Origin of the sequence: Agromyces tropicus, assembly GCF_039531345.1 — a bacterium.
Lineage (GTDB): Bacteria > Actinomycetota > Actinomycetes > Actinomycetales > Microbacteriaceae > Agromyces > Agromyces tropicus.
This window is the reverse complement of record NZ_BAAAPW010000002.1, coordinates 1,013,595-1,068,433: the sequence shown is the minus strand read 5'-3', so window position 1 is coordinate 1,068,433 and position 54,839 is coordinate 1,013,595. Positions and strand designations below refer to the sequence as shown.

The 54,839-nt window shown below is 72.7% G+C and carries 57 protein-coding genes and 1 pseudogene (1 of these 58 only partly in view); 25 read left to right on the top strand and 33 right to left on the bottom strand.

Annotation, left to right across the window (positions count from 1 at the left end):
- Nucleotides 1-69: 69 nt before the first annotated feature.
- Entirely contained in the window at nucleotides 70-1,728 is a 1,659-nt protein-coding gene (locus ABD230_RS10850) for a DUF389 domain-containing protein (protein WP_344373125.1), read from the top strand.
- Nucleotides 1,729-1,766: 38 nt separating this feature from the next.
- On the opposite strand, the gene ABD230_RS10845 is transcribed toward ABD230_RS10850, so the two are convergent.
- On the bottom strand, nucleotides 1,767-2,150 hold the full coding sequence (locus ABD230_RS10845) for a hypothetical protein (protein WP_344373122.1): 384 nt from the start codon (nucleotides 2,148-2,150) through the stop codon (nucleotides 1,767-1,769).
- 82 nt (nucleotides 2,151-2,232) lie between these two features.
- Between ABD230_RS10845 and ABD230_RS10840 the strand changes: the two genes are divergently transcribed.
- The 6 genes from ABD230_RS10840 to ABD230_RS10815 all read left to right on the top strand — a co-directional run bounded on the left by ABD230_RS10840 (nucleotide 2,233) and on the right by ABD230_RS10815 (nucleotide 5,814).
- The gene (locus tag ABD230_RS10840) at nucleotides 2,233-2,895 is read left to right on the top strand and encodes a winged helix-turn-helix transcriptional regulator (protein ID WP_344373120.1); all 663 of its coding nucleotides are present in this window, start codon (nucleotides 2,233-2,235) and stop codon (nucleotides 2,893-2,895) included.
- Between the two features lie 147 nt (nucleotides 2,896-3,042).
- On the top strand, nucleotides 3,043-3,555 hold the full coding sequence (locus ABD230_RS10835) for a universal stress protein (protein ID WP_344373117.1): 513 nt from the start codon (nucleotides 3,043-3,045) through the stop codon (nucleotides 3,553-3,555).
- A gap of 20 nt (nucleotides 3,556-3,575) precedes the next feature.
- A complete protein-coding gene (locus ABD230_RS10830; RefSeq protein ID WP_344373114.1) occupies nucleotides 3,576-4,034 on the top strand; it encodes a fluoride efflux transporter FluC in 459 nt (152 codons plus the stop codon).
- On the top strand, nucleotides 4,031-4,408 hold the full coding sequence (crcB, locus tag ABD230_RS10825) for a fluoride efflux transporter CrcB (protein ID WP_344373111.1): 378 nt from the start codon (nucleotides 4,031-4,033) through the stop codon (nucleotides 4,406-4,408). Before ABD230_RS10830 ends, crcB begins: the two co-directional genes overlap by 4 nt.
- Nucleotides 4,409-4,500: 92 nt before the next feature.
- Nucleotides 4,501-5,127, top strand: coding sequence for a dihydrofolate reductase family protein (locus ABD230_RS10820; RefSeq protein WP_344373108.1), 627 nt, complete (start codon nucleotides 4,501-4,503; stop codon nucleotides 5,125-5,127).
- Nucleotides 5,128-5,250: 123 nt separating this feature from the next.
- Nucleotides 5,251-5,814 (top strand): YggT family protein, encoded by a 564-nt coding sequence (locus tag ABD230_RS10815; protein ID WP_344373105.1) that lies wholly within the window; start codon nucleotides 5,251-5,253, stop codon nucleotides 5,812-5,814.
- 19 nt (nucleotides 5,815-5,833) lie between these two features.
- On the opposite strand, the gene ABD230_RS10810 is transcribed toward ABD230_RS10815, so the two are convergent.
- On the bottom strand, nucleotides 5,834-7,126 hold the full coding sequence (locus ABD230_RS10810) for an ATP-binding protein (RefSeq protein ID WP_344373102.1): 1,293 nt from the start codon (nucleotides 7,124-7,126) through the stop codon (nucleotides 5,834-5,836).
- 173 nt (nucleotides 7,127-7,299) lie between these two features.
- Here ABD230_RS10810 and ABD230_RS10805 point away from each other — a divergent pair, with 173 nt between their 5' ends.
- A complete protein-coding gene (locus tag ABD230_RS10805; RefSeq protein WP_344373099.1) occupies nucleotides 7,300-7,821 on the top strand; it encodes an AAA family ATPase in 522 nt (173 codons plus the stop codon).
- Between the two features lie 33 nt (nucleotides 7,822-7,854).
- Here the strand turns inward: ABD230_RS10805 and ABD230_RS10800 are convergent, their stop codons facing one another.
- Nucleotides 7,855-8,733 (bottom strand): helix-turn-helix domain-containing protein, encoded by an 879-nt coding sequence (locus ABD230_RS10800; RefSeq protein WP_344373096.1) that lies wholly within the window; start codon nucleotides 8,731-8,733, stop codon nucleotides 7,855-7,857.
- A gap of 281 nt (nucleotides 8,734-9,014) precedes the next feature.
- On the opposite strand from ABD230_RS10800, the gene ABD230_RS10795 reads away from it, so the two are divergent.
- A complete protein-coding gene (locus ABD230_RS10795) occupies nucleotides 9,015-9,383 on the top strand; it encodes a DUF7882 family protein (protein WP_344373093.1) in 369 nt (122 codons plus the stop codon).
- 22 nt (nucleotides 9,384-9,405) lie between these two features.
- On the opposite strand, the gene ABD230_RS10790 is transcribed toward ABD230_RS10795, so the two are convergent.
- Nucleotides 9,406-10,449 carry an alcohol dehydrogenase catalytic domain-containing protein gene (locus tag ABD230_RS10790; RefSeq protein ID WP_344373090.1) on the bottom strand — a complete coding sequence of 348 codons (1,044 nt, stop codon included), beginning with the start codon at nucleotides 10,447-10,449 and terminating at the stop codon, nucleotides 9,406-9,408.
- Between the two features lie 213 nt (nucleotides 10,450-10,662).
- Between ABD230_RS10790 and ABD230_RS10785 the strand changes: the two genes are divergently transcribed.
- Nucleotides 10,663-11,613: an EamA family transporter gene (locus ABD230_RS10785; protein WP_344373087.1), complete on the top strand. Its 951-nt coding sequence runs from the start codon at nucleotides 10,663-10,665 to the stop codon at nucleotides 11,611-11,613.
- Nucleotides 11,614-11,628: 15 nt separating this feature from the next.
- On the opposite strand, the gene ABD230_RS10780 is transcribed toward ABD230_RS10785, so the two are convergent.
- From ABD230_RS10780 to pip, 3 genes and pseudogenes are all read right to left on the bottom strand, one after another.
- Nucleotides 11,629-12,387 carry an alpha/beta hydrolase gene (locus ABD230_RS10780; RefSeq protein WP_344373085.1) on the bottom strand — a complete coding sequence of 253 codons (759 nt, stop codon included), beginning with the start codon at nucleotides 12,385-12,387 and terminating at the stop codon, nucleotides 11,629-11,631.
- Nucleotides 12,387-13,265, bottom strand: a complete 879-nt coding sequence (gene ypfJ / locus ABD230_RS10775) for a KPN_02809 family neutral zinc metallopeptidase (RefSeq protein ID WP_344373082.1) — start codon at nucleotides 13,263-13,265, stop codon at nucleotides 12,387-12,389. The genes ABD230_RS10780 and ypfJ overlap by 1 nt, the downstream gene beginning before the upstream one ends.
- A 432-nt stretch (nucleotides 13,266-13,697) precedes the next feature.
- Nucleotides 13,698-14,654, bottom strand: a pseudogene (pip, locus tag ABD230_RS10770) (prolyl aminopeptidase); the annotation flags it as partial.
- 125 nt (nucleotides 14,655-14,779) lie between these two features.
- On the opposite strand from pip, the gene ABD230_RS10765 reads away from it, so the two are divergent.
- Genes ABD230_RS10765 through ABD230_RS10755 form a run of 3 tightly spaced genes read left to right on the top strand, consistent with a single transcriptional unit; the run spans nucleotide 14,780 to nucleotide 16,557 of the window.
- Entirely contained in the window at nucleotides 14,780-15,274 is a 495-nt protein-coding gene (locus tag ABD230_RS10765; RefSeq protein WP_344373079.1) for a DUF427 domain-containing protein, read from the top strand.
- A gap of 31 nt (nucleotides 15,275-15,305) precedes the next feature.
- Nucleotides 15,306-16,319: a malate dehydrogenase gene (locus ABD230_RS10760; protein ID WP_344373076.1), complete on the top strand. Its 1,014-nt coding sequence runs from the start codon at nucleotides 15,306-15,308 to the stop codon at nucleotides 16,317-16,319.
- Between the two features lie 31 nt (nucleotides 16,320-16,350).
- Nucleotides 16,351-16,557: an HPP family protein gene (locus ABD230_RS10755; protein WP_344373072.1), complete on the top strand. Its 207-nt coding sequence runs from the start codon at nucleotides 16,351-16,353 to the stop codon at nucleotides 16,555-16,557.
- 64 nt (nucleotides 16,558-16,621) lie between these two features.
- Here the strand turns inward: ABD230_RS10755 and ABD230_RS10750 are convergent, their stop codons facing one another.
- The 4 genes from ABD230_RS10750 to recQ form a co-directional block, all read right to left on the bottom strand.
- Complete coding sequence (locus ABD230_RS10750; protein ID WP_344373069.1) at nucleotides 16,622-18,748, bottom strand: acyl-CoA dehydrogenase family protein; 2,127 nt, start codon at nucleotides 18,746-18,748, stop codon at nucleotides 16,622-16,624.
- Nucleotides 18,749-18,937: 189 nt separating this feature from the next.
- On the bottom strand, nucleotides 18,938-19,366 hold the full coding sequence (locus ABD230_RS10745; RefSeq protein ID WP_344373066.1) for a hypothetical protein: 429 nt from the start codon (nucleotides 19,364-19,366) through the stop codon (nucleotides 18,938-18,940).
- 38 nt (nucleotides 19,367-19,404) lie between these two features.
- Nucleotides 19,405-19,809, bottom strand: coding sequence for a DUF7144 family membrane protein (locus ABD230_RS10740; protein ID WP_344373063.1), 405 nt, complete (start codon nucleotides 19,807-19,809; stop codon nucleotides 19,405-19,407).
- Nucleotides 19,810-19,977: 168 nt separating this feature from the next.
- Entirely contained in the window at nucleotides 19,978-21,999 is a 2,022-nt protein-coding gene (gene recQ, locus ABD230_RS10735; protein WP_344373060.1) for a DNA helicase RecQ, read from the bottom strand.
- Between the two features lie 141 nt (nucleotides 22,000-22,140).
- On the opposite strand from recQ, the gene ABD230_RS10730 reads away from it, so the two are divergent.
- A complete protein-coding gene (locus tag ABD230_RS10730) occupies nucleotides 22,141-22,842 on the top strand; it encodes an SDR family NAD(P)-dependent oxidoreductase (RefSeq protein ID WP_344373057.1) in 702 nt (233 codons plus the stop codon).
- 30 nt (nucleotides 22,843-22,872) lie between these two features.
- On the opposite strand, the gene ABD230_RS10725 is transcribed toward ABD230_RS10730, so the two are convergent.
- The 4 genes from ABD230_RS10725 to ABD230_RS10710 form a co-directional block, all read right to left on the bottom strand.
- Nucleotides 22,873-23,547: a copper resistance CopC family protein gene (locus ABD230_RS10725; RefSeq protein ID WP_344373052.1), complete on the bottom strand. Its 675-nt coding sequence runs from the start codon at nucleotides 23,545-23,547 to the stop codon at nucleotides 22,873-22,875.
- 3 nt (nucleotides 23,548-23,550) lie between these two features.
- Nucleotides 23,551-24,303 carry a YcnI family copper-binding membrane protein gene (locus tag ABD230_RS10720; RefSeq protein WP_344373049.1) on the bottom strand — a complete coding sequence of 251 codons (753 nt, stop codon included), beginning with the start codon at nucleotides 24,301-24,303 and terminating at the stop codon, nucleotides 23,551-23,553.
- A gap of 89 nt (nucleotides 24,304-24,392) precedes the next feature.
- Nucleotides 24,393-25,004, bottom strand: a complete 612-nt coding sequence (locus ABD230_RS10715) for a hypothetical protein (RefSeq protein WP_344373046.1) — start codon at nucleotides 25,002-25,004, stop codon at nucleotides 24,393-24,395.
- Nucleotides 25,005-25,080: 76 nt separating this feature from the next.
- Nucleotides 25,081-27,108, bottom strand: coding sequence for a bifunctional metallophosphatase/5'-nucleotidase (locus ABD230_RS10710; RefSeq protein WP_344373043.1), 2,028 nt, complete (start codon nucleotides 27,106-27,108; stop codon nucleotides 25,081-25,083).
- Nucleotides 27,109-27,350: 242 nt separating this feature from the next.
- On the opposite strand from ABD230_RS10710, the gene ABD230_RS10705 reads away from it, so the two are divergent.
- The gene (locus ABD230_RS10705) at nucleotides 27,351-28,229 is read left to right on the top strand and encodes an EamA family transporter (RefSeq protein ID WP_344373040.1); all 879 of its coding nucleotides are present in this window, start codon (nucleotides 27,351-27,353) and stop codon (nucleotides 28,227-28,229) included.
- 29 nt (nucleotides 28,230-28,258) lie between these two features.
- Here ABD230_RS10705 and ABD230_RS10700 read toward each other — a convergent pair whose 3' ends face one another.
- Together ABD230_RS10700 and ABD230_RS10695 are read right to left on the bottom strand one after the other, a co-directional pair.
- On the bottom strand, nucleotides 28,259-30,817 hold the full coding sequence (locus ABD230_RS10700; protein ID WP_344373037.1) for a DEAD/DEAH box helicase: 2,559 nt from the start codon (nucleotides 30,815-30,817) through the stop codon (nucleotides 28,259-28,261).
- Entirely contained in the window at nucleotides 30,814-31,509 is a 696-nt protein-coding gene (locus tag ABD230_RS10695; protein WP_344373032.1) for a TetR/AcrR family transcriptional regulator, read from the bottom strand. Before ABD230_RS10695 ends, ABD230_RS10700 begins: the two co-directional genes overlap by 4 nt.
- A 98-nt stretch (nucleotides 31,510-31,607) precedes the next feature.
- Here ABD230_RS10695 and ABD230_RS10690 point away from each other — a divergent pair, with 98 nt between their 5' ends.
- Complete coding sequence (locus ABD230_RS10690) at nucleotides 31,608-31,955, top strand: hypothetical protein (RefSeq protein WP_344373029.1); 348 nt, start codon at nucleotides 31,608-31,610, stop codon at nucleotides 31,953-31,955.
- A 219-nt stretch (nucleotides 31,956-32,174) separates the two neighbouring features.
- On the opposite strand, the gene ABD230_RS10685 is transcribed toward ABD230_RS10690, so the two are convergent.
- The 10 genes from ABD230_RS10685 to ABD230_RS10640 all read right to left on the bottom strand — a co-directional run bounded on the left by ABD230_RS10685 (nucleotide 32,175) and on the right by ABD230_RS10640 (nucleotide 44,321).
- Nucleotides 32,175-33,206 carry a LacI family DNA-binding transcriptional regulator gene (locus ABD230_RS10685; protein WP_344373026.1) on the bottom strand — a complete coding sequence of 344 codons (1,032 nt, stop codon included), beginning with the start codon at nucleotides 33,204-33,206 and terminating at the stop codon, nucleotides 32,175-32,177.
- Between the two features lie 40 nt (nucleotides 33,207-33,246).
- Entirely contained in the window at nucleotides 33,247-33,804 is a 558-nt protein-coding gene (locus tag ABD230_RS10680; RefSeq protein ID WP_344373023.1) for a gluconokinase, read from the bottom strand.
- A complete protein-coding gene (gene manD / locus ABD230_RS10675; RefSeq protein WP_344373020.1) occupies nucleotides 33,801-35,039 on the bottom strand; it encodes a D-mannonate dehydratase ManD in 1,239 nt (412 codons plus the stop codon). Before manD ends, ABD230_RS10680 begins: the two co-directional genes overlap by 4 nt.
- Before the next feature lie 59 nt (nucleotides 35,040-35,098).
- Nucleotides 35,099-36,586 (bottom strand): glucuronide transporter, encoded by a 1,488-nt coding sequence (gene uidB / locus ABD230_RS10670; RefSeq protein WP_344373017.1) that lies wholly within the window; start codon nucleotides 36,584-36,586, stop codon nucleotides 35,099-35,101.
- Nucleotides 36,587-36,704: 118 nt separating this feature from the next.
- Nucleotides 36,705-38,513 carry a beta-glucuronidase gene (uidA, locus tag ABD230_RS10665; RefSeq protein WP_344373014.1) on the bottom strand — a complete coding sequence of 603 codons (1,809 nt, stop codon included), beginning with the start codon at nucleotides 38,511-38,513 and terminating at the stop codon, nucleotides 36,705-36,707.
- A 41-nt stretch (nucleotides 38,514-38,554) separates the two neighbouring features.
- Nucleotides 38,555-39,901, bottom strand: a complete 1,347-nt coding sequence (locus ABD230_RS10660) for a mannitol dehydrogenase family protein (protein ID WP_344373011.1) — start codon at nucleotides 39,899-39,901, stop codon at nucleotides 38,555-38,557.
- A gap of 77 nt (nucleotides 39,902-39,978) precedes the next feature.
- Nucleotides 39,979-41,382, bottom strand: coding sequence for a glucuronate isomerase (gene uxaC, locus ABD230_RS10655; RefSeq protein ID WP_344373007.1), 1,404 nt, complete (start codon nucleotides 41,380-41,382; stop codon nucleotides 39,979-39,981).
- Nucleotides 41,383-41,472: 90 nt separating this feature from the next.
- On the bottom strand, nucleotides 41,473-42,225 hold the full coding sequence (locus ABD230_RS10650) for a DUF1353 domain-containing protein (protein ID WP_344373004.1): 753 nt from the start codon (nucleotides 42,223-42,225) through the stop codon (nucleotides 41,473-41,475).
- A gap of 100 nt (nucleotides 42,226-42,325) precedes the next feature.
- On the bottom strand, nucleotides 42,326-43,246 hold the full coding sequence (locus tag ABD230_RS10645) for an AEC family transporter (RefSeq protein ID WP_344373001.1): 921 nt from the start codon (nucleotides 43,244-43,246) through the stop codon (nucleotides 42,326-42,328).
- An 85-nt stretch (nucleotides 43,247-43,331) separates the two neighbouring features.
- Entirely contained in the window at nucleotides 43,332-44,321 is a 990-nt protein-coding gene (locus ABD230_RS10640) for an aldo/keto reductase (protein WP_344372997.1), read from the bottom strand.
- Nucleotides 44,322-44,406: 85 nt separating this feature from the next.
- On the opposite strand from ABD230_RS10640, the gene ABD230_RS10635 reads away from it, so the two are divergent.
- Both ABD230_RS10635 and ABD230_RS10630 read left to right on the top strand, forming a co-directional pair.
- Nucleotides 44,407-46,341 (top strand): BCCT family transporter, encoded by a 1,935-nt coding sequence (locus tag ABD230_RS10635; RefSeq protein WP_344372994.1) that lies wholly within the window; start codon nucleotides 44,407-44,409, stop codon nucleotides 46,339-46,341.
- 59 nt (nucleotides 46,342-46,400) lie between these two features.
- Complete coding sequence (locus ABD230_RS10630) at nucleotides 46,401-47,030, top strand: MarC family protein (protein WP_344372992.1); 630 nt, start codon at nucleotides 46,401-46,403, stop codon at nucleotides 47,028-47,030.
- Between the two features lie 40 nt (nucleotides 47,031-47,070).
- Here ABD230_RS10630 and ABD230_RS10625 read toward each other — a convergent pair whose 3' ends face one another.
- The 4 genes from ABD230_RS10625 to ABD230_RS10610 all read right to left on the bottom strand — a co-directional run bounded on the left by ABD230_RS10625 (nucleotide 47,071) and on the right by ABD230_RS10610 (nucleotide 49,349).
- Nucleotides 47,071-47,934 carry a PhzF family phenazine biosynthesis protein gene (locus ABD230_RS10625; RefSeq protein ID WP_344372987.1) on the bottom strand — a complete coding sequence of 288 codons (864 nt, stop codon included), beginning with the start codon at nucleotides 47,932-47,934 and terminating at the stop codon, nucleotides 47,071-47,073.
- Nucleotides 47,935-48,020: 86 nt separating this feature from the next.
- A complete protein-coding gene (locus ABD230_RS10620) occupies nucleotides 48,021-48,452 on the bottom strand; it encodes a VOC family protein (protein ID WP_344372983.1) in 432 nt (143 codons plus the stop codon).
- Between the two features lie 37 nt (nucleotides 48,453-48,489).
- Entirely contained in the window at nucleotides 48,490-48,975 is a 486-nt protein-coding gene (locus tag ABD230_RS10615; protein WP_344372980.1) for an SRPBCC family protein, read from the bottom strand.
- Nucleotides 48,972-49,349, bottom strand: coding sequence for an ArsR/SmtB family transcription factor (locus ABD230_RS10610; RefSeq protein ID WP_344372977.1), 378 nt, complete (start codon nucleotides 49,347-49,349; stop codon nucleotides 48,972-48,974). Before ABD230_RS10610 ends, ABD230_RS10615 begins: the two co-directional genes overlap by 4 nt.
- Before the next feature lie 146 nt (nucleotides 49,350-49,495).
- Here ABD230_RS10610 and ABD230_RS10605 point away from each other — a divergent pair, with 146 nt between their 5' ends.
- The 5 genes from ABD230_RS10605 to ABD230_RS10585 all read left to right on the top strand — a co-directional run bounded on the left by ABD230_RS10605 (nucleotide 49,496) and on the right by ABD230_RS10585 (nucleotide 52,231).
- Nucleotides 49,496-49,924 carry a VOC family protein gene (locus ABD230_RS10605; protein ID WP_344372974.1) on the top strand — a complete coding sequence of 143 codons (429 nt, stop codon included), beginning with the start codon at nucleotides 49,496-49,498 and terminating at the stop codon, nucleotides 49,922-49,924.
- 140 nt (nucleotides 49,925-50,064) lie between these two features.
- Nucleotides 50,065-50,385, top strand: a complete 321-nt coding sequence (locus tag ABD230_RS10600) for a DUF7882 family protein (RefSeq protein WP_344372971.1) — start codon at nucleotides 50,065-50,067, stop codon at nucleotides 50,383-50,385.
- Nucleotides 50,386-50,525: 140 nt separating this feature from the next.
- The gene (locus tag ABD230_RS10595; RefSeq protein ID WP_344372968.1) at nucleotides 50,526-51,338 is read left to right on the top strand and encodes a sulfite exporter TauE/SafE family protein; all 813 of its coding nucleotides are present in this window, start codon (nucleotides 50,526-50,528) and stop codon (nucleotides 51,336-51,338) included.
- Nucleotides 51,335-51,676 carry a DUF2510 domain-containing protein gene (locus ABD230_RS10590; protein ID WP_344372965.1) on the top strand — a complete coding sequence of 114 codons (342 nt, stop codon included), beginning with the start codon at nucleotides 51,335-51,337 and terminating at the stop codon, nucleotides 51,674-51,676. Before ABD230_RS10595 ends, ABD230_RS10590 begins: the two co-directional genes overlap by 4 nt.
- 24 nt (nucleotides 51,677-51,700) lie before the next feature.
- Nucleotides 51,701-52,231 carry a GNAT family N-acetyltransferase gene (locus ABD230_RS10585; RefSeq protein WP_344372962.1) on the top strand — a complete coding sequence of 177 codons (531 nt, stop codon included), beginning with the start codon at nucleotides 51,701-51,703 and terminating at the stop codon, nucleotides 52,229-52,231.
- Between the two features lie 18 nt (nucleotides 52,232-52,249).
- Here the strand turns inward: ABD230_RS10585 and ABD230_RS10580 are convergent, their stop codons facing one another.
- The gene (locus ABD230_RS10580) at nucleotides 52,250-53,515 is read right to left on the bottom strand and encodes an RNA polymerase sigma factor (protein WP_344372959.1); all 1,266 of its coding nucleotides are present in this window, start codon (nucleotides 53,513-53,515) and stop codon (nucleotides 52,250-52,252) included.
- Entirely contained in the window at nucleotides 53,512-53,895 is a 384-nt protein-coding gene (locus ABD230_RS10575; RefSeq protein ID WP_344372956.1) for a YciI family protein, read from the bottom strand. The genes ABD230_RS10580 and ABD230_RS10575 overlap by 4 nt, the downstream gene beginning before the upstream one ends.
- 254 nt (nucleotides 53,896-54,149) lie before the next feature.
- Between ABD230_RS10575 and ABD230_RS10570 the strand changes: the two genes are divergently transcribed.
- Together ABD230_RS10570 and ABD230_RS10565 are read left to right on the top strand one after the other, a co-directional pair.
- The gene (locus tag ABD230_RS10570; RefSeq protein ID WP_344372952.1) at nucleotides 54,150-54,323 is read left to right on the top strand and encodes a CsbD family protein; all 174 of its coding nucleotides are present in this window, start codon (nucleotides 54,150-54,152) and stop codon (nucleotides 54,321-54,323) included.
- 216 nt (nucleotides 54,324-54,539) lie between these two features.
- On the top strand, nucleotides 54,540-54,839 hold the start of the coding sequence (locus tag ABD230_RS10565) for an ABC transporter ATP-binding protein (RefSeq protein ID WP_344372948.1). The gene runs 1,434 nt beyond the window's last position; only the first 300 of its 1,734 coding nucleotides appear in the window; the start codon lies at nucleotides 54,540-54,542; the stop codon falls past the right edge of the window.

Below are 54,839 nucleotides of genomic sequence, written 5' to 3'. Positions count from 1 at the left end.
GCCGCGAAATGGTCGACCGACAGGAACCCGCGGCCCCTAGTCTGGGCGCACGGCGACAGGGGGTCTCAGGTGGAGGTCGACGACAAGGCCGACTGGGTGAATCCGAGTGCCAACGCGCGGCTGCGCGACCAACTCGGGTCCATGGCCGCCGCACTGTCGAACCCCGTCGCGCTCCGCGGACTCGCCTGCATGGTCGGCGGCATCGCCGTCCTGCTGCTGCCGGACGTGACCACCGGCCTCGTGACGGTCATCGTCATCGCGCTCTTCGCGATCAGCGGTCTCGCCGACCTCGTCTACGCGGTCGCCGGGGGCCGCTGGTTCCATCGGCGCATCAACCGATGGCTCGCCGCGCCGCGTGGCCTCGCCGCCCTCGTCCTGGCCGCGTTCCTCGGACTGCTCGGGTGGGCGGGAGCGGGCGAGGTGACACTCACGTTCGTCGTCGGCCTCACCGGCATCTACGTCGGCATCAGGGGTGTGGTGGCGATCATCGCGGCCCTGCTGAAGCGGCACGAGCGCGACCCGATCCCCGCCCTCGCCGGCGGCTCGATCGCCGTCGTCGGCGGCGTGCTGGCGTACGTGGTGCCCAACTCGCTCGCCACGACGGTGATCGTCACGGCCGCGACCGCCTCGCTCGTCGTCGGGCTCGTGCTCATCTCGTGGAGCATCCGGCACGAGGCGCGGGGCACCGGCCCGGATCCGTCGGCCGCCACGATCCCCGAGGTGCTCTGGGACTGGATCGAGGGATCCGACGTCGGCCGGTCGACGCGCGCGGATCAGGCCGCGGGCCTCTACTTCGAACGTCCCGAACGTTTGACGAAGCTCGGCACCTGGTGGGTCATGCTCGTGCTCTCCGTCGCGATCGCGACGTTCGCCGTGCTCCAGGACTCCACCGCGGTCGTCATCGGCGCGATGCTGGTCGCGCCGCTCATGACGCCGATCCTGGGCCTCGCGGGTGCACTGGTCAACGGGTGGGGCCGCCGCGCGTTCCAGTCCGCGACGCTCGTGGCGTCCGGCGCCGGCGCCGCCGTGATCCTCGCCTACGGGATCGCAGCGTGGGCCCCCCTCGCGATCTCGTTCTCGACCAACTCGCAGATCGTCTCCCGGGTGTCGCCCAACACCGTCGACATGATGATCGCGCTCGCGGCCGGTGCTGCGGGCGCGTTCGCCACGGTCAACGCCCGCGTGGCCAGCGGCATCGCGGGCGTCGCGATCGCCGTCGCCCTCGTCCCCCCGCTCGCCGTCGTCGGCGTCAGCCTGAACGGGGCCCGGTATGCGGATGCCGGGGGCGCGACGCTCCTGTTCCTCACGAACTTCGTCGCGATCGTCCTCGCCGCCGCGATCGTGTTCGTGCTCACCGGCTTCGCGCGACCGTTCGCCCTGCGCCACCGTCCGCGCCGGATCCTCCAGACCGTCGCCCCGTTCGTCGTGCTCGCCGGGATCATCCTGCTGCCGCTCATGCTCACGTCGGAGGGCCTGCTGCAGAACCAGACGCGCGAGCGCGACGTGCAGCGGACCGTCGAGGGCTGGCTCGGCCCCGACAGCGGGTTCGCCGTCACGTCGGTCTCGATCTCCGGCTCCGAGGTGTCGGTCACGATCACCGGTCCCGACGATCCGCCCGCCGCGACCGACCTGCGGGACGCGCTCCAGGAGGACTTCCCGAGTCCGATCGGGCTCGAGCTCACGGTGATCCCGGTCCAGGTGACCGTGGTGCCGCCACCCGATGCATGACAGGTGGTTCGGGAGACCCGCCGGCCAACGGGTCGCTCCTAGCGGCCGCCCTTGGCGACGTATTCCTCCGCGTCGTACTGGATGTCGATCTCGCGGATCAGGTCACCGTCGAACGCGAAGAACTCGGAGAAGCGCACCGTTCCGCCGGGAAGCTCGGCGTCGTAGAGCACGGCGGCACTCGAGTCGTCGATGACGACGCGCTGCGGAGTGATCGCACGCGCGGCCTGGATGAAGCCGCGCACACCGTGACCGAACCGCGCGCCGCCGACGACACGGCCCGCGATGGGACCGTCGAACACGAACCCGTCGGCCAGGAGGGGGAGCAGTTCCCGCCCCTCCGCGTACGCGTCGATCCCGCCGCCGAGGATCCGGTAGTACCGCCCGAGCGTCGGGTGCGCGTCGAGGCGAGTTGTCGTGGACATGAGCTCCTCCGATCGTCGAGGTATCACGTACTTGAAATACTCAAGTGAACACGTCTGATTGTCAAGCGATATGCTCGGATCCGTGAGGACCTATGGGCAGTACTGCGCGATGGCTCGCGGCCTCGACCTCGTCGGTGACCGCTGGACCCTCCTGATCGTGCGGGAACTCATCTCGCTCGGACCGTCGCGTTATGCGGACCTGCAGCGCGGTCTTCCGGGGATCGCGACCAACCTGCTCGCGAACCGACTGCGCGAGCTGGAGCACGCAGGCCTCGTCGCACGGACGGAGCTCCCCCGGCCGGCGAACGCGACGGTCTTCGCACTCACCGAGCGCGGGGCCGCCCTCGAGGGCATCGTCCGGGAGTTCGTGAAGTGGGGCGCCCCGTTGATGGCCACCCATGCTCCGGACGACACGTTCCGACCCCACTGGCTCCTCGTCCCGCTGCGCGGCCTCTGCCACGATGCCACGCCGGGTGCTCCGGCCCAGGTCGTGCGCGTCGGCACGGCGGCGGACGGCTGCGACATCGCGGCGGATGCCGGGACGGTCAGCGTGGCGCCGAGCTCGCCGTCGACGACACCGGACGCGACGGTCGACGGTGATCCCGATGCCCTGGTGGCGCTCTTCACGGGTCGGCTCCCGATCGCGGCGGCCGATGCGGCGGGCATGATCACCGGTGACGTCGAGGCGGTTCGACGGGTCGTCGGGGGCACGCCGGCATCCCTCGGGGCGCAGGGCTCCGCGTGACCTCGTGCTCGCGGGCACCGCGAATGCGTGGCATGCTGTCGTGCAGCATCTCGGTGCGACGGCGGTGGGGCTCGCCGGACCCGAACCTCGGCTCGGCCGACAACGGTCCCTATCTCGTGATCGACCACGCCTCGAGATAGGAGCACGATGTCCGGATCCCCGCAGCGAACGCTCGTCGTCGGCGTCGTCCCGGCGCAGCCGGACGCCGTCGTCACGCACGCCGCGTCGCTCGCCGCGCAACTCGGCGCACGGCTGGTGTGCGCCACCGTCGACCCGGGCCGGTACGTCGTCGAGGAGCACCCCGACGGCAGCGTGCGGTCCATGACGCTCGACCCCGACATCGCCGAGGGCCGGGAGGAGGGCTTCGACCCTGAGCTGGAGACCCGCCTCCGCGCGCTGCTCGAGCCGACCGGGGTCGCGTGGGAGGTCCGCGCGCTCGCGGGCGATGCCGCTCGGGCGCTGGCCCATCTCGCGGACACCCTGGACTCGATGATGATCGTCGTCGGCACCCGCGAGGGCGGCATCCGGGGAAGCCTGCACGAGCTGTTCAACGGATCCGTGGCCGTGCACCTCGCGCACCGCCAGCATCGTCCGGTGCTCGTGATCCCACTTGCCCCGGTCGGGCTCGACGCCCCGCTCCCCTGGGAATCGGGGTCGTGACGGCGGCGGAGTCCGGTCGGATGGCAGCCCGCGCCACTCGGCCCGCCCGCGACGCGCGACCCACCCCGCCGTACCGGCAGTGGCGGCTGCTCGGACTCGTCGCGGCCGGGGGCATGGTCGGCACCGCGCTGCGGGAGGCGCTCGCGATGGTCGTGCCGAGCCCCGACGTGTTCCCGCTCGCCACGTTCGCGGCGAACCTCCTCGGGGCGTTCACACTCGGGCTCCTGCTCGAGCGGCTCACGCATTCCGGTCCCGACGTCGGTGCGCGACGCGGCATCCGCCTGCTCGTCGGCACCGGCGTGCTCGGCGGATTCACGACTTACAGCGGGCTCGCGACCGCGACCGCGGTGCTGGTCGCCGACGGGAGCTGGGCGTGGGCGGTCGCCTACTCGGTCGGGACGGTCCTCGCCGGAGCCGCCATGAGCGTCGCAGGGATCGCACTCGGGCACCTCGGCCGGCGGCCGGAGGATCCGTCGTGACGCCGCTGCTGTTCGCGGGCGCGGCCGTCGCCGGCGGCGTCGGAGCGGCGCTCCGGTTCCTCCTCGACGGCCTCGTCAAGGCGCACACGTCGGGACGATTCCCGTACGGCACCGCCCTGATCAACCTGAGCGGGTCGCTCGTCCTCGGAGTGCTCACCGGCCTCGCGGGCAGCGACTGGCTGCCGCCGGAGGTCGCCACGCTGATCGGCGTCGGCCTGCTCGGCGGATACACGACGTTCAGCACCGCCAGCTACGAGACCGTCCGACTCGCGCAGGAGCGCCGCTCTCGCGCCGCCCTCGTCAACGGGCTGGGCATGCTCGTCGCCTGCACCCTGGTCGCTCTGCTCGGCGTCTGGATCGGCACGCTCCTCTAGCCGCCGCTATCGGAGCGCGACGCCCGACGTCGACCGGTGGACATCCCGCTGCGGGCTTGCAACCATACGAATCGACGACGACGGGAGCACGCATGGGCACGGTGTACAGCGACATCTCGGTCTCGGCCGACGGCTTCGCCACGGGACTGAATCAGCGGGAGGAGGCGCCGTTCGGCGACATCGACGACACCTGGCTGCACGCGTGGATGTTCGAGGACGCCGAGGAGAACCGCGCCGAGGTCGCAGCGATCGTCGACTCCGGCGCCACGATCATGGGCCGGAACATGTTCGGCCCGGTCCGCGGCGAGTGGGACCGCGACTGGCGAGGGTGGTGGGGCGACGAGCCCCCGTACCACGGCCCGGTCTTCGTGCTCACGCACCACCCGCACGAGCCGATCGAGATGCAGGGCGGCACGACGTTCCACTTCGTGACCGACGGCATCGAATCCGCGCTCCGGCGGGCCCGGGCAGCGGCGGGCGAGCGGGACATCTCGATCGCGGGCGGGGCCCGAACGGTGAACCAGTTCCTCGCGGCCGGGCTCCTCGACGAGCTGCGGCTCCACGTCACGCCCTGCATCCTCGGCGCAGGCGAGCGCATCTTCGACGGCGTGCCGGCGCAGCGACTCGAGCGCGTCTCGGTGCGGGTCGCCTCCCGCGTCACCCACATGACGTATCGCCCGGTGCGGCCCGCCCCCGCGGCATCCGGTGAGACCGGCTGATCGGACGACTCCGGCTGATCGGGCGACTCGCGGGACCCACGTCCCTTGCGACGGTCGATTGCTGGCAGGTTGGCTGGTGAGGGCCGCCTCGCCGCCGTCGGCGAGGGGAAGGGGGACGGCGCCATGAGCCAGGCCGACACCGATGCCGAGACCGCCTGGAAGCCGCCGTGGTATCTGCGGCTGCTCCAGATCGGCACGTGGATCCTCTACATCTGGGTGCTGATCGGGGTGATCGCGCTCCTGCTGCGCGTGTTCCTGCTGCTCTTCGCGGCCAACCCGGACGCCGGGTTCGCCGCCTTCGTCTACCGGGTGTCGGATGCGTACCTGCACCCGTTCCGCGACATCTTCCCGACGCGCGACCTCTCCGACGGCGGGTACCTCGACGTCTCGGCGATCTTCGCGATCGTCGTCTACGCGATCATCGCCGGCGGCGTCGGCGCGGGCGTCGCCGCCATCACGCGCCACATCGAACGCGGCGAGCGCAAGCACCGCGAGGAGGTCGATCGGATGATCCGCATCCAGCAGCTCCAGCGCGCGCAGGGTGTGGGGACGACCCCCTCGGGGGCGCAGGCCATCGTCGGGGGATACCCCGCCGGGCAGATGCCGGTCGGCGGTGCGGGCTACCCGCCGCCGCCGGGGGCCGCACCCTCGACGCCGCCGGGCGGCCCGACCACGCCGCCGCGCTGAGGGCGCCACGGGCCGACGGTCACACCCGGGCCAGCGCCTCGATGTCCTCGAGGAACGCGGCCGTCGTCTCCGGCGAGACGGTCGTGCGGGTCCCGGCGATCGCCTCCAGGTAGTGCTCGGTGCTCGGCCCCGCGGCATCCGCCGCCCCGCTGCCGTCACCGGCGCCGAGCGCGGCCTCGAACGCCCGCTGCGACGCACTGCGCGCGGCGAACTCGATGTCGGCGGGTGAGAAGCCGACGGTGCGGTCCACGAGCAACGGCAGGTCGACGGCCTCGTCGACCGCCTCCGGGATGTAACGCCGCCAGATCGCCAGCCGCGCCGCGTCGTCGGGCAGGCCGATGGGGATGATGTAGTCGAATCGGCCGTGCCGGAGGAACGCGCTGTCGAGGGCGCGGATGAAGTTCGTGGCGCAGATGAGCAGCCGCCCCTCCTGCTCGCGGAACGCCGGGATGATCTTCAGCAGCTCGTTCGTCACGCCCTGCAGGGGCGACGGCGGCTCGCCCGACCGCTGCGCGGCGATCTCCTCGACCTCGTCGATGAAGACGACCGCGTGCTCGAGCTCGGCGATCTTCAGGAACGTCTCGCGGAGGGCCGCCGCGAGGCCGCTCGGCTCGGCGGCGAGCCGCGACGGGAAGACCTCGACGAACGACCACTCGAGCCGCGATGCGATCGCCTTCGCGAACGTCGTCTTGCCCGTGCCGGGCGGTCCGAAGAGGACCACCGCCCGCGGCGGCACCACGCCGAACCGATCGGCGAGGTCGGGCTCGGCGAGCGGCATCACGAGCCGCTGCTCGAGGATCTCCTTCTCGCGGTGCATGCCCGCGACCGCCTCCCAGAGGTCGCGCGGCATGAGCCGGCCGCCGAGCTCGGCCAGGGAGCTCAGCTCCTCCCGCTGCACCGGGATGCGCCGCTCGAAGTAGTGCAGGTTCTGCTTGAGCTCGAAGCCCTGGCTGTGGAACGCGTGCACCCGGGTCTCCGCCTCGGGCATGAGCGCCGACAGCTTCGACAACCCGAGCGGCTCCATCTTCTTCTCGATCGCCGCGAGCAGTCCGGCGCCGACGCCCCGCCCGCGCCACGGGATCGTCGTCGCGAGGAACACGATCCAGCCCTGGTTGTGCGCGGCGCGGCCGACGACCGCCCCGATGACCTCCTCGCCGTGGACCGCCACCATCGCGTGGTCCTTCTCGAGCGACGCGAGCACCTCGCTCAGCCCGTAGACGGGCTCGATCGGTGCGGCGGTCACCTCCTCCCAGAGGTGCAGCAGCGCCTCGAGGTCGTCGCGGTGGAACTCGCGGATCCGCCATCCGGTCATCGCTGCCCTCCTTCGGCGCAGGTCCGCGGTCGCCGTCGACCTGCGGCGCGGACGCCCGCCCGCGTGCCCGAGCGTATCCGAGCGGATGCCGCGGCGCTCGCGTGTGACCACGGGACCGCCCGCACTGCGCGGGCGGGAGTAGCATCCGCTCACGGCCTCGGAGGGAGGCGGGCATGACGCACTGGTACGTCATCACCGGCGGCCCGAGCTCGGGGAAGACCACGACGGTCGACCTGCTCCGTCAGCGCGGGTACCGGACGACGATCGAGGACGCCCGGCACTACATCGACCTGCAGCGGCTCGGCGGGCGATCCGTGGAGGAGATCCGCAGCCGACAGGGCGAGTTCCAGCGGAACGTGCTCGCGCTCCAGCTCGAGCAGGAGGCGGCGCTCGAGCCCGACGAGGTCGTCTTCCTCGATCGGGCCGTGCCCGACTCGCTCGCGTACTACCGGTTCCTCGGGCTCGAGCCCGACCCCGCGCTCATCGAGGCGCTCGCGCACGTCCGCTACCGGAAGGCCTTCGTGATGGACCTGCTCCCCCTGCACCCGGACTACGCGCGCACCGAGGACGCTGGGGCGCAGCACCGCATCCACGAGCTCCTGCTCGAGGTGTACCGCTCGCTGCCGATCCCGGTGGTGCTCGTGCCCGTCCTCCCACCGGAGGAGCGGGTCGCGTTCATCCTCGACCGGCTCTGACCGGTCGCGGTCGCTCCGCAGAGGAAGCGGACCCTATCGCCGCTGCGCCACGGTGTCGGACGGCAGTTCGCCGAATCGCTGGCGGTAGGAGTCGGCGAAGCGGGACAGGTGCACGAACCCCCACCGGCGCGCGACGATCGCCACGGTCTCCCCCGGGGGCGAGAAGCGCAGCTCGTCCCGCACGCCCGACAGGCGGATGCCGCGGAGCTGCTCGGACGGCGACACGCCGAGTTCGGCGCGGAAGGCGGCATGCAGGCCCCGCGACGAGATGTGCACCGCATCGGCGACGTGCTGCACCGTGATCGCCTCGGCGGCGTGCGCGTGCATGTACTCGAGCGCCAGGCGGACGACGGTGGAGCGCGGACCGGTCGGCAGCAGGCGCTGGTCGGATGTGAGCCACACGATCTGGAACGCGTGCAGGTACGCGACGGCGAGCCGGTGGAAGGCGGCGCCCTCGACGAGCGGCTCGTCGAACGCCTCGGGCGCGGCGAGCATCGCGGTGCGCACGCGATGCACGGTGTGCTCCCAGAAGCGGCCGAGCTCCGGGCTTCTCGGTTCGAGGCCGGACTGCGTGAGCATGCGACCGGGCTCGCCCGACATCGTCGCCGCGACCGCCTCGACGCCCGCGCGATCGAGCATGGTCGCTCGCGCCGCGACGGCCTCCCAGCGCGCGGCCAGGCCGTCCGCGGCCTGCAGGTACGGCAGCGACGAGTCCACGTCGCGCCGCCCATGCCAGAGCTCGAACCCGCGGCCGCGCGCGGAGATCACGACGAGGTCGTCGGATCCTGCGATGGTCGCCGCCGGCGCCGAGAACGCGTACTCGATGACCGTGAACGACGGTGCCTGGTCGAAGCGGAGCTGCACCCGGAACGCGGCGGGGTCCACGCGGCCGAACTCCAGTCGCGGAACCATGGGCTCGAATGCTCGACGAGCGTCCTCTGGAGTACGCGTATCGATCGCGGACCGGGTCAATCCGGTCATATGACATCCTCACCCCCGGTGCGCGGGGGAGTCGCACCGAGTGCCGTCAGTGTACGTGCACATGCCGGGAAGACCTATCCCGAATCGGAAGAGTCCCGGATCCTGCGCCTCCGCGGACGCCGTCGAGCGCTAGCGTCGGGACCGCGGGAACGCGAGCATCCTCCCCCGGCTGCCTTCTCCGAGACCCTTGTCCCGCGCCGGAAGGAGCCCGCATGGGCAAGCTCGTGTACGACGGCAGGCTGTCGATCCCGATCGACGACCGGGCGCTCGCCCACCTCCAGGTCGTGATCCTCGCGAAGCTGCGACGACGCGAGTCGTTCGGCTTCACCGTCGAGGTCGACGGGCGTGAGACGAGCGTCTGGATCGGCCCGTCCGCAGCGCTCGAGTTCGACTACGCCGACCGCCGCCGGCCGGCGATCAATCGCGCGTGGCTCGAGCTCCTCGCAGCGACGGCGGCGTCGCAGGACGGGCTGGTGGTCGCGCCGGAACCGCCGCAGGAGCGGGCGCCGGATCCCGGCGAAGCACCGCGGCGACCTCGCGGGCCGGTCGTGCCCCTGCGTCCGCTGCCGGACGCCGCCTGAGCGCCGGCGCGGGGCACGGCCGCTACAGCTCGATCACGGTCATGCCCGAGCCGGCGCCGCCCGCTCGGCCCATCGCGGCGATCGCCCCGGGCACCTCGTCCAGCGCGATGGTGCGCCCGACGAGCTCGATCGGCCGGAAGGCGCCCGACGCCACCGCGCCGAGCATGTCGGGGTACTCGTGGGCGGCCATGCCGTGGCTGCCGAGGATCTCGAGCTCGCCGTCGATGACGGCGTCCATCGGCATCGCGGCGGTCGCGCTCTCGGCGAGCATGAGGCCGATCTGCACGTGGCGGCCGCGCTTGCGCAGGCTGCGCACCGATGCGAACGAGGTCTCCGGGCTGCCGAACGCGTCCACCGAGAGGTCCACGCCGCCGCCGCTCGCCTCACGGACCCGGTCGGCGGCGCCGTCGCCGCCGCGGATCGGGGTCGCACCCAGCTCGGCCGCCGCGGCGAGCGCGGCGTCCGAGACGTCGACGCCGTAGACGGGCACGCCGGCCGCGACGGCGATCATGATCGCGGAGAGGCCGACCCCGCCGCATCCGTGCACGGCGACCTGCTCACCGGGGTGGAGGCGACCGCGGCTGATGATCGCGCGGTACGCCGTCGCGAAGCGGCAGCCGAGGGAGGCCGCCTCGACGAAGCCGAGCGAGTCGGGCAGGCGGATGAGGTTGAGCGCGGCCTCGTCGACGACGACGTACTCGGCGAACGAGCCCCAATGCGTGAAGCCGGGCTGGCGCTGGGCGTCGCACACCTGCTCGTTGCCGGATCGGCACTCGTCGCAGCGGCCGCACGCGCAGATGAAGGGCGCGGTGACGCGGTCGCCGACGGCCCAGCCCGCATCCTCGGGGACCTCGGCGCCGAGCTCGGCGATCTCGCCGGCGAACTCGTGGCCGGGGACCTGCGGCAACGCGATGCCGGCGTCATGGCCCATCCATCCGTGCCAGTCGCTGCGGCAGAGGCCCGTCGCGCGCACGCGCACGACGGCGCCCCGCGGCGGGCAGGCGGGTCGGTCGACCTCGACGAGCTCGGGTTCGTCGCCGAAGCCGTGGTACATGACGGCGCGCACAGGTCCTCCTCCGGGTGGTGGCCGGCCGCCTGCCCTGCGGCACCGTGCGCCGGGTCGCGCGCCCCCTCGGCGATGACGTGAACGGATGCCGCGGCGAGGCGACCCCCGGAATCCTATCGTCGCGCGGGGCCCGGAGGGGCGCCCGCTCCCCCGGCCCGGCTGCGGACGACGGGCGAGCCTTCCGGAAGCCACCCGATTGTGTAACAATTCACCATGCGTTCCGTCCTGCTCGTCCTCGCGGCCGCCATCTGCTTCGGCACCACGGGCACGGCCCAGGCCCTCGGGCCCGAGGCCGATCCGCTCTCGATCGGTGCGGCGCGCATCCTCATCGGCGGCGGCGCCCTGGCCGCGGTGGCCCTCGCCCTCCACGTCGCCGGACGTCGGCGCGGCGCGATCGGGACGTCCGCCGCGCCGACCTCCGGCGGCCGAGCCGGGAGCGCCGGCGTCGCCGTCGCGGTCGTGGTCGGCGCCTCCGGCGTCATCGCCTACCAGCCCGCGTTCTTCGCCGGCACCGAGGCCAACGGGGTCGCGGTGGGCACCGTCGTCGCCCTCGGATCGGCGCCCGTGCTCACGGGCCTGCTCGACTGGACGCTCCGTCGCCGGTTCCCCGGCCGCGGCTGGATGGTCGCCACGGCCCTGGCGACGACGGGCGTGGCCGTGCTCGCCGCGACCACGGGCACGGGCCCGACCGCGGTCGACCCGCTGGGGATCGCCGCGTCCGTCGGCGCCGGCGGCGCGTACGCCGTCTACACGCTCGCGGGGAAGGCCCTGCTCGACCGCGGCTTCAGCTCCGCCGCGAGCATGGGCGCCATGTTCGGCGTCGCCGCCGCGATCAGCCTGCCCGTGCTGCTCGCCACCGACACGTCGTGGCTCGCCGCGCCGGGCGGCCTCGCCATGGCGCTCTGGCTCGGCCTGGTCACCACGACGGCCGCCTACCTGTTCTTCGGCGCCGGCCTGCGTCGGCTCGCTCCCGCGACCGTCTCGACGCTCACCCTCGGCGAGCCGCTCACGGCCACGCTCCTCGGCGTCCTCGTGCTGCACGAGCAGCTGCCGGGCACCGCCGTGCTCGGCCTCGCCGTGCTCGCGTCCGGCATCGTGCTGCTCGCCGTGTCGAGCACGGGGCGGATGCCGCGCCGCGACCTCGCGGGCGCCCTCTCGCCCTGAGCCCGAACGAGCGGATCAGCCGAGGCCCGACTCCTCGACGAACGCCGCCACCGCGTCGGAGATCTGGTCGCGAACGGCCTGCCGATCGGCCGTCGCGACACCGTCGCCGGGCTGTACGCCGTAGTCGCCGAACGACGCGTGGTTGCCGCCCTCGATGAGCACCGACTCCGCGTCGGCAGGGAGCAGGTCGCCCGCGGCCGCCACCTTCTCGGGGGTGCTGAGCCCGTCGTGCTCCCCGACCAGCGACAGCACCTCCAGGTCGGTGCCGGACAGGTCGTTCGCGCAGTAGCTGCCGAACAGGACCATGCCGACGACGTCGGGGCCGTTCGCGGCATCCGTCGCGTCGCCCGCGAGCTGGCAGGCGCGGACCCCGCCCAGGGAGTGCCCGCCGACGAGCCAGCGCTGCACGTCCGGCGCCTCGTCGGTGAAGGCCTCGAGCGGTCGCGTGTCGAAGAAGGCGAGGTTCAGGGTCGGGTGCGTGACGACCACCGTCATGCCGGTCTCCTCGACGACCCCGCTGAGCTTGTACAGGTACGCGCTCGGGTCGACCTTCGCACCGGGGACGAACACGAGCCCGAGGTCGCTCGCGCCCGAGGTCGGGGCGATGACGAACCCGGTGTCGACGCGGCTGATCTCCACGTCGTCGGAGCGCCACGCGTCGAGCGACGGCTCGCGCTCGCCCTGGAAGACGATGTTCGCCCACACGAGCACGCCGACCACGACGAGCGCGACGACGGCGAGGGCGCCGATCACGACGGCACCGGCGCGCCGCATCAGAGCTGGTCCCCGGACACCTGGAACGTGTTGCACGAGCCGACACCCTCGTCGTAGCCCGCCGCGAACCAGCGGACGCGCTGCTCGCTCGTACCGTGCGAGAAGGTGTGCGGCGTGACCTGGCCCTGGGTCGCCTCCTGGATGCGGTCGTCGCCGACGGCCGCCGCGGCGTCGATCGCCTGCCGGTACTCGTCCGGCGTGATCGGCTGCAGGAAGGTGTTCCCGTTCGGGTCCTCCGTCGTCGCCGCGGCCCCCGCCCAGGCGCCGGCGAAGCAGTCGGCCTGCAGCTCGACGCGAACCGCGTTCGACGTCGGTCCCGTCTCGCCGTCCCGTGTCGAGTCGAGCACGCCCGCGATGTTCTGGATGTGATGGCCCCACTCGTGCGCGACGACGTACATCTCGGCCAGCGGGCCGCCCTCGGCTCCGAACCGCTGCTCGAGCTGGTCGTAGAACGACGTGTCGATGTAGATCGTCTGGTCCGGCGGGCAGTAGAACGGGCCCGTCGCGGACGACGCGTTGCCGCACCCGGTCGACACCGCCTGGTCGAAGAGGACGAACCCCTGCGGCTGCACGTAGTCGAGGCCGATGCTCGGCGACGCCTCGGCCCAGTACGCGTCGAGCGACGCCGCAGCGCCCTTCATCCGGCAGTCGATCCGCTCGTTGGCGTCCTGGCCGGTCCGGCACTCCTCGAGCGAGGAGTCCTCCGCCGCGGGCGCGCCGCCGCCGCCCCCGATGAGGCCGCTGAGGTCGACGCCGAGGAACGAACCGAGGAGCACGATGGCGAGCACGCCGAGGCCGCCGCCCACCGCGATGCCGGCGTTGCGGCCGCGGCGCGACGTCTTGCCGCCGCCGATGTCGGCCTTGGGGTTGAAGGTCATGGCCCGACGCTATCGCGCGGACTCGTCCTCGACATCCGCCTTTCGCTCGACGTCGCCGGAGGCTACGCTCGACGGCGCCTCTGCGTCATCCGGCTCGTCGTCCTCGTCCGGATCGTCATCGGAACCGTCGTCGTCGTCGTCCTCACCCTCGTCGTCGTCCTCGGCCTCACCCTCGTCGTCGTCGGACGCATCATCATCGTCGTCATCGTCGGACGCGTCGTCGTCGGAGGCCTCATCGGCCGGATCCGCGCCGAGGTCCTCGTCGCGTCCCTCGGTGTCCCACTCGACGTCGTCCGAGGCGTCGTCCTCGCGATCGCCCTCGTCGTCTCCGTCGCCCGCCTCGTCGGTCTCCCCGGCCTGCTGCCCGTCATCGCCGTCGCCGTCGTCCGGCCCGTCGGCGTCCGACACGGCACCACCGGGCATCCGCTCGTCCGCGCTCGCGAACCGATCCGTCGCCGCGATCAGCGCATCGAGGATCCCGGGCTCGTCGAATGCGTGCCCGGCGTCGTCGATGATGCGCAGGTCGGCCTCCGGCCACGCGCGATGCAGGTCCCAGGCCGTCATCGTCGGCGTGCAGATGTCGTAGCGCCCCTGGACGATGACGGCGGGGATGCCGCGCAGCCGGTGCGCGTCGCGGATGAGCTGCCCCTCCTCCCACCACCCGCCGTTGCGGAAGTAGTGGTTCTCGATGCGGGCGAAGGCCGTCGCGTACTCGGGCGAGGTGAACCTCGCGATCGTCTCGGCCTGCGGGAGCAGCGTGATCGTCGACGACTCCCAGCGCGACCACGCGATCGCCGCCGGGCGATGCACGGCCGGATCCGGATCCGACAGCAGCCGGTGGTACGCCTCGATGAGGTGCACGCGGTCGCCCAGCGGGACCGGGGCGAGGAAGTCCTCCCACAGGTCGGGGAAGATCGCCGACGCGCCGCCCTCGTAGAACCAGTCGAGCTCCTGGCGCCGCAGCGTGAAGATGCCGCGCAGCACGATCTCGGTGACCCGCTCCGGGTGGGTCTCGGAGTACGCGAGCGCGAGCGCACTGCCCCAGGACCCGCCGAACACCTGCCATCGTTCGATGCCGAGGTGCGCGCGCAACCGCTCGAGGTCGGCGACGAGGTGCCAGGTCGTGTTCGCCGACAGGTCGGCGTCGGGTTCGGAGGCGTGCGGGATCGAGAGTCCGCAGCCGCGCTGGTCGAAGAGCACGATCCGGTACTTCGACGGGTCGAACAGTCGACGATGCGCGGGCGAGGTCCCGCCGCCGGGACCGCCGTGCAGGAACACCACCGGCTTGCCGTCGCGGCGACCGGAGACCTCCCAGTAGATGTGCTGGCCGTCGCCCACGTCGAGCATCCCCGTCTCGAGCGGTTCGATCTCCGGATACAGTTCGCGCATCGGCTCCCCCTTGTCTCGACACGCTAGCGAACCGGCGGATGCCGCGCGCGCGGCGCGCCGCCCGAGGCACCCGGGTCACAGGCACCCTCCGGCGGCCTCCCAGCCTCGCGCCGTACGGTGCCGCCATGCGTCCCGTCCCAGACCGCGTGCGCCCCGGCCAGGAGTCCGTGTGGGACTATCCCCGGCCACCGGCGATCGAGTCCGTCGACGTCCGCCTCGCCATCGACCTCGGCGGTCGGCGGATCGTGGACACGCGCGACGTCGTCCGCGTCCTCGAGACGAGCCATCCCCCGGTGTACTACGTGCCGGCCTCGGCCTTCGTGCCGGGTGCGCTGGTGCCCGCGGCGGGCGCGTCGTTCTGCGAGTTCAAGGGCGCCGCACGGTACTTCGACGTCGTCGGGGGCGAGCGGACGGCGGCGCGCGCGGCGTGGACGTACCCGGACCCGTCGCCCGGCTACGAGGACCTGCGCGGCCGCGTGGCCGTCTACGCGGGGCCCATGGACGAGTGCTCGGTCGACGGCGAGGTCGTGACGCCCCAGCCCGGCTCGTTCTACGGCGGCTGGATCACGTCGGGCGTCGCCGGCCCGTTCAAGGGCGCGCCCGGCAGCATGGGCTGGTGAGCCGCCGCAGGGGGCGGCGTAGGCTCGGCACATGAGCCGCAGACCGGTCACCATCACGATCACCGGCGCCGGGGGGCAGATCGGCTACGCGCTGCTCTTCCGCATCGCCTCGGGGGCGATGCTGGGGCCCGACACCGCCGTGCGCCTGAACCTCCTCGAGATCCCGCAGGGGCTGCGCGCCGCCGAGGGCGCCGCGCTCGAGCTGCAGGACTCCGCGTTCCCGCTGCTCTCGCACGTCGAGGTGACCGCCGATCCCGCGGTCGCGTTCGACGGGGCGAACCTCGGCCTGCTGGTCGGCGCGCGGCCCCGCACCGCGGGGATGGAGCGCGGTGACCTGCTCGAGGCGAACGGCGGCATCTTCGGCCCGCAGGGCAGGGCGATCAACGACCATGCGGCGGACGACGTCCGCGTCGTCGTCGTCGGCAACCCCGCGAACACCAACGCGCTGATCGCCGCCTCCAACGCGCCCGACGTGCCGAAGGAGCGGTTCACCGCGCTCACGCGACTCGACCACAATCGCGCGCTCGGCCAGCTGGCCGCCGCCGTGGACACGCCGGTCGGCGGCATCCGCGGGGTGACGATCTGGGGCAACCACTCCGCGACCCAGTTCCCCGACATCGCCCACGCGACCGCCGACGGCGACCCCGTTCCCGGGCTCCTGGCGGCGCGCCTCGGCGGGGTCGACGCTGCGCGCGAGTGGCTCGTCGACGAGTTCATCCCGCGGGTCGCGAAGCGCGGTGCGGAGATCATCGAGGTGCGCGGCTCCTCGTCGGTGGCCTCCGCGGCGTCGGCGACGATCGACCACGTCCGGGACTGGGTGCTCGGCACGGGCGACGGCGGCCGCACGAGCGCCGCGATCTGGTCCACGGGGCAGTACGGCGTCGCCGAGGGCGTCATCTCGTCGTTCCCGGTCGTCGCCGAGGACGGGGAGTGGCGCGTGGTCGAGGGGCTCGCGAACGACGAGTTCGCCCGCACCCGCATCGACGCGTCGGTGGCGGAGCTCGTGGACGAGCGCGAGGCGGTCCGAGCGCTCGGCCTGGTCTGAGCCCCGGCGCACCGCGGCCTACGCTGGGGGCATGTCCGCACGCGAGCCGTTCTCCCCCGCACGCCGCCGCCAGCTCGTCGTCGGCCTCGTCGTCGGGCTGATCATCGGCGTGGTCGTCAGCCTCTGGACTGGGTTCTGGCTGTGGCTGGCCGCCGGGCTCGCCGTCGGCCTCGCGACCGGTGCGCTCATGAAGCCGCCGGGCGAGGACGAGGACCCGAAGCGCACGCCGCGCCGCTGACCCCACGCCGCACGCACGACGACGGGCCGGGCGCTGCGCGCCCGGCCCGTCGTCACGGCGTCCGCTACCGCTTGGACTTCGTCGACTTCTCCGGCTCGGCGAGCGTGCCCGCCTCGCGCTGCGCGGCGTAATAGGCCCGCGCCTCGTCCTGGCGCGCCTGCTCGGCGCCCGACGCGATCGGCGCGCGCAGGTGCTCCGGCGCGAAGCCGAACGCGTCCACGAGGTCCAGGGCGTACGGGCGCAGGCGCTCGATCAGGCGGTCGATGTAGGCGCTCACGGCCTGCGCGCGCTGCGGCGAGAGCCGGCCCTGGATCAGGTACCACGACAGGTGCTTCTCGAGCAGGCCCAGGCCGAACAGGTCGCGCATCCACGTGAGCACCTGCTTGGTGCCCGGGTCCTCGGTGCGGGCGAGGCCGCGCGTGAAGGCCTCCCACTGCAGCAGCTCGGCGTGTGCGCGCGCGGCCTCGATGAGCTCGTTCTGGTTGCGGTTGAACAGCGCGGCGGCCTCGGGCTTCGAGAGCTTCCGCGAGTCGCGCAGGCGCCCGGCGATCTCGGAGACCATCGCCTCGACGCGGTCGGTCAGCAGCTCGCGCTGCGACTCCTCGTCGCGCAGCTCGCTCACCGAGCGCGCGGTGGAGCCGAAGTCCGCGACCGTCTGGGCGAGGCGGCGCAGGCCCGTGCCGTGGTACGCGCGGTCGGCCGCCTGGGCGACGACGTAGCGCGCCATCGCCCCGGCGTCCGCCTTCGCGAACTGCTTCGAGAAGTCGGTGAGCAGTCGCTTGGCGACCAGCTGCAGCAGCACGTTGTTGTCGCCCTCGAAGGTGACGTAGATGTCGAGGTCCTGGCGGAGGCCGACGAGCCGGTTCTCGGCGAGGAAGCCCGCGCCGCCGCACGCCTCGCGCGCCTCCTGGAGCGTCTCGAGGGCGTGCCACGTCGACAGCGGCTTGAGCGCCGCAGCGATGGTCTCGAGGTCCTGCCGGTCGTCGTCGGTGTCGGCCTCGCCCGAGAAGACGGCGTCGAACTTCACCAGGAACTCGTCGTGCGCGAAGACCTGCGCGTAGGTCGTGGCCAGCTTCGGGATCAGGCGACGCTGGTGGCGCTGGTAGTCGAGCAGCACCTCCTCGTCGGTGTCGCTGCCCGCGTTGAACTGGCGGCGCTGCGTGCCGTACGTGATGGCGATCGCGAGGGCCATGGCGGTCGCGGTCGTGGCGGCGCCGTCGAGCGAGACGCGGCCCTGCACGAGCGTGCCGAGCATCGTGAAGAACCGGCGGCCTGGGCTCGAGATCGAGCTCGTGTAGGTGCCGTCGGCGGCGACGTCGCCGTAGCGGTTCAGGAGGTCCTCGCGCGGGACGCGCACGTCGGTGAAGTGGAGCCGGCCGTTGTCGATGCCGTTGAGGCCGCCCTTCAGGCCGTCGTCCTCGCCGCCGATCCCGGGGAGGAACTCGCCGTGCTCGTCGCGGATCGGGACGTAGAAGGCGTGCACGCCGTGGTTGACGCCCTTCGTGATCAGCTGCGCGAACACGACCGCCGCGATGCCGTGCAGCGCCGCGTTGCCGAGGTAGTCCTTCCATGCACCGCGGAACGGCGTGTGCAGCACGAACTCCTCGGTCTCGGGGTCGTAGGTCGCCGTCGTGCCGATGGCAGCGACGTCGGAGCCGTGGCCGGTCTCCGTCATCGCGAACGCGCCCGGCACGTCGAGGTTCATGATGCCCGGCAGGTACTTCTCGTGGTGGCGCTCCGTGCCGAGGTGGAGCACGGCGGCGCCGAAGAGGCCCCACTGCACGCCCGACTTGATCTGCAGGCTCGGGTCGGCGAGCACGAGCTCCTCGAAGGCGGCGATGTTGCCGCCGTGGTCGTCGTCGCCGCCGAGCGACTTCGGGAACGCCTTGTGCACGGCGCCGGACTCGACGAGCAGCTTCAGCTGGCCGAGCACGCGCTCGCGGTGCTCCGCCATGGTCTGGCCGTCGATGCGCTGGTAGGCGGGGTCGGCGGCCCGCTCGCGCGCCGCGAGCCGGATGTCCGCCCAGGTGCCGAGCAGCTGCCGGCCGAGCGCCGCGACGTCCACCACGGGGGCGGCGCTCGCGTCGATCGGGGTGCCCGCCGGAGTGGCGGCGGCGGCGCGCTCCGGCGTGCCGGGCCGCTCGGCCTTCGGCGCAGGAGTGGTGGCGGTTCGGGATGCCGTATCGACCATCGTCGGTTCGTCCTTCGTACGCGGAACAGGGCTGCTGCCACGGTAGGACGGGCCGCGATCGCACCGGAAAATCTGCGTCAGCCGCCTACAAAGCGGCCTCGGAGGCGCGCGAACGAGCCTGTGGAACCCTACAAACCGGACCCGTCGGAACCTTGGATGATCGACAACGATGTCGACGGAGGCCGACGGTCAGCGCTCATCCGGCTGGTCCGGCGCGAGCCCGCGGAAGTACCGCGTCGACTCCCTGGACCAGACCAGGAGCAGGATCGCCAGGGCGATCAGCGCGCTGACGATCTCGTTCGGCACGGTCTCCGGGTTCGCCACCGCGGCCGCCGCGGAGGCGATGATCGAGAAGGCCTCGATCACCGTGATCGCGATGCGGGCCACGGCGTTCCCGCGCATGAGTCCGAGCGCCACGACCGCGGCGATCGCGCCGAGCACGAGCGAGATCGAGCCCATGATCACCCACGTGCTCCGGTTCCCGTCGACGTCACCTGCCGCGGCGATCAGGAACACGACCCCGGCCACCAGGTCGAGCGCCGCGTTCACCCACACCAGCGCGGCGACCACCGTCACCGCGGCGGGCCGCTGCACACCCTCGATCCCCTGCTCCGACATCCGGTCTCCCCTCGACTCGTTCCCGTTCGGTCCGCGGCTCAGCGCGTGAAGAAGGTGCTCGACTTCGGGGTCCAGAGCAGGATCAGGACGAGCACCGAGACGGCGACGCCGATCCACTCGCCGACGGGGAAGCCGAGGTAGGCGACCGCGAGGAAGAGGGAGCCGATGAGCGAGAGCACCTGCAGCACGGTGACGATGAGGCGCGCGGCCTGGCTGCCGCGCAGCAGTCCGCCCGCGAGCACCGCGGTGATGAGGCCGACCACGATCGAGCCGATCGCGGCCGCGATGAGCTGGCCGGTGCCGCCGAAGCCGTCCACGACGTCCTGGACGGGCAGCAGGAACAGCAGGATGACCCCGGAGATCATGTCGAGGGCTCCGGCGATGAACGCGAGCACGCCGATGATCGTCACGGTGACCGGTCGACTTCCCTGGACTGCGGACATCTGCTCCCCCGAATCCGGACCGCGCCGACGGCGGCCTCACGCCTGATGCTAGCGAGCCGCCCGGTCGGCGGTCGAGGACGTTCGCCCCGTGTCGAGATCACGATGGCCACGCGCGTCCGGGCCGCGACTGCGCGGCACGGACGCCCGACCCGAGCGACGTGCGCGCGGTCAGCCCGCGTGCTCGGACACGACGCGCACGAGGGCCGCGCCGTAGGCGTCGAGCTTCTTGGCCCCGATGCCCGAGATGCCGTCGAGCTCCGCCACGGCCGCGGGCCGTCGCACGGCGACCGCGCGCAGGGTCGCATCGCCGAAGACGATGTACGCGGGCACGCCCTGCTCGCGCGCCTCGCCGGCGCGCCAGGCGCGGAGCGCTTCGAACAGCTCGGCGTCGCGCGGCTCGAGGTCGGCGGCCGCGGGTGCGGCGGCGCGGCTGGAGCGGGAGGCGCGCGCGGGCCGCTCGGGTTCGGTCCGGAACGCGACCTCGCGCGCACCGGAGAGCACGTCCGCCGAGGCATCCGTCAGCGCGAGCACGCCGTACTCGCCGACCGTCTGCAGCAGGCCCTGGGCGAGCAGCTGCCGGACGACGCCGCGCCACTGCGCCTCGGAGAGGTCGCCGCCGATCGACCAGGTCGCCAGGGCGTCGTGGCCGTACTGCTCGACGCGGGCCGTGCGCTTGCCGCGCAGGATGTCGACCAGGTGGCCGGCGCCGAACCGCTGGCCGCGCTCGCGCTGCATTCGGACGATCGTCGACATGAGCTTCTGCGCGGGGACCGTGCCGTCCCACGAGGCCGGCGGCTCGAGGCACGTGTCGCAGTTGCCGCACGGCTCGCTCGCCTCGCCGAAGTACGCGAGCAGGTTCTGCCGCCGGCACTGCACGGTCTCGCACAGCGCGAGCATGGCGTCGAGGTGCGCGGCGAGTCGCCGGCGGTGGGCGAGGTCGCCCGGGCTCTCGTCGATCATGCGCCGCTGCTGCACCACGTCCTGCAGGCCGTACGCGAGCCAGGTGGTGGACGGCAGCCCGTCGCGGCCGGCGCGACCCGTCTCCTGGTAGTAGCCCTCGACCGACTTCGGCAGGTCGACGTGCGCGACGAAGCGCACGTCGGGCTTGTCGATGCCCATGCCGAACGCGATGGTCGCGACGACCACGACGCCGTCCTCGCGGAGGAAGCGCTCCTGCGTTCGGCGCCGCGTCTCGGCGTCGAGCCCGGCGTGGTACGGCATGGCGTCGACGCCGTTCGCGGCGAGGAACGCCGCGAGCTTCTCGGTGCTCGCGCGCGAGAGCGCGTAGACGATGCCGGCGACCGCCGTGCCGTCGGCGTCGCGGCCCTCGGTCCGCACGAAGTCGAGCAGCTGCCGCCGCACGTCGAGCTTCGGCGCGATGCGGTACTGGATGTTGGGGCGGTCGAAGCTCGAGACGAAGTGCCGGGCGTCGCCCAGTGAGAGCCGCTGCGTGATCTCGCGATGCGTCGCCTCGGTCGCGGTGGCGGTGAGCGCGATGCGCGGCACGTCGGGCCAGCGCTCGGCGAGCTCGGCGAGTGCGAGGTAGTCGGGGCGGAAGTCGTGGCCCCACTGCGCGACGCAGTGCGCCTCGTCGATCGCGAACAGGGCGATCGTGCCGCGCTCGAGGAACCGCTTGGTCTGCTCGGACCCGAGGCGCTCGGGCGCGACGTAGAGCAGGTCGAGCTCGCCGGCGAGGTACGCGCGCTCGACGGCGGCCCGTTCCGGCCCGGTCTGCGACGAGTTCAGGTAGCCCGCGCGCACGCCGTTCCGCACGAGCGCGTCGACCTGGTCGTGCATGAGCGCGATGAGCGGCGACACCACGACGCCCGTGCCCTCGCGCAGCAGCGCGGGGACCTGGTAGCAGAGGCTCTTGCCGCCGCCGGTCGGCATGAGCACGACGGCGTCGCCGCCGCCGGCGACGTGGTCGATGATGGCGGCCTGCTCGCCGCGGAACGACTCGTAGCCGTAGACCGTGCGCAGCGCCTCGACGGCCGAGGCGAACCTCGACGGTGCGACCGCGGGCGGTGCGTCGACGCGCCGCCCGGTTCCCCCAGCGACGGACGCCGACCCGTCGGCGGGCGGAGGCGGCGCCCACTCGTCCTCCGGCGGCACGAGCTCGTCCGGGTCCCACGGGACCTCGTCGGACCAGGCGGGCGCGCCGGCCGGCTCGGGGTTCTCGCTCCAGGTCACCCGACGACCCTACCCGGCCGACCCGACACGCCTTCCGGGGTGCGCACGGGTGCGCGATCGAGGACGCGCTGGAGGACGGGTCGCGGTGCGAGTGTCCTGTGAACCCGTGCCGAGCGCGCCCGCCCGACCTAGGCTCGCGCCATGACCCGCCTCGAGCAGTCCCGCGTCCTCGTCGTCGGCGCGACCGGCGCCCTCGGCAGCTTGATCGCCGAGCGCCTCGAGGATCGCGGCGCGCGCGTCGTGCGCCACGGCCGAGACGAGGGCCGGCTCGAGGACCGGGCAGCGGACGGCGGCGGCATCGCGGTCGACCTCACGGACGAGGACGCGCCCGAGGTCATCGTCGCGCGGGCCGTCGAGCAGCTCGGCGGGCTCGACGTGATCGTGTTCGCCGCCGGCGTGGTCGGGTTCGACACGGTCGCCGAAACCGCGGAACAGGACCTCGAGACCCTGTTCACGGTGAACGCCCTCGCCCCCATGCGGATCGTCTCGGTCGCGCTGCCCGCGCTGCGCGAGTCGGCCGACGCGGGCAACGAGCCGGTCGTGCTCACGCTCTCCGGGATCGTCTCCGAGCTGCCGACCGCCGGGCTCGCGAGCTACTCGGCCTCGAAGGCGGCCCTCGCCGCCTACATCGCCGCAGCCGGCCGGGAGCTCCGGCGCAGCGGCATCCGCCTGGTCGACGCCAGGCCGGGCCACATCGAGACCGGGCTCGCCGACCGACCGCTGTTCGGCACGGCGCCGAGGTTCCCGCACGGACACGACCCTGCGGCCGTGGCGGATCGGCTGGTGCAGGCGATCGAGGACGGCACGACCGCGCTGCCGCCCGACGCGTTCAGCGGATCCTGATCCGCGGCGCCGGGCGGCAGCGGATGCTGCCTAGGCCTCGGCGGACGGCCCGCGCGGTCCGTCGGACCCGGTGGTCGCCTCGCCGTCGTCGTGGGCCTCGGCCGCCTCGGGCCGGCGACGCACGAACAGCAGGGCGACCCCGGCGGCGACGAGCACCGCGAGCACGCCGGCGCCGATCCACAGCAGGTCGGTCGCGGCGCTCGCGCCCGCGGCATCCGCCTCGTCGTCGGCGGAGCCGACCGCGTCGCCCGGGCCGACCGCGTCCGAGCCGCCCGCGGTCTCGCACACGGCCTCGTCGGCGCCCTCGGCGAGCACCTCGCCGTCAGCCGGCTGCCAGTCGAACGAGAAGTCGCCGGAGATCGGATGGCCGTCGGCGGAGACGACCCGCCACACCACGGTGTACTCGCCCGCCGGACCGAGGTCGGCGGCCACGCTCGCGACCGGGCCCGTGATGGTCGGGCACTCGATCGCGTAGTGGCGCCCGTCGGGGCCGATGACGTCCATCGCACCCGCGCCGTCGGCGTCGAGCAGGGCGTCGTTGGTCTCGAGCGACACCGTGCCCGGCTGGGCGGTCACGGTGTCGCCGTCGTCGGGCGAGATCGCGATGACGGTGTTGTGCGCGAAGGCGGGCACGGCCGGCCCGGCGATCACGGCGGCCGCGGCGAGCAGGGCGCCGGCGGCGACGGGGAGGTGTCGGGGTGCCACGGCTCAGGCCCCCTTCCGGCGCGTCGCCGCGATCGCGACCACGAGTCCTGCGGCGCCGACCGCGAGGCCCGTGATGCCGAGCACGCGACCGACGACGTCGACCGTGCCCTCGGTCGACGCCGTGGCCTCGGCCTGCTCGGTGTGCTCGTCGCCGTGCTCGTCCGCGTGCTCGTCGCCCTCGGCGGCGTCGCCGTGCGCGTGCGCGTCGCCCGTCGCCTCGGTGACGGCGATCGCCGGCGCGGGGTGCTCGGGCTCGGAGCCGTCCGCCGCCGCGGACTCGTTCCACTCGGTCGAGCCCTGCTCGCAGGTCTGGAGCACCGGGAACTCGAGGGTCTCGCCCGCGGCGTCCTCGGGGAGGAGCACCTGCATCGAGAACGTCTCGCGGTAGCCGTCGGGCTGCGGGGTCCCGGCCGTGTAGACGACCTGGCCGACGCGCTCGGCGACGACGTCGCCGTGGGCGCCCTCGACTGGCTCGGCCAGGTCGACCATGACCTTCTCGACCGTCCAGCCCGACTTGAGCGTGGGCGTGACCGACAGGATCGATTCGGGCACGTCGACCGTGTACGAGACGGTGGACGAGCCGTCGCAGCCGTGGCCGGAGGCGAACTCGAGCACGGCGTACGAGCCGGCCGCGGTGGCGCTCGGGTTCACGACGACGTGCGCCTGCGCCGCGAGCGGGGCGGCCAGGGCGAGGAGGGTGCCGGCGCCGAGGGCGGTCGCGGCGGCGGCGGTGGTGGTACGGGTGATGGATCGCATGGGTTCTCTTCTGCTCGGGTGCGCGGACGCGCTGCCGGATTCGGGCAGTGGTTCGTGACGTCGGCGCGAACGGTTCGGGGTCGTGGCCGTCAGGCGGCGACGAGCGCCGCCGGGGGACCCCGGTGCCGGAGCGAGGAGAGGAGGCGGATGCCGAGGTCGGGCGTTCCGTCGCGTCGCTCGACGGGACGGGCGACGGCTGGGACCGGCGCCGGCGCATCGCCCAGCACGCGGCCGAGGAACCGGATGCCGTGGGCCAGCGCCGCCGCCACGGCGGCCACGAGCGCCGCCGAGCGGTCGAGCGCACTGAGGAACGCCAGCGTCAGCGCGGCCGCCACGACGTGGGCGACCGGCATGCCGGCGTGACCGTGGTCGACCGCGACGAAGAGGTCGAGCGGGATGGTGCCGCCCGCGTGCAGCGCGTGCGGATCGACCGCCCCGGCGACGCCGGTCGTCGGGGACCCGAGCGCGTAGAGCACGTGCAGCAGGACCTGCGCTGCCAACGCGGCCGCCGCCGCGCGCAGCCGAGTGGTCCGGCGGCCGACGAGGACCATCGCGATCGGAGTGCCGAACGCCAGGGCGAGGACGATGGCGAGCATGCCGGGCGGGCGCCCACCGCCGACGGTGTGGGCGAGGGATGCCGCGAGCACCGCGAAGGCGGCGATGGCCGCGCCGCGCGCCACGCGTGCACCCCGGGAACTCACCCGACCAGCCTAACCGGCCGCCGGGCACGGGAACGGCCCCGGGCATCGCGCCCGGGGCCGTCCTCGTCGCGCCGGCTCAGCTCACGTCGAGCGTGAACCAGCTGGTGGTGCCGGTGGAGGGCACGGTGACGACGAAGGTCGTCGGGCCGCTGGCGCCCGCCGGGACCGAGAAGGTGACACTCGCACGGCCGATCTCGTCGTACGGCCGCTCGAGCGGATCCGCGAAGAACGAGGTGTCGATCGGCGAGCTGCCGAGATCGACGCCCTCGTGGGAGACGACCGCGATGTCGGCGTCGGGCTCGTCGCGCGAGAAGTCGAGCGACGAGAGGTCGACGGTCACCGAGGCGCCCGCCGAGACCGACGTGCCGCCGGGCAGGTGCACGCCGACGGCGCGCTGCTTCAGGTCGGGCGTCGCGGTGCCGAACGTGTCGAACCAGTCGACCATCGACTCGAGGTCGATCTTGCCGCTGTCGGCCTTGTTCAGCCCGTCCGCGAGGGTGGCGAAGTTGTCACCGCCCGAGGCGAGGAACGAGTTCACGCCGACCGAGTAGGTCGCGGCGGGGTCGATCGCCACGCCGTCGAGCCACATGTCGGTGATGTGCGAGCCGGCCGCGGCGGTCGGGTCGTACGTGTACGTGAACTCCTCGTTGACGCCGAGCTTGAGGAACGGGCGGCTGGCGCCGGACGGCTGCCACTGCTCCTCGAGCACCGACTTGATCTGCGCGCCGGTGAGGTCCATCGACACGAGCGTGTTGGCGAACGGCTGCACGGCCGCGGCCTCGGCGTAGGTCACCTCGCCCGACGCCAGGTCGGCGCGCAGGCCGCCCGGGTTCATGAAGGTGATCTGCACGTCGCGCGTGCCGTCGACGTTGAGCGCCCACTCCTGCACGTCGGCGACGAAGTTGCCGAGCACCGACTCGCCTCCGCGATTCTCGGGGAACGAGGTCACGGTCGCCGGATCGACGGTCACCGCGCGGCCGAAGTTCGCGCTCGCGTCGCCGAGCACGACGCTGCCGAGCTCCTTCGCGACCGCGGTCGCCTCGGCGACGATCGGCACGATGGCGGGGTCGGGCGCGTAGAAGTACTCGCGCACGTTGTTCGTGACGACCGACATGTCGTAGATCGTGTTCTTCATCCGGGCGATCTTGCCGCTCTTGACGTTGTACGTGATCTCCATGTTCGAGAACTTCTCGCCGTACTGGCCGCTCGAGATGACGGGGCGACCGTCGATCACGTGGTTGTAGGCGAGGTGCGTGTGGCCCGAGACGATGGCGTCGATGTTGTCGTCGGCGCCGAGCACGATCTGCCCGAACCGCGAGTTCGGGTCGGTGGCGGACTCGACGCTCGTGGTCGCGGCGCCCTCGTGCACGAGCAGCACGACGATGTCGGCCTCGCCGTTCCCCTCGTCGCCGTCGCTGAGCTGGTCGGCGACGCGGTTCGCCGCGTCGACCGGCGCGCCGACGTCGATGCTCGCGATGCCCGCGGGGCTCACAAGCGACGGGAGCTCGTCGGTCACCGCGCCGACGAATCCGATGCGGACGCCGTCGAACTCCTTGACCCAGTACTCGGGGAGCGCCGGGTCCGAGGTGCCCTTGTCGTAGATGTTCGCGCCGAGGTACTCCCAGTCGGCGAGCGGCATGACGCGGTCGGTGAGGTCGGACATGCCCTTGTCGAACTCGTGGTTGCCGACCGAGCTGACGTCGAGGCCGGCCTCGTTGAAGGCGATGATCGTGGGCTCGTCCTGCTGGATGAACGACGTGAACGTCGACGCGCCGATCAGGTCGCCCGCGGCCGCGAAGACGGTGTTCGGGTTCTCGGCGCGCAACTCGTTGACGGCCGTCGAGAGGCGCGCGATGCCGGCGGCCGCGCCGTTCTCCTCGATGCGGCCGTGGAAGTCGTTCACGGTGGCGAGGTTGATGTCGACGAACGCCTTGGCCTTCGCCTGCGGCGGGAGCCCGTCCGGCGGGATCGCCTGTGCGGACGCGACGCCGCCGAGTGCCAGGGCCACGGCCGTGGCGCCCGCGAGGGCGCCGGCCGCCGCGCGACCGCGCGACCGACGATGGGACGTGGCGCGCGGGTCCGCGCCGGGGGAACGTTGCTGCATTGCGTGATCTCCTCTGCAAGACGGATGCGGGAGACCGGCCATGCGCTCCCCCGGCGTCGCACGTGCTCACCTCGGGTTCCAGGCGGGCACTGCTCCGCAGCCTATGGTCCGGTCGCGGCCATCGGAAGGGCCTCGACCCACTCGTCACGTGTCGTTCAACCAGATCGAGCGATTTTGCTCATATGAGCACCGCGATTCGCTCACATGAGCATGCGGACGGCCCGCGGCTAGGCTGATCGCCGATGCTGACCGCGGCCCTCTCGCTCTCCGGCGCGATCGTGTACGGCGCCGCGGACTTCCTCGGCGGGCTCGCGGCTCGACGGGTCGGAACGCTGCTCGCCACCGCGATCGCGGCGGTCGCCGGGCTCCTGCTCATGCTCGCGGCGCTCCCACTGCTCGGCGGCGAGTGGACGCTCGCCGATCTCGGCTGGGGTGCCGTCTCCGGCGTCATCGGCGCCGTCGCGATCGCGCTGCTCTACGCGTGCCTCGCGATCGGCCCGATGAGCATACTGTCGCCCCTCACCGCGCTCATGTCGGCGATCACGCCCATGCTCTGGGGCACCCTCGTGGGCGCGGAGCGCTTCGGACCGCTCGGCGTCTGGGGCCTCGGCCTCGCCCTCGTGGCCGTGGTGCTGGTCGGCTTCGTCCCCGAACGCGGCGCCGTCCGCCCGAGCCTGCGCGGGATCCTCCTCGCGGTCGGCTCGGGCCTCGCGATCGGCGGCTACTACATCGCCATCTCGCACACCGCGGACGAGTCGGGCGTCGTGCCGCTCGTCGCGAACCGCGTCGTCTCCGCGATCGTGCTGTTCGGCGCCGTCGGCGTCGCCATGGTCGCCGCCCGGGTGAGACGGTCCGGATCGCCGACGACACGGCCTCGGGACGGCGTCCGCACCGGCGTCGCCCTCGCGACCGCGTGCGGCCTCGTCGACGCGACCGCGAACGTGCTGCTCCTGCTCGGCATCCGCGCGGGCGACCTCGCCGTGGCCGCCGTCCTCGGTGCCATGTACCCGGCCGGCACCATCCTGCTGGCCGCGATCGTGCTCCGTGAGCGCATCGCACCCGTGCAGTGGGCCGGGCTCGTGCTGGCCCTCGCCGCGGCCGGGCTGCTGGCGATCGCGTAGCGGACGGGCGCCGCCGCCGACGACGGCCGTCAGAGCCGGACGACCTCGCCGATCCTGACGACGGCGGTGCCCTCCTCCGCCGACGCGACGAGGTCGACCTCGCCGCGGATCCGCCAGTCGTGGTGGCCCGCGGGATCGTCGATCACCTGCTCGACGCGCCAGGTGCCGGCCCCGCCATCCGTCTCGTCGATCGTGACCAGCCGCGGCGACCGCGCCGGGCCGCCCGTGAGGATGTCGTCGTGCTCGGCGTAGTACCGGTCGAGCACGTCGGGCCAGCCGACGTCGGGGTCGAGCTCGGCGAGCTCCTCGTCGCGCTCGAGCGCGGCGAGCTGCACCCGGCGGAACAGCTCGTTGCGCACCAGCACGGTGAACGCACGGCGGTTCGTGACGACCGACGGCGGTGCCGGCGGCACGACGGGCGCCTCGTCCTCGGGCAGGTGCGCGCTCGGGTCGACGAGCTCGGCCCACTCGTCGACGAGGCTCGAGTCGACCTGGCGCACGAGCTCGCCGAGCCACTCGATGAGGTCGAGCAGCTCCTCGTCCTTGTGCTCGTCGGGCACCGTCTGCCGGATCGCGCGGAACGCGTCGGAGAGGTAGCGCAGCACGAGGCCCTCGCTGCGCTGCAGCTGGTAGTACGAGACGTACTCGCCGAACGACATGCTCCGCTCGAACATGTCGCGCACGACCGCCTTGGGGCTGAGCTCGAAGTCGCGCACCCACGGCTGGCTCGACGCGAACGTCTCGAACGCGTGCGCGAGCAGCTCGTCGAGCGGCTTCGGCCAGGTGACCTCCTCGAGCAGCGCCATCCGCTCGTCGTACTCGATGCCGTCCGCCTTCATCGCGGCGACGGCCTCGCCGCGGGCCTTGTACTGCTGCTGCGACAGGATCGGGCGCGGGTCGTCGAGCGTCGACTCGATGATCGACACCACGTCGAGGGAGTAGTGGCCCGTCCCCTGCTCGCTCGTCTTCGGATCGAGCAGCTCGATCGCGGCGAGCGCGAACGGCGACAGCGGCTGGTTCAGCGCGAAGTTCGGCTGCAGGTCGACCATGAGCCGCAACTCGACGCCGAGTGCGGCGCCCGGCGCCTCGAGGAGCTCGACGACGTCGGCGTCGCGCAGCGTCCGGAGGATCCCGAGCGCGCGCCGCGCCAGCTCGTAGCGGCGGGCGCGCGGCTCGTGGTTGTCGAAGACGAGCGAACGGATGCCGCCGACGGCGTCGCCGCCGCGCCCGATCACGTTGATGAGCATGGCCGCCGAGAGCGTCAGCTGCGGCACGAGCGGCTCGGGCTCCGCGTCGACGAGGCGGTCGAACGACCCTTCGCCCCACGTGACGAACCCGGCCTGCGGCTTCTTGCGGACGATCTTCTTCAGCTTCTTCGGGTCATCGCCCGCCTTGCGGATCGCGGTCTCGTTCTCGATCTCGTGGTCGGGGGCGAGCACGACGACGGTGCCGGCGGTGTCGTAGCCGGCACGGCCCGCGCGCCCCGCGATCTGGTGGAACTCGCGCGCCGAGAGCTGCCGCATCCGCTGCCCGTCGTACTTGGAGAGCGCGGTGATGAGCACCGACCGGATGGGCACGTTGATGCCGACGCCGAGCGTGTCGGTGCCGCAGATGACGCGCAGCAGGCCGCGCTGGGCGAGCGTCTCGACCAGCCGCCGGTATCGGGGCAGCATGCCCGCGTGGTGCACGCCGATGCCCGCGCGGACCAGGCGCGAGAGGATCTTGCCGAACCCGGTCGTGAAGCGGAAGCCGCCGATCGCCTCGGCGATCTCGTCGCGCTGCTCGCGCGTGACGACCCGGATCGACGAGAGCGCCTGGGCGCGCTCCATCGCCGCGGCCTGCGAGAAGTGCACGATGTAGACGGGCGCCTGCCTCGTCTCGAGGAGGTCCTCCACGGTCTCCTGCACGGGCGTCTTCGCGTACGAGAAGTGCAGCGGCACGGGGCGCTCGACGCCGGTCACGCGCGCGGTCTCGCGGCCGGTGCGACGGGTCAGGTCGTCGGCGATCGCGGTCACGTCGCCGAGCGTGGCCGACATGAGCACGAACTGGGCGTGCGGCAGCGTGATGAGCGGCACCTGCCAGGCCCAGCCGCGGTCGGGGTCGCCGTAGTAGTGGAACTCGTCCATGACGACCTGGTCGACCGCGGCATCCGCCCCCTGCCGCAGGGCGAGGTTCGCGAGGATCTCGGCCGTGCAGCAGATGATGGGCGCGTCGGCGTTGACCGAGCTGTCACCCGTGACCATGCCCACGTTCTGGGCGCCGAAGATCTCGACGAGCTGGAAGAACTTCTCGCTCACGAGCGCCTTGATCGGCGCCGTGTAGTAGGTGCGCCCCCAGGGCCGGCCCGCCTCGCGGTCGGCGGCGGTGCGGGCGACGGATGCCGCGTGCGCCGCGACCGCGACGAGGGACTTGCCCGTGCCGGTGGGCGTCGAGAGGATCACGTTCGCGCCGGAGACGAGCTCGATGACCGCCTCCTCCTGCGCGGGGTAGAGCGCGAACCCGCGCCCGGCCGCCCAGTCGACGAAGGCGTCGTACATCGCGTCGGCGTCGTAGGGGCGCGGCGCCGCCTCGGGGAGCGTGGGGGTCATCCGTCCGAGTCTGCCGCATCGTCGCCGGACGCGCTCGCGCGAGCCGGCGCCCGGTCGCCCGTCGCGGCGTGGGCTGCGGCATCCGCCAGCGCCGCCTCCGCGAGCGCGACCGCGCTGCGCTCGAGCACGGCGCGGCGGCCGGCGATACGCGTCGGACGGTCGGCGCCCGGGTCGGCCGCGGTGCGATCGGCCCCGGTCACGAACTGGCGGTCGAGCTGCGCGATCACGGGCCACGCGTTGACGAGGCTGACGATCGACAGCAGCAGCTCGCCCGCGGCGTCGCGGTCGATGCCGGGCAGCATCGCCTGGAACGTCGCGATCTTCGCCTCGTGGTACTCCTTGCGCGCGTCGGCGACCGCGTCGTCGCCGAGCTCGAGGCCCTCCCAGAAGATGAGGCGCGGGATGGTCTCATCGGCGAGGTGGTGCGTGAACAGGCGCCCGGCGTAGTCGCCGACCGCCTCGGGACCGGTGCCGAGCATGGGCACCTCGTCGATGAGGTCGCGCAGCCGCGTGGCCAGGACGGTCGCGAACAACTCGTCCTTCTTGCCGAAGTACTGGTAGATGCGCTCCTTGTTCACCCCTGCGGATGCCGCGATGCGGTCGACGCGGGCACCGGCGAGACCGTGGCGGCTGAACTCCTCCGTCGCGGCGTCGAGCAGGAGCCGCTTCGTGCGGTCGGTGTCCCAGGCCATGCCGACATCCTACGGATTCCAACTGGGTGGTTGCGGAATTTCCGACGACATGCTGAAGTTACAACCAACCAGTTGGTTTTTATCTGGAAGGCCGTCGCATGACCTCGAACACGCACACCCTCGCCGCGCCCGCCCCGGCCGCATCCGGCACGCCGGATGCCACGACCGCCGCGCCCGCGTCCGTCGCCGCGCCCGCGTCCGTCGCCGCGCCCGCGACCGTGGCTCCGGCGGCGCCGCCGTCGGTGCACGTCCGCGCCGTGATCACCTGGCTCGCGATCTTCCCGCTCGTCTCGATCGGGATGATGCTGCTCGGGCCGCTCGTCGAGCCGTGGCACCCGGTGCTGCGCGCGCTCGTCCTCACGCTGCTCGTCGTGCCGCTCGCCGTCTACCTGGTGGTGCCGCAACTGCTCCGCGCGCACGGCCGCCTGCGGTGGCGCCGGCGCTGATCCGACTCGGCCGCGCGGGCCCGGCACCGCCCGGACAAGGGGGGAGCCGGCCCGCGCTCCCCGTTCGGGTCGGGTTCCAGCGCGGCCGGCTCTCCGGTCGGCACCTGCGGAGACAGTTCCCCCTGCATGCCCGCGGTGCGCGACCACTGGCAACGCTACGGACGCCCAGCCGGCCGGGCATCAGGGGAAACCCTGAACACGGCAGAACTCGGAGGCCGGTCAGCCGACCGGAGGCGCGGTCGACCCGCGCACGACGAGCTCCGTACCGAGGAGCTGCTCCCCCGCGGCATCCGCCTCCTGGCCGTCGATGCGACGGAGCAGCCGCTCCACCGCGAGTTCGCCGGCCAGCACCAGCGGGGCCCGCACCGTCGTCAGTGCCGGCGAGATGAGCTCGCTGCCGAAGATGTCGTCGAAGCCGGCGACGCTCACCGCATCGGGCACGACGACGCCGTTGCGCGACGCCTCCTGCATGAACCCGATCGCCATGAGGTCGTTGAAGGCGAGCACCGCCGTGGCACGCGACGCGAGCGCGCGGCGGTACGCGGCGACCCCGCCGTCGATCGTGGGCGGGTTCGGGCCGATCTCGACGAGCCCGAGGTCGCGACGTTCCGCCTCATCGAGGAGCGCCTCCCATCGACGCTCGCTGACCCACGACGTCGCCGGTCCCGAGAGGTAGGCGAGGGAGCGGTGCCCCAGCTCCGTGAGGTGCCCCACCAGTTCGCGCACGCCCGTCGCGATATCGGGCAGCACGCTCGACACGCCCTCGACGGCGCGGTTGATCAGGACCACGGGGGTGCGCCCCGCGATGGCGGCGATGCGCTCCGACGGCAGTCGGGTCGTGGCGAGCACGATGCCGTCGACGCCGGGCATCAGCCGGTCGACGACCGTGCCCTCCGCCTCGCCGGACTCCTGCGACTCCGCTACGACGAGCGTGTAGCCCGCAGCGCTCGCCGCCTGCTCGGCGCCGCGAACGATGCCGAAGATGACCGGGTTGGTGATGTCGGCCACCAGCAGCGCGATGGTGTTGGTCCGGCCGGTCGGCAGCGCCCGCGCCATCGGGTTCATCCGGAACTGCAGCCGCTCGGCGGCCGCACGGACGCGTTCCTCGGTGGCCCGGCTCACGCGCCCGGGCTTGCCGAGCGCGCGCGACACGGTCGACGGATTGACCCCCGCCAGCTCGGCGACGTCGTAGATGGTCGCGGCGCCACGGGGACGGCGACGTGCGCCGTTCGCGTCCTCCCGGTCGTTCACGTCGCCTCCGCTCGCATCCCGCGATCGTATCGGCCGGATGTCACGCGGTGAGCCACGCCACGGCGGCGTCGACCGTCGCGTCGACCGGCGCATCGGCGTCGACCGCGATCCCCGGCTCGTCCTCGTCGAGACGCTCGAGCGCGGCGAGCTGCGAGGCGAGCAGCGAGGGCGGCATGAAGTGGCCCTCGCGGGTGGACGCCCGTTCCGCCAGGGCGGCCTCATCGACGTCGAGGTGCACGAACCGAGTGCCCGGCGCCGCGCGCAGGATCCGGTCGCGGTACGCCCGCCGCAGCGCCGAGCAGGCGACGACGATCCCGGCGGCCTCGGATTCCGACCCCTCGGCGAGGGTCTCGCCCACGCGATCGAGCCATGGCGCGCGGTCGTCGTCGTCCAGGGCGATGCCGGCTCGCATCTTCTCGACGTTCGCGGCGGGATGGAGCGCGTCGCCGTCGACGAACGGCACGCCGAGCCGGTCCGCCAGCGCGTGGCCGACCGTGGACTTGCCGGACGCCGACACGCCCATCACGACGACGGGACCGACGGCCCGGACGACCCCGTCGTCGTCCGCACCGCCGGTCGTTGGGTGGCCCGCGTTCACCAGTCGTGCACCGTTCCGTCGGCGAGTCGGTTGAACGGCAGGTAGGCCTGCTCGTACGGGTACCTCCCCGCCTCGTCGAGGTCCAGCTCGACACCGAGGCCGGCCTGGTCGCCGGGGTGCAGGTAGCCGTCGTTCCACGTGAACGACTGCTGGAAGACCTCGTTCGTGCGTGAGCCGTGCTGCATGTACTCCTGGATGCCGAAGTTGTGGATGGCGAGCCCGAGGTGCATCGCGGCGGCCATGCCGACCGGCGAGACGTCCGTCGGCCCGTGCATGCCCGACTTGATCTGGTACTGGCTCGCGTAGTCCAGCACCTTCTTCAGGTGGGTGATGCCGCCCGTGTGGGTGACGGCGGAACGCACGTAGTCGATGAGCTGCTCCCGGATGACCTGCTGATAGTCCCACACCGTGTTGAAGATCTCGCCGATCGCGAGCGGCGTCGTCGTGTGCTGGCGCACGAGCCGGAGCGCCTCCTGGTTCTCGGCCGGCGTGCAGTCCTCGAGCCAGAACAGGTCGTAGGGCTCGAGGGACTTCCCGAGCTTCGCGGCCTGGATCGGCGTCAGCCGGTGGTGCGCGTCGTGCAGCAGCGGAAGCTCCGGCCCGAACTCGTTGCGGACCGCCTCGAACACGCCGGGGATGTGCCGGAGGTAGGCGCGCGTGTCCCAGTCCTCCTCGGTCGGCAGGGCGCCACGGCGCGCGGGCTCGTGGTCGTAGCGGGCCTCGCCGCCGCCCGCGTCGGCGGACTGCGACGCGATGCCGTAGATCGCCTTGAGCCCCGGGACGCCGGTCTGCACCCGGATCGAACGGTAGCCCTGCTCCTGGTGTTGGCGGATCGAGTCGAAGAGCTCCTCGTTCGTCTTGCCGGAGGCGTGGCCGTATGCCATCAGGCCGTTCCGGCTGGCGCCGCCGAGCAGCTGGTACACCGGCATGCCGGCGGCCTTGCCCTTGATGTCCCACAGCGCCATGTCGACCGCGGCGATCGCGGCCATCGTGACCGGGCCGCGACGCCAGTAGGCGCCCCGGTAGAGGAACTGCCACGTGTCCTCGATCCGGCTCGCGTCTCGCCCGATGAGCAGCGGCACGACGTGGTCGCGCAGGTAGCTCACCACCGCGAGCTCGCGGCCGTTGAGCGTGGCGTCGCCGAGGCCGGTGTGCCCCTCGTCGGTCGTGAGCTTCAACGTCACGAAGTTGCGGTCGGGGCTGGTGACGACGACCTCTGCCTTGTCGATGATCATGGGGTACCTCCTGTGAGTGGCGGGGCGGGCGCGCGTCCCGGCGCGCCCGGCCCGCACGATTACCTGCGGATGCGCCTCGGAGTGCGCGGGACCTCGTCGGACGAGAAGGCCGCGGTGGAGAGCGACACCTGGTCGTCGACGTCGGCGGGGGTGACGGTCTCGCCCAGCTCCTCGGAGCGCTTCTGCGCGATCTCGGCGACCAGTTCGGCGTGGACCTCGTCCGTCAGCGGATAGAAGAGCATGATGAGGCCGGCGCCGAGGACGCAGATCGCGGGGATGAGCGCGGCGCCGATGCGGATGCCCCACTCGGCCGACGTCCCGACGACCTCCGTGCCGACGGCGTAGCCGCCGATGCCGATCGCGTACGCCGCGAGCGCGCCGCCGACCGCCTGTCCGGCCTTCCGGGTGAACGAGAACACCGCGTAGGTGATGCCCTCGGTGCGCACCCCCGTCTTCCACTCGCCGTACTCGACGGTGTCGGCCTCGAGCGCCCAGATGAGCATCGAGACGAACATGATCCCGGGCAGCTGGATGAAGCTGCCGCCCAGCGCGACCCATGCGTTCGGCGCCAGGAAGACGACCGTGGCCCCGGCCGCGCCGACGATCGCACCGGCGATGTAGGCGCGGCGCTTGCCGAAGCGGCGCACCACCATGGGCACGAACGGCGCGATGACGAAGATCAGCGCGAGCTGTGCGAGCGAGATGATCGGCACGAGGTAGAGCGCATCGAAGACGTCGCGCATCAGGTAGATGTTCGCCGTCGTCGACGAGATCATGCCGGAGAGCAGGAGCAGCGAGCTGATGCAGAGCATGAGCAGCGGTCGGTTGCCCTTGAGGGTCGCGAGCGACTGCCGCATGCTGACCCGCGGAACGGCGCGGAACACGCGCTCCTTGGTCGTGAAGAACGTGAAGACGTAGAGCGCGACGCCGACGAAGAAGAACGCGATGGTCACCGTGGTGAAGATGCGCTGCAGGTCGTTCTCGGGCGAGAGCAGGGGCGAGATGACCGCGCCGAGGACGGCGCCCGTGATCGCGGCGCCCATCGTCCGGAAGGTCGCGAGTCGCGCGCGCTCCGCGGGCACCTGGGTCATCGCGGCGGCGAGCGAGCCGTAGGGGATGTTCACCAGGGTGTAGGCGATGCCGAGGAGCCCATACGTGAGGTACGCGTACAGCAGCATGCCCGTCTCGCCGATCTGCGGCACGTGGAAGGTCGCGATCGAGAGGAGGAGCAGCGGGACCGAGCCGAAGAGGATGTACGGGCGGAACTTGCCCCACCGCTTGGTGTACGTCCTGTCGACCAGGCGGCCCGCGATGAGGTCGGTGAACGCGTCGAAGATGCGCAGCACGAGGAACAGCGTTCCGACCGCTGCCGCGGAGAGGCCCGCGACGTCCGTGTAGTACACGAGCAGGAACATCGACGCCAGGGTGAACGAGAGGTTGTTCGCCATGTCGCCCGCGCCGTACCCGAGATAGCTGATCCTCGGCAGCTTGGGCAGCTGCTGCGGCGTGGTGGCCGCGCCCTCCTGGGCGCGTTCGGTGGTGGTCATCCGTGGCTCCTTTGCCGATCGGTGGTGGTGCATGCGAGTGCGGATTCTGGCTGGTGCGTGGGTCGTGCAGGGTGCGGTGGGAGCCGGACCGGCGGCGGGGCCGCCGGTCCGGGCGGGATCAGGCCGTTCGGCCGTCGCGGAGGGCGGTCCAGCGCGCGCGCAGCGAGTGCGCGACGGCCTTCGGCCGCCGGTCGCGGCTGAAGACGCCCTTCTTGTTGCCGTCGACGCGGAAGATGCCGACGGAGGTCTGGAAGTCGGCGAAGTTCCACACCTGCTCGCCGACCATCGCGTCGACGCGGTCGAACACGCGGTGGTACATGTCGAGCAGGTTCGCCTGGAACTCCTCGGTCCACGGCTGGTCCCAGACGGAGTGCAGGCCGGGGATCGTGTCGGCGCCGTACTCGGTCATGATCATGGGCTTGCCGTACATCTGCTCCCAGCCGCGGAGCTCGGCCTCGAGGTGGACCTCCGCGGTCGCGAGGTCGCCGGTGTCGACGTACCAGCCGTAGTAGCGGTTGAGGCAGAGCACGTCGGCGAACTTCGAGACGCGGCAGACGTCCGGCGGCGCCATCATGACGTTGACGAACGTCACGGGCCGGGTCGGGTCGAGCTCGCGCGCGTAGTCGAACAGCGGCTCGAAGTAGACATCGGTGCCCTCGGCCATCGTGTCGGGCTCGTTCGCGATCGACCACATGACGACCGACGGGTGGTTCTTGTCTCGGGCGATGAGCTCGCGGATCTCGCGGCGGTGCGCCTCGGCCATCTTCGGCCCGAAGCCCTCCTCGCCGCCGCCCCCGCCGAATGCGGACATGAGGTCGGCGATGCCGCCCGAGATGCGGCTGTTCAGGCCCACGGCGGCGGTCTCGTCGATCACGACGATGCCATGGCGGTCGGCGTAGTCCATGACCTCTTCGGCGTACGGGTAGTGCGAGGTGCGGAACGAGTTGGCGCCGATCCAGTCGATGAGCTCGAAGTCGTGCACGAGGTAGGCGTCGTCGTGGCCCTTGCCGCGCACGGCGGAGTCCTCGTGCTTGCCGAAGCCGGTGAAGTAGAACGGCTCGCCGTTGATGAGGAACCGGTCCTCCCGCACCTCGACGGTGCGGACGCCCACGTGCAGCGAGTACTCGTCGACGACGACGTCGCCGTCGCCGTCGCCGTCGCCGTCGACCAGCTCGATGGAGAGGTCGTAGAGGTAGGCGGCGCCCGGCTGCCACAGGTGCACGTCGGCCACCTCGAGCACACCCTCGGCCCCGGTGGCGGTCGCCGCGACCTCCCCCTGCTCGTCGCGCAGCGTCACCCGCGCCTCGGCGTCGCCGGACGTCTCGACGGCGTAGCGCACCAGGCCGGTGGCTCCGTCGACGTCGGTCACGACCGTGACATCCGTCACCCGCGTCGCGGGCGCGCTGTAGAGCTGCACCGAGCGATGGAGGCCGGCGTAGTTGTAGAAGTCGTGCATGTAGCCCTGCTGCTTCCGACCTCCCGGCAGCTCCTTGACGAGGCCGGGCGGGATCGTGTCGGGCGTGAGCACGTTGTTCACGCCGACGGTGAGCCGGAACTCGGCCCCGGGTGCGACGTGCTCTGTGATGTCGGCCTCGAACGGCAGGTACCCGCCCTCGTGCCGGACGACCTCGACGTCGTCGACGTACACGACGCCCTCGTGCGTGGCCGCGTCGAGGCGGATGAACACCCGCTCGCCCGCCCAGCCGCGCGGCACGCGAACGGTGCGCTGGTACCAGGCCCACCCGACGTGGTCGCGGATCGCGCTGTCGGTGAACAGGTCGTTGTAGCTGGCGGGAACGGGCGCTTCGAGCGTCGTCGTGAGCGGGCCCGCCCACGGCTCGGCGAGGTCGCCGGTGTCGACGGCGAACTTCCACAGGCCGTTCAGCGAGACGAGCTCGCGGGTGGCGGTGGCCTTGGGCTTCAGCATGGGGTGGTCCTGCTTTCTGCGCGTCGGTGCGCGATCGGGGTTCAGGCGAGCGGCGCGGCGTGCGCCGTCTCGGAGTCGGATGGTTCGGTGCGTGCGGCACGCACCAGATCGAGGAAGGCCGGGGATGCCGCGAGCGGCGCGGACACGAGGGCGACGAGGGCCGCGGTCGGGTCGGCGGATGCCGCGGCACGGGCGACCTCCTCGCCTCGTGCGTCCGGGGCCTCCGGACGGCCGCCGTGCGCGAGCACCCAGTCGATCCAGGCGGCGATCGCACGGGCGCTCTCCTCGGGCATCCGACCGGCGGCGAGCGTGCGCTCGGCGACCGCCGCGAAGCGGAACTGCACCTTCACGGTCGCCTCGGCGGCGATCTGGGCGAGCCGGTGCTCGATCCGCGGGTTCTCGAAGCGCTCGAGCAGCCGTTCGCGGTACCGGACGTGCTCGACGCCTGCCGGGAGCACGTCGACGGCCTCGGCCCAGAACGCCTCGACGGCGATGCGGCACGCGGGATCCGCGGTCGCCTCGGCGACCGTCTCGATGCCGCGGACGAGCCCGGCGAAGGCGAGCAGGCTGTGGGCGCCGTTGAGGAGCCAGAGCTTGCGGTGCTCCCAGGGTTCGATGTCGTCGACGAACCGGGCGCCGCCGGCCTCCCACTGCGGTCGGCCGGCAGGGAACCCTCCCTCGAGCACCCAGTCGGCGAACGGCTCGGTGACGACCGGGGCCGCGTCGGACCAGCCGGCGGCCTCGAGTTCGGCCGGGTCGACGGCCACGTGCGGGGTGATGCGGTCGACCGAGGTGCTGACGAAGGAGACCGCGTCGCGCATCCACTCCGCCAGGGCGGGATCGACCTGCTCGGCGATCGCGAGCGCTCCGGCCCGCAGGAACGTGCCGTTGCCGGGGATGTTGTCGCACGAGACGACCGCGATCGGTCCGGCGCCGGCGAGCCGCCGGGCATCGAGGGCGAGGAGCAGTCGGCCGACCGCGGTCTGCGGCGACCGCGGCACGGCGTCCGACCGCAGCTCCACCACGTCGGCGGCGAGCGGCGCGTCGTCGGGGTCCGGCGTCCCGTCCGGCCGGAGGCGGTAGCCGCTCTCGGTCACGGTGAGCGTGATCACGGCGACGCGCGGGTCTGCGGCGAGCTCGGCGAGGCGGACGACGTCGCTGCCCGGGCGTGCCTCCGCGATGCTGGAGACGACCTCGAGCCGGTCGCCGTCGGCGTCGCGCTCGACCAGGGTGAACAGGCCGTCCTGGTCCTCGAGCGCGTCGGCCAGGGCAGTGCTGCGACCGGTGAAGGCGGCGATGCCCCAGTCGGCCCCGTCGGCGGCATGCGCGGTGTACCAGGCCTGGTGCGCGCGGAAGAAGTGCCCGATGCCGAGGTGGATGATGCGCACGGGTGGGCGCGGTGCGCCGCCGCGAGCGAGCCGGGGGGCCGCTGCCGTCGCGCGCCGTGCCGTGTCGGTCGCGACGTTCACAGCTTGAACACCTCCCGCGGGATCGCGTCGACGAGGTCGGCCGCGATGCGATGGGCGGTCGGCAACGCCACGCGGCCCTCGGCGACGAGGCGCCCGAGGAAGGCCGCGTCGGTCCGGCGGGCCGCGTCGTGGCGGGCGGGGATCGAGAGGAAGGCGCGGGTGTCGTCGATGAACCCGCTCGTGCGGTAGAAGCCGGCGGTCTCGGTGACGGCGGAGCGGAAGCGCAGGATCGCGTCCGGGGCGTCGAGGAACCACCACGGGGCGCCCACGTACACGCTCGGGTAGAAGCCCGCGAGCGGGGCGAGCTCGCGCGAGTAGACCGTCTCGTCGACGGCGAACAGCACGAGGTGGAACCCGGGCTCCATGCCGAAGCGCTCGAGCAGCGGTCGCAGGTTCTCGGTGTACTCGGTGCGCACGGGGATGTCGTGGCCGCGGTCGGGGCCGTAGGCGCGGAAGGTCTCGGTGTGGTGGTTGCGGCGGACGCCGGGGTGCACCGTCATCACGAGCCCGTCCTCGACGCTCATGCGCGCCATCTGGAAGAGCATGTGCGCCCGGAACGCCCGCGCACCGGCGGGGTCGAGCCGGCCGGCGATCGCCGCGGCGAAGAGGCGCTCGGCCTCCGCCGGGTCGAGGTCGAGGGCCGCCGGCTCGAGCACGCCGTGGTCGGCGGAGACCGCGCCGTGCTCGACGAAGTGGGCGCGACGCCCGGACAGCGCGGCGAGGTAGCCCGCGAACCCGGTCGACCGGCCCGACTCGGCGAGCAGGCGCTGGACGCGATCGGTGAAGCCGTCGGCCTCGGGGTCGAGGTACGCGTCCGGCCGGAACGTCGGCAGCACCCGCCCCGGGAAGGCCGGGTCGGCTGCGAGGGCGCGGTGAGCGGCGAGGTCGTCGAGGGGGTCGTCGGTCGTGGCGAGCACCTCGATCCGGAAGCGCCGGAACAGCTCGCGCGGCGTGAACGCCGGCTCGGCGAGCGTCACGGCGATGCGGTCGTAGATGCGGTCGGCGTTCTCGGGCGCGAGATCCTCGTCGACGCCGAACAGCTCGGCGAGCTCGTGGCGGATCCAGTAGGCCGACGCGGTGCCGGCGAATCGGTGCCAGTGGGCGGCGAGGCGGCGCCACACCTCCCGCGGGTCGGCAGGGCGGACCGGATCGAGCCCGAGCTCGGCAAATTGGCAACCGGATGCCACGAGCAGCCGAGTCACGTAGTGATCGTGGGTCACGAGCAGGTCGGTCGGGTCCGCGAACGGGCGGTCCGTCGCGAGGAGCGCGGGGTCGACGTGCCCGTGGGGAGAGAGGATCGGCGCCTCGGCGATGCCCGCGTAGAGCTCGCGGGCCAGCTCCCTGGTGTGCGGTTCGGCCGGGAACAGTCGGTCCTCGCCCAGTGATGTCGTCGTCGGCATGTCGTCAAGTGTGCAGGTTTGGCAACCGGTTGTCAAGCGCGCCGACGATCATTGGAGCCGGCACGTCCCTCCGGCCGCGCGGGTGCCGTGTCAGCCGGCGCGCTCGTCCGGCTCGGGCGCGACGGTCGGGCGCACGACCGAGCGCACGTTCCCCCCGGCGAGGAGCTCGACCACGGCCTCGACGAGCCGGAACACCCCGACCGCGAGCAGCTGCACCGCGAGCACCGGACCGAGCAGGGCGAGCGGGTACGTGAGTGCGACGACGAGCCGGGCCAGCCCGCCCCAGGCGAGCGCGGCGAGCGCGGGCACGGGGAGCAGCAGCAGCCACGCCGGGCCCGCGAGGATCGCGAGCACGATCGACGCCACGATCGCGACCACGCCGAGCGCGACCTGCGCGAGCAGGAGCCACCCACGCCATCCGCCGTAGGTGCGCTCGCGGTCGGCCGACACCCACGCCCACATCAGGCGGGCGCGGAGCACGGGAACCCCCTGCTCGCGCAGCGCCCGGTGGAACACGTCGTCGTCCTCACGGCGCTGCGCCAGTGCGGCGTCGCGATCGCCGAGCGCCGCCGCACTCAGCGACTGCGCGTCGTGGAGCACCGCGGGCGCGGACTGCCGACCGTAGCTCGCGATGAGCCCCCAGAGCGGAGTCGGCACCGACGCCAGGTCGGTGATGCCCGACGGCGGCGGCGCCTCCCCCGCTGCGGGCGCCCGGTAGCGGCGGCCGCTCGGGTCGTCGACGTAGACGACCGGTGCGCGCAGCGCGAACCGGTAGCCGTCGGCCGGCCGCTGGGCCAGCGGGAGCTCGTCGAGCGGGGCGCCGTCCTCGCGCAGGAAGGGCATTCGGGTCTCCTCGCCTGAAGTGCGTGCGACCATCCTGCCGCGTCCGGCCGTCACGGGGGAACCGCGGCGAGCGGCGAGCGGCGAGGCAGCGGTGCCGCGATCAGCCCAGCAGCACCGAGACCAGCAGCAGCACCGGCACCGATCCGACCGTCGTGAGGAACACCGTGTCCCGGGCCACCAGCTCGGCGGTCTGGTAGCGCTGGGCGAACACGAACACGTTCTGCGCGGTCGGCAGCGCCGCAAGCACCGTGACCGCGTACAGGTCGCGGCCCGACAGGCCGAACACGAACGCGCCCAGCGCCCACGCGACGAGGGGCATCGCGGCGAGCTTCAGGGTCGACGCCAGCACCACGTCGCGCAGGCCCGACCCCGGTTCGAACATCCGCTGGCCGTGCAACGAGATCCCGTAGGCGATGAGCATGAGCGGCACGGCCGCGTGGCCGACCAGCTCGATGGGGTCCATCACGATCGGCGGCAGCTCGACGCCCGAGACGGAGACCAGCACGCCGAGCAGCGAGCCGATGATGATCGGGTTCGTGAACGTCGAGCGGAGGATCGCGCCGACCGACGTCCGGCCCTCGACGGTCGCGCCGAGCACCGCGAGCGCGACGGGCGCGAAGAGGAGCAGCTGCAGCAGCACGATCGGCGCCGAGTAGGCGGCATCGCCGAGCAGGTAGAGCGCGATCGGGATGCCGATGTTGTTGCCGTTGACGTACCCGCTCGCGAGGGCGCCGACCGTGGTGCGGGGCACCCCGCGACGCAGGATCGCCGACGAGACGATCGCGAACACCAGCATCACCGAGACCGCGGCGAGCGCGGACACCGGCAGGAGCGCGGAGAACAGGGCGTGCACGTCGGCCGTCGAGAGCACCGAGAAGAGCAGGAACGGACCGAGGATGCTGAAGTTCAGCCGCGCCAGCACGGGCCGCGCCTCCGGTCCCACCACGCCCGTGCGAGCCGCGACCCAGCCGACGAGCACCGCGACCGCGATGACCGCGAACCCCGTCAGGATGTCGATCACGCGTCACCGCCCGCGGACGCGACGACGGGGTCCGCGTCGAGCCTCCGGGCCGAACCGGGCCGCCGGTCCACGGCGCCCCGGCCGGTCACCAGCGGTGGTGCACCGAGGCGCGGATCTCGCGGTCGTACAGGTCGCGCACCGCCGCGTCGAACGAGTCCGGCAGCTCGAGCGACCCCGCGGCCGCGTTCGCCCGCGCCTGCTCGGGATTGCGTGCACCGGGGATCACGGTCGACACGCCCTCCTGGCCGGCGACCCAGGCGAGGGCGACCTGCGCCGGCGTGGCAGCCGGTGCCGCCTGACGGGCGAGTTCGACGAACTCGGCCGCCGCGCGGACGCCCGTCGGGTAGTCGACGCCCGAGAACGTCTCGCCGACGTCGAACGCCTCGCCGTGCCGGTTGTAGCTGCGGTGGTCGTCCGCCGCGAACTGCGTCTCGAGCGTGTAGCGGCCCGAGAGGAGCCCGCTCGCGAGCGGGACGCGCGCGATGATGCCCACGCCGTACTGGCGCGCCACCGGGAGCACCTCGTCGACGGGCTTCAGCCGGAACGCGTTGAGGATGATCTGCACCGTCGCGACGTTCGGCCGGGCGATGGCCGCCAGCGCCTCGTCGACGCGCTCGACGCTCACGCCGTACGCGGCGATCGCACCCTCGGCCACCAGCGTGTCCAGCGCGTCGTACACCGCATCGTCCGAGAACACCGAGGTCGGCGGGCAGTGCAGCTGCACGAGGTCGAGGGTGTCGACCCCGAGGTTGCGCCGCGACCGGTCCGTCCAGGCGCGGAAGTGCTCGAGCACGTAGTTGCCGTGCTCCTGCGGCATCCGTCGGCCCATCTTCGTCGCGACGGTGACGCCGGCGCCCGGGTTCGCCGCGAGCCAGCGACCGATGAGCGACTCGGACCGCCCGTCGCCGTAGACGTCGGCGGTGTCGAACACCGTGACTCCGGCCCCGTGCGACGCGTCGAGCACGGCGAGGGCGTCGCCCTCGTCGACCTCGCCCCAGTCGGCCCCGAGCTGCCAGGTGCCGAGGCCGATGGCCGAGACGGTGCGGCCGGTCCGGCCGAGAACGCGGGTCTGCATCAGGTGGTCCTTCCGGGCGGATGTCTCGTCCGAGCCTATCCCCGGGGGCGTATCGTGAAGGAGCATGGACGGGACGCCGACGACCATGCCCACCGATCCGGACGACCGCCGACGGCTGCGACTGCCGAAGACGAGCATCGAACGCTGGGTGTTCTGGCCCGCCGCGATCGTCGTGCTCGCGTTCAGCGCGTTCGCCCTGCTGGCGCCGCACCTCGCCGAGGCGTTCTTCGGCGCGGTGCAGGCGTCGATCGTCAACGCGTTCAACTGGTACTACGTGCTGATCGCCGCGTTCTTCGTCGCGTTCAGCCTCTTCGTCGGGTTCAGTCGCTTCGGCGACATCCGCCTCGGGGAGGACGACGAGAAGCCGGAGTTCTCGCTCGGCGCATGGTTCTCGCTGCTCTTCGCCGCGGGCATGGGCATCGGGCTCGTCTTCTACGGCGCCAGCGAGCCGCTCAGCCACTTCGTCTCGCCGCGGCCCGGCGTCGCGGGCACGCCCGAACAGCTCGCCCAGTCCGCCCTCAGCCAGACCTACCTGCACTGGGGCATCCACGCCTGGTCGATCTACGTCGTCGTCGGGCTCGGGCTCGCCTACGCGATCCACCGGCGCAAGCGCCCGATCTCGATCCGCTGGACGCTCGAGCCGCTGCTCGGACGGCGCGTGCGCGGCGCATGGGGCAACGTGATCGACGTCGTGGCCCTCGCCGGCACGCTGTTCGGCGTGGCCACCTCGCTCGGCCTCGGCGTGCTGCAGATCAGCGCCGGCCTCGACGCCGCGGGCATCGCCGAGCCGAACGAGACGACGCAGGTGGTCATCATCCTCGTCATCACGGTCTTCGTGCTCGCGTCCGTGCTCTCGGGCGTCACCCGCGGCATGAAGTGGCTGTCGTCGACGAACCTCGTGCTGGCCGGCATCCTCGTGCTGTTCATGCTGGTCTTCGGGCAGACCGAGTTCCTGCTGCGCGAGTTCGTGCAGTCCATCGGCGCGTACATCCAGAACTTCATCGGCCTCTCGTTCAACGTCAGCGCCTTCCAGGGCGCCGACGGCGAGTCGTGGCAGGCGTCGTGGACGTCGTTCTACTGGGGCTGGTGGATCTCGTGGGCGCCCTTCGTCGGGATCTTCATCGCGCGCATCTCCCGCGGCCGCACCGTCCGGCAGTTCGTCGCGGGCGTGATCATCGTGCCGACGCTGATCGGCATCCTCTGGTTCAGCGTGCTCGGCGGCTCCGCGCTCTACCTCGAGCTCACCGACCCGGGCAGCCTCGTCGGGGCCGACGGCGCGGTCGACGTCGAGGGCACGCTGTTCGCCCTGCTCGACTTCTTCCCGGCATCCACCGTGCTGACGTTCGGGGTCATCCTCCTCATCACGATCTTCTTCGTGACGTCGTCCGACTCCGGCGCCCTCGTCATGGGCATGCTCGCGACCGGCGGGCAGATCAACCCGCGCAAGTGGGTCCGCACCTTCTTCACCCTGACCACCGCCCTGCTCGCCATCTCGCTGCTGCTCACCGGCGGCCTCCGGGCGCTGCAGACGGCGGCGATCATCATCGCCCTGCCGTTCAGCGTGGTCATGCTGCTCATCTGCTGGTCGACGATCATCGCGTTCAGCCGCGAGCGTCGCGCCTACGAGCTCGCCCGGCGCGCGCAGTTCGTCGACCAGATCGGCGAGTACTACGGGCTCGAGGTCGAGGGTCCGCTCGTCGAGGGCGCCATGGGGCGCGGACCGAGGTGGGCGCGCCAGCTCGGGCGGCGGTTCGGCCTGCGGCGCGACCTGCCCACCACACCGGTGCCGAAGGTGCCCGGAGCCGCGACCCCGTTGCCGGCGGCGCTCACCCACGTCGACGACGAGCGTCCGCCGCGACACGCCACCCAGCGCGCCATGGAGTCGCTGAATGCGGAACCGGGCGGCGTGGCGACCGAGGACGTCGACGAGATCGTCGACCATGATCCCCGGGCGCGCGGCGACGTCGAGGAGGTCCCCGACCGGACCACCGACGACGACGGGCGCGATCCACTGCACTGACCGACGACCCGCCGCCGGCGCGGCGCGAACCGGCCCGAGGGCCGACCCGAGGAGGCGACGTGAGCACGGTCGAGATCTACGTCCAGGCGTTCATCGCGATCTTCATGATCGTGAACCCGATCGACCCGGTGAAGATCGTGATCTTCAACGACGTGGTCGAGCGGCAGGGGCTCGCGCGCCGTGCCGCAGCGCTCCGGGTCGCGATCGTCGTCTTCGGCATCCTCGCGGTGAGCGCCCTCGTCGGCCGCGAGCTGCTGCAGCTCATCGGGATCGACCTCGGCGCGTTCGGCGTGGTGGGCGGCCTGATCGTGGCGGCCATGGGCGTCGAGATGCTCTACGGCGGCGCGCCGAGCCGCGCGCAGGGCGGCAGGGAGGCGGAGCGGCGCCCCGCCGACGAGAACGGACTGGTGCTGCCGCTCGCCACGCCGCTCATGGCGGGGCCCGGCGGGATCACGACGGTCATCGCCGTCTCGACGTTCCAGGACGGCTGGACGAGCCTCCTCGCCGCGCTCGTCGGGGTGGCGGTGGTCAGCGTGCTGGTCTTCGTCGGCTTCGCGTTCCTCGGGGGTGCCTTCTCGCGCCTGAGCGCCTCCGCCGCGGCCATGCTGACCCGGTTCGGCGGACTGCTGCTCGCGACGATCGGCGTCCAGCTCGCGCTCAGCGGGCTCCGCACGTTCTACGGCTTCTAGGCGCGTCGGCCGGGCTCGGCACGGCACCCCGACCCGCGCATCAGCCGATCGGGACCGCGGATCCGCTCACCACGATCCCGCCGCGCTCCGGGATGTCGACGACGAGCTCGCTGGGCCGGCCGACGTGGCGGCCCTGCGCGATCACGACCCGGGCGGGCGGGGTCACGGCGCCGAGCGCGCGCAGGTACCCGCCGACCGCCGCGGCGGCCGCGCCGGTGGCCGGATCCTCGACGATGGCGCCGACCGGGAAGATGTTGCGGGCCTCGAACCGCAGGCGGCCGTCGGGGCCGTCGTCGAGGCGGTGCAGCACGGTGATCGTGGCCGGCCAGCCGTGCTCGTCCATGAGCGCGCGCGCCCGGGCCGGGTCGAACGAGACGCCGTCGAACGCCGCCCCATCCGCGACCACGAGCACCGGGTGCCGGTTGCCCGCGAACGAGATCCGGGGCGGATGCCGCTCGTCGAGCGCATCGGCGTCGAGCCCGACCAGGTCGAGCAACTCGTCGAGCACGTGCTCGGGCATCGGCTCGAGGCGCGGCTCGACGCTCGTGAACGACGCGACGAGGCGGCCGGCGGTCCGGGTCGTCTCCATCGGCACCTCGCCGACCGGCGTCGCGAACCGCACGCGGCCGGGCCCGTCGCGCTCGGCGAGCGCGATCGCCGTCGCCACCGTCGCGTGCCCGCAGAACGGCACCTCGGCGATCGGGGAGAAGTAGCGGATGTCGCGCACGCCGTCGTGCTCGCCCGTGACGAACGCCGTCTCGGCGTAGCCGACCTCCGCGGCGATGCGCAGCATCTCGGCATCGCCGAGCCCGGCGGCGTCGAGCACGATCCCGGCGGGGTTGCCCCCGTCGGGATCGTGCGTGAAGGCGGCGTAGCGGAGGACGTGCGGCGACGGATCGGTCATGCTCCCATGCTCGCTCCCGGCGGGGCCTCCGTCGCGGTCCGATCGGGGATCGGTGGCCTGCCGGCCTGCCCCTCGTGCCGCCCGGGTCAGTCCTCGCCGAAGCGACCCCGGGCCTCGACCGGGATGAGCGGCCGCTCGCCCCGCGCACGGATCTCCTGCACGGCCCACGTGTTGCCGTCGGGGTCGGCGAAGCCGAAGAAGGTGCCGCCGTCGCGTGGGTCGATGACCTGGACGGGACCCGCGTCGACCCCGCGCTCCACGAGCTCGGCGCGCGCGGCCTCGGCGTCGGCGACGACGAGCTGCACGCCCTTGAGCGACCCCGGGGCCATCTCGTTCTGCGCCGGCAGGGTGCCGAGCACGATCGAGCAGCCCGATCCGCGGGGGGTCAGCTGCGCGAAGCGGTGCTCGCCGGCGTGCGTGTCGTGGTCGAGCTCGAAGCCCACGCGATCGCGGTAGAACGCGATCGCGCGGTCCAGGTCGCTCACCGGGACGATCAGGACCTCGAGGGTCCAGTCCATGGTCCTGCTCCTTGCCGTCGTCCGAGTCGCCTGGTGGTCAGGCCGCGAGGATCGCGTCGAGCCGGGCGTAGCCCTCGGTGACGCCCTTCGCCATGCCGTGCTCGACCATGGCGTCGCGCGCCTCGAGCGTCGGGTAGACCGCGTGGCCGCGCACGCGGGTGCGGCCGTCGCCGAGGTCCTCGAAGGTCATCGACTCGATGCTGACGATGTCGGGCGCACCCTCGAACTCGAAGGTCTGGACCGCGAACTCGTTCTCGCGGACCGAGTGGAACGTGCCGTTGAACGCCCAGTGGTTGCCCTCGGGATCGATGTGGACGTAGCGGTAGCCGCCCTGGGGGCGGAAGTCCCAGCGCTCCACGCGCATCTCGTAGCCGTCCGGGCCGAGCCACTGCCGGACCTTGTCGGGGTCGCGGTGCGCGTCGAACACGGCGGCGACGGGCGCGTCGAACTCGCGCTCGATGTCGACGTAGGGCAGGCCCTCGGGGGCCTCGATGGTGACGGGGTTGGTGGTGTCGGTGGTCATGATGATCGCTGCTCCGGGTCGGATGCCGCGGCGGCGTCGCCGTCGGCGGCGGTGGTGAGCAGCGCGTCGAGTCGACGGAATCGCTGCTCGGCGATGAGGCGGTACCGGTCGATCCACTCGGTGAGCGTCTCGAGCGCGGCCGCGTCGAGGTGCACGGGGCGACGCTGCGCGACGCGGCTCCGGGTGACGAGTCCGGCGGACTCGAGCACCTGGATGTGCTTCGACACCCCCTGCGTGGTGATGTCGAACGGTTCGGCGAGTTCGGTCACGGTCGCCGGCCCTCGGCTGAGCCGGGCGACGATGCGACGGCGCACCGGATCGGCCAGGGCCATGAAGGCCCGGTCGAGCCGGTCATCGGCCTCCGTCGCATCCATTGTTCAACCAATCGCTTTATCAACTAGATGGTTGTTAACATACGCCCGGGTCGATCCCCCGTCAAGACCCGTGACGAACGTCGGCGGACGGGAGCAGGATCTGCCGTGCGGGGCACTCGCCCCGCCCTCACGATCCAGGAGACGCCATGTCCGTCACGCTCAACCCGTACCTCAGCTTCCGCGACCAGGCCCGCGAGGCGATGGAGTTCTACCAGTCGGTGCTCGGCGGCGATCTCACGCTGAGCACGTTCGCCGAGTTCGGCATGGGCGACGAGGGCGTCGAGGCCGACAAGATCATGCACGGCCAGCTCACGGCCGAGCACCTCACGCTGATGGGCGCGGACACCCCCAACGAGATGCCGTTCGAGACCGGCACGAACTTCGCCGTCTCGCTGAGCGGCGGCGGGGAGGACGAGGCCACGCTCCGCGACTACTGGGAGGGCCTCGCCGACGGCGGCCGGGTCGTCATGCCGCTCGAGCGAGCACCCTGGGGCGATGCGTTCGGCATGCTCACCGACAAGTACGGCGTGCAGTGGATGGTGAACATCGGACAGGCCCAGCCGGAGCAGGCCTGACCGCGGGGTCGCCGGGCGGTATCCGCTATCGGAACGGACCCGGCGAGAATTTCACTAGACGATCTAGTAACTAGGTAATCTGTCCTCACCGAACTTCACCAACGGCCGCGATCCGCTGCCGGGACCGACGGAGGGACACGATGGGACGACTCGCCTACGGCATCGACGGGCACCACTACGAGATCGACGACACCACCCTGCGGCATCTCCGCGCGGCCATCATCGCCAAGCTGCGCCGCCGCGAGCCCTTCGCACTGACGCTGCACGGGCCCACCCCCGAGGGCATCGCCGAGACGCTGTGGCTGCAGCCGTCGATCCCGTTGCGGTTCGTCTTCGAGACCGCGGACTCCGGCGAACTCGACCGCGACCGCCTCGAACGGCTCGTCGCGGCCGCCAACTCCGCGGGCGGAATGCACGTCGAACTCGAGGTCGCCCAGCCCTCCCTGGCGCTCGCAGGATAGCCACGGCACGGCTCCCGGGGCCACGGGCGACGATCACCCCGTGGCTCCGGGTCCTCCGGCCGTCGCGCCCGCGCACCCGACGTGCAACGTGGGCACTGCTCCCCGTCGGCACCGCGCGGGCGCGCCGCTAGAGTGACCGGGTGCCGACCCCCGACGCCGTCCCCTCCGCACCCGACCGCCCCGCGACCTGGCGCCTCGCCGTCGTCGGCATCCTCGGGGGACTCCTCAGCGGGCTCTTCGGCGTCGGCGGCGGCATCGTCATGGTGCCGCTGCTGATCCTCCTGGCCGGCATGGACCAGCGACGGGCGTCGGCCACGTCCCTCGCCGCCATCGTCCCGACCGCGCTCGCGGGTTCGATCGCCTACCTCGTCAACGGGCAGGTCGACCTGCTCGCGGCCCTCCTCGTGGCCCTCGGCGGCATCGTCGGCGGATGGATCGGCGCGACGCTCCTCGCCCGCCTCCCGCTCGAGTGGCTCCGCTGGCTGTTCATCGCGCTCCTCGTGGTGGTCGCGATCCGGCTCGCCCTCGGCTCCCCCGACCGCGCCGCCGACCCGGTCCCCCTCGAGCCCGGCCCCGCGCTCGGCCTCGTCGCCCTCGGGCTCGTGGTCGGCATCGCGTCCGGGATGTTCGGCGTCGGCGGTGGGCTCATCATGGTTCCGGCCTTCATCACGCTCTTCGGGCTCGGCGACCTCATCGCGAAAGGCACCTCGCTCGTCGCCATGATCCCGACCGCGGTGAGCGGGTCCACGAGGAACGTGCGGGGTGGGCTCGTCGACCTCCGCTCCGCGATCGTCGTGGGCATCGCAGCCACGCTCGCCGCGCTTCCCGGCGTGGCGCTCGCGTTCCTGATCCCGCCCGTCGTCGGCGCGTGGCTGTTCGCAGCGCTGCTGATCGTCGCCGCCGTCCAGCTGTCGGTCCGGGCCGTCCGCGCTCGACGCGCACGGCCCGCGTGAGCCCGGTCCCTCCGCTCGCCGCGGGCTGGCATCCCGACCCGGGCGAGCCGGCACTGCTGCGCTACTGGGACGGCTCGGGCTGGACGCCGCACACCGCGTCCGGCGGATCGTCGACGGCCGAGGCGCACCGGACGATGCCGTTCCCGCCGCATCGCGGCCGGCACGCGCCCACCCCGCCGGGCGACGACCGTGCCGAGCACACCACCGTGCCCGATCGCCCGCCGCCAGCGGGCGAGGAGGTCGCCCGACCGCACGGACTGGCCGTGGCCGGTGCGATCACGGCCGCCGTCTCCCTCGTCGTGGCGTGCGCGGCCCTCGGCGTCGCACTCGCGTCCTGAGCCGTCGTCGAGCAGGATCGACGCATGACCGACGAGTTCCCGCCGCGGCTCGACGCCGACCCGCGCCATCCGTCGCTGGTGTTCCGCCGAGCCGAGGTCCGCGACCACGCCCGGGTGGTCGGGGTCATCGGACCGTGGTGGGAGCGCCCCGGCACCGAGCGGCTCGCGATGCTGCTGCCGCGACTCTTCTTCCAGCACTTCGCCGACACGTCGACGGTCGTCGAGGACGAGCGGGGCGAGCTCGCGGGGTTCCTCATCGGCTTCCGCTCGCAGTCGCAGCCCGAGGTCGCGTACGTCCACTTCGTCGGGGTGCGCCCGGACCAGCGTCGGACCGGGCTCGCCCGCGTGCTCTACGAGCGCTTCTTCGAGGCCATGCGTGCCCGCGGATGCCGCCGCGTCGACGCGATCACCGGGCCCGCGAACGTTCGCTCGCAGGACTTCCACCGGTCGATGGGATTCGAGCTCACCGGCGACACCGTGATCGACGCCGTGCCCGCGTGGCGCGACTACGACGGGCCCGGCGAGCACCGGGTCGGGTTCACGCGGGCCCTGTAGGCGGCGGCCGGCGACGCCTCAGCCGCCCGGCTTGCCCTCGAGGTACCGGCGCTCGGTCGCGTTGAGCGCGAGCCTGGCCGCCTCGGCGAACCCGGCCCGGGCCTCGTCGTCGCGCCCCGCCCGCTCGAGCAGGTGGGCGCGCACGGCCCGCACCCGGAAGTGCTCGGCGAGCGCCGGCTCCAGCGCGACCGTCTCGAGTTCGCGGAGTGCGGCATCCGGTCCGTCGACCATCGCCAGGGCCACGACCCAGCCGAGCTCCACCATCGGCCCGGGCCCGATCCGTCGCAGCAGCTCGTAGAGCGCGAGCACCTGCGGCCAGTCGGTGTCGTCGGTCGAGGGCGCCTCGTCGTGGAGCGCCGCGATCGCGGCCTGCAGCTGGTACGGGCCGGGACCGCCCGACGCGAGCGCGTGCTCGACGAGCGCCGTGCCCTCCGCGATGAGGTCCCGGCGCCAGAGCGAGCGGTCCTGCTCGTCGAGCGGGACGAGCTCGGGCGGTCCGCCGGGGCCCGCCGGCCGCAGTCGTGCGGGACGTCGTGCGTCGGTGAGCAGCATCAGCGCGAGCAGCCCGTCGGTCTCGGCCCGCCACGGCGCGTCCGCGGCGGTCGCCTCGCGCAGCATCCGCGTCAGCCGGACGGCCTCGGCGGAGAGGTCCGCCCGCGCGAGCGACGCCCCCGCACTGGCCGTATGCCCCTCCGTGTACATCAGGTGCAGCACCTGCCGGACCGCGGCCATGCGGTCGGGCAGCTCGGCGGCGTCGGGCACGCGGAAGCGGGCGCCGCCGGCCCGCAGCCGGTACTTCGCACGCGAGATCCGCTGGGCGACCGTCGCCTCGGGCACGAGGAGTCCGCGCGCGATCTCCGCCGTCGTGAGCCCGCCGACCGCGCGCAGCGTCAGGGCGAGCTGTGCGGGCCGCCCGAGCGACGGATGGCAGCACAGCACGAAGAGCGCAAGGGAGTCGTCGCGCGAGGCGGCGACCCCGGCGCGGTCGGGGTCCACCGGGTCGAGCGCGGCGTCGCGGTCCTCGCGCGCACGACGCGCCGCATCGCGGCGGACCGCGTCGACCCATCGACGATGGCCGACGGACACGAGCCACGCCCGCGGGCTCGACGGCACGCCGTCCCGCGGCCACTGCTCCGCGGCGGCGATCAGGGCCTCCTGGACGGCGTCCTCCGCGGCGTCGAAGTCGCCGATGCGCCGGGCGAGCACCGCGAGCGCCGAGGGGGCGGCCTCGCGCAGCATCCGCTCGATGCCGCGCGCCCGCTCCCCCGGCGCGACGCGGGTCACGCGACCGAGGCGTCCGCGGCGGCGTCCTGCGCCAGGATCGGGGTGATCACGATGCCGCCCCACTGCGCCTCGGGCAGCCGTGCCCCGATCTCGAGCGCGCGGTCGAAGGAGGCCACGTCGACGAGGTAGTACCCGCTCAGGAACTCCTTCGTCTCGGGCAGCGGCGCATCGCTCGCGACGGGTCCGTGGTCGCCGACCGTCACCGTGCGGACGGTCTCGGGGTCGGCCAGCTGCTCGGCGTCGACGAGCTCGCCGGACTCCTGCAGGTCGCGCACGAGGCCCGTGTAGATCGCCATGCTCGCGGTGAGCTGCTCGGGCGTGAACGAGCGCCAGGCCGCCTGCCACTCGGGGTTGGACTTGATCAGAATGAGGTACTTCACGATTCGCTCCTCGCCGGTCGGAAACGGGGGCGACGCTCGCTCCCACCAGTATGTCGAGGCCGGCCCGGCGTTCTCGACACCCCTCGCGGATCGGTGCGCGCCGGCCCGTCGGACGAGGGTCCGCCTCCGCGATCGGAAATAGCAGAGGCATTCCCGTCTGACAAGGGCTGTCGCCCGATCCGAGGCGCTGCGTAACGTGGCCGTCGACGTCGCACCCGAACCGCGCGACGCATCGATCGGAGGGGGGCCCGCACATGGGTGGAACCGACAAGATCGGCAACAAGGCCGAGGAGCTCAAGGGCGAAGCCAAGGAGGCCGCCGGCAAGGCGACCGACGACGAGCGACTCGAGGCCGAGGGCCGCGGCGACCAGGCCAAGGCCAACCTCAAGCAGGCCGGCGAGAACGTGAAGGACGCCTTCCGCTCGTAACGGCCACGGACTGATGGGGCGCGCATCGCGGGGGTGCGCGTCCCATCATCATGTCCGGGGATTCCGCCCTCAGCGATATCCCCCTCGGGATGCATGTCGGTGGCGCGCGATTGGATGGAGACTTGTCGGGCGCGAACCGCGACCCGGCAGTGCGCCTCGCCGTGCGAACCGATCGCGCACCTCATCCATCCCTACCCTCGCCGTGGAGATCGCATCATGCTCGGCAGACTCCTGTTCCGCTATCTCAGGCCGTACGCGTGGCTCCTCGCGGGCGTCCTGCTGTTCCAGTTCCTGTCGGTGCTCGCGACGCTCTACCTCCCGAGCCTGAACGCCGACATCATCGACGAGGGCGTCTCGAAGGGCGACACCGCCTACATCTGGTCGACCGGCAGCTTCATGCTCGCGATCTCGCTCGGGCAGATCACCTGCGCGATCGTCGCCACCTACTTCGCGGCGAAGGCCGCCATGCGCGTGGGCCGCGACCTCCGCAACGACATCTTCGACAAGGTCAGCGCC

Coding starts and splice junctions, on each gene's coding strand:
- ABD230_RS10780 (WP_344373085.1), bottom strand. CDS start 12,387: ATGCGGCGCGCCGGTGCCGTCGTGATCGGCGCCCTCGCCGTCGTCGCG.
- ABD230_RS10720 (WP_344373049.1), bottom strand. CDS start 24,303: ATGCGATCCATCACCCGTACCACCACCGCCGCCGCCGCGACCGCCCTC.
- ABD230_RS10705 (WP_344373040.1), top strand. CDS start 27,351: ATGCTGACCGCGGCCCTCTCGCTCTCCGGCGCGATCGTGTACGGCGCC.
- uxaC (WP_344373007.1), bottom strand. CDS start 41,382: ATGCCGACGACGACATCACTGGGCGAGGACCGACTGTTCCCGGCCGAA.
- ABD230_RS10605 (WP_344372974.1), top strand. CDS start 49,496: ATGTCCGTCACGCTCAACCCGTACCTCAGCTTCCGCGACCAGGCCCGC.
- ABD230_RS10820 (WP_344373108.1), top strand. CDS start 4,501: ATGGGCACGGTGTACAGCGACATCTCGGTCTCGGCCGACGGCTTCGCC.
- ABD230_RS10710 (WP_344373043.1), bottom strand. CDS start 27,108: ATGCAGCAACGTTCCCCCGGCGCGGACCCGCGCGCCACGTCCCATCGT.
- ABD230_RS10815 (WP_344373105.1), top strand. CDS start 5,251: ATGAGCCAGGCCGACACCGATGCCGAGACCGCCTGGAAGCCGCCGTGG.
- ABD230_RS10800 (WP_344373096.1), bottom strand. CDS start 8,733: ATGGTTCCGCGACTGGAGTTCGGCCGCGTGGACCCCGCCGCGTTCCGG.
- ABD230_RS10690 (WP_344373029.1), top strand. CDS start 31,608: ATGACCTCGAACACGCACACCCTCGCCGCGCCCGCCCCGGCCGCATCC.
- uidA (WP_344373014.1), bottom strand. CDS start 38,513: ATGCTGAAGCCCAAGGCCACCGCCACCCGCGAGCTCGTCTCGCTGAAC.
- ABD230_RS10835 (WP_344373117.1), top strand. CDS start 3,043: ATGTCCGGATCCCCGCAGCGAACGCTCGTCGTCGGCGTCGTCCCGGCG.
- ABD230_RS10585 (WP_344372962.1), top strand. CDS start 51,701: ATGACCGACGAGTTCCCGCCGCGGCTCGACGCCGACCCGCGCCATCCG.
- ABD230_RS10610 (WP_344372977.1), bottom strand. CDS start 49,349: ATGGATGCGACGGAGGCCGATGACCGGCTCGACCGGGCCTTCATGGCC.
- ypfJ (WP_344373082.1), bottom strand. CDS start 13,265: ATGACCTTCAACCCCAAGGCCGACATCGGCGGCGGCAAGACGTCGCGC.
- ABD230_RS10730 (WP_344373057.1), top strand. CDS start 22,141: ATGACCCGCCTCGAGCAGTCCCGCGTCCTCGTCGTCGGCGCGACCGGC.
- ABD230_RS10600 (WP_344372971.1), top strand. CDS start 50,065: ATGGGACGACTCGCCTACGGCATCGACGGGCACCACTACGAGATCGAC.
- ABD230_RS10830 (WP_344373114.1), top strand. CDS start 3,576: ATGGCAGCCCGCGCCACTCGGCCCGCCCGCGACGCGCGACCCACCCCG.
- ABD230_RS10700 (WP_344373037.1), bottom strand. CDS start 30,817: ATGACCCCCACGCTCCCCGAGGCGGCGCCGCGCCCCTACGACGCCGAC.
- ABD230_RS10845 (WP_344373122.1), bottom strand. CDS start 2,150: ATGTCCACGACAACTCGCCTCGACGCGCACCCGACGCTCGGGCGGTAC.
- ABD230_RS10570 (WP_344372952.1), top strand. CDS start 54,150: ATGGGTGGAACCGACAAGATCGGCAACAAGGCCGAGGAGCTCAAGGGC.
- ABD230_RS10650 (WP_344373004.1), bottom strand. CDS start 42,225: ATGCCCTTCCTGCGCGAGGACGGCGCCCCGCTCGACGAGCTCCCGCTG.
- ABD230_RS10810 (WP_344373102.1), bottom strand. CDS start 7,126: ATGACCGGATGGCGGATCCGCGAGTTCCACCGCGACGACCTCGAGGCG.
- ABD230_RS10625 (WP_344372987.1), bottom strand. CDS start 47,934: ATGACCGATCCGTCGCCGCACGTCCTCCGCTACGCCGCCTTCACGCAC.
- manD (WP_344373020.1), bottom strand. CDS start 35,039: ATGATCATCGACAAGGCAGAGGTCGTCGTCACCAGCCCCGACCGCAAC.
- ABD230_RS10620 (WP_344372983.1), bottom strand. CDS start 48,452: ATGGACTGGACCCTCGAGGTCCTGATCGTCCCGGTGAGCGACCTGGAC.
- ABD230_RS10805 (WP_344373099.1), top strand. CDS start 7,300: ATGACGCACTGGTACGTCATCACCGGCGGCCCGAGCTCGGGGAAGACC.
- ABD230_RS10740 (WP_344373063.1), bottom strand. CDS start 19,809: ATGTCCGCAGTCCAGGGAAGTCGACCGGTCACCGTGACGATCATCGGC.
- ABD230_RS10755 (WP_344373072.1), top strand. CDS start 16,351: ATGTCCGCACGCGAGCCGTTCTCCCCCGCACGCCGCCGCCAGCTCGTC.
- ABD230_RS10640 (WP_344372997.1), bottom strand. CDS start 44,321: ATGCAGACCCGCGTTCTCGGCCGGACCGGCCGCACCGTCTCGGCCATC.
- ABD230_RS10795 (WP_344373093.1), top strand. CDS start 9,015: ATGGGCAAGCTCGTGTACGACGGCAGGCTGTCGATCCCGATCGACGAC.
- ABD230_RS10615 (WP_344372980.1), bottom strand. CDS start 48,975: ATGACCACCGACACCACCAACCCCGTCACCATCGAGGCCCCCGAGGGC.
- uidB (WP_344373017.1), bottom strand. CDS start 36,586: ATGACCACCACCGAACGCGCCCAGGAGGGCGCGGCCACCACGCCGCAG.
- ABD230_RS10695 (WP_344373032.1), bottom strand. CDS start 31,509: ATGGCCTGGGACACCGACCGCACGAAGCGGCTCCTGCTCGACGCCGCG.
- ABD230_RS10745 (WP_344373066.1), bottom strand. CDS start 19,366: ATGTCGGAGCAGGGGATCGAGGGTGTGCAGCGGCCCGCCGCGGTGACG.
- ABD230_RS10750 (WP_344373069.1), bottom strand. CDS start 18,748: ATGGTCGATACGGCATCCCGAACCGCCACCACTCCTGCGCCGAAGGCC.
- ABD230_RS10760 (WP_344373076.1), top strand. CDS start 15,306: ATGAGCCGCAGACCGGTCACCATCACGATCACCGGCGCCGGGGGGCAG.
- ABD230_RS10785 (WP_344373087.1), top strand. CDS start 10,663: ATGCGTTCCGTCCTGCTCGTCCTCGCGGCCGCCATCTGCTTCGGCACC.
- ABD230_RS10765 (WP_344373079.1), top strand. CDS start 14,780: ATGCGTCCCGTCCCAGACCGCGTGCGCCCCGGCCAGGAGTCCGTGTGG.
- ABD230_RS10635 (WP_344372994.1), top strand. CDS start 44,407: ATGCCCACCGATCCGGACGACCGCCGACGGCTGCGACTGCCGAAGACG.